Annotated in this window: 57 protein-coding genes (2 of these 57 only partly in view); 12 read left to right on the forward strand and 45 right to left on the reverse strand. The window is 38.0% G+C overall.

Features of this window, described 5'->3' with window-relative positions:
- Nucleotides 1–149: the start of a pseudouridine synthase gene (locus AC0N32_RS07500; protein ID WP_476393234.1), read on the reverse strand. Its footprint begins 1,000 nt before the window's first position; only the first 149 of its 1,149 coding nucleotides appear in the window; its start codon is at nt 147–149; the stop codon falls past the left edge of the window.
- Nucleotides 150–250: 101 nt separating this feature from the next.
- On the opposite strand from AC0N32_RS07500, the gene aroB reads away from it, so the two are divergent.
- Nucleotides 251–1,297, forward strand: a complete 1,047-nt coding sequence (gene aroB / locus AC0N32_RS07505; protein ID WP_476393235.1) for a 3-dehydroquinate synthase — start codon at nt 251–253, stop codon at nt 1,295–1,297.
- A gap of 272 nt (nt 1,298–1,569) precedes the next feature.
- The gene (locus AC0N32_RS07510; protein ID WP_476393236.1) at nt 1,570–2,256 is read left to right on the forward strand and encodes a porin family protein; all 687 of its coding nucleotides are present in this window, start codon (nt 1,570–1,572) and stop codon (nt 2,254–2,256) included.
- An 85-nt stretch (nt 2,257–2,341) separates the two neighbouring features.
- Here the strand turns inward: AC0N32_RS07510 and purF are convergent, their stop codons facing one another.
- From purF to AC0N32_RS07535, 5 genes are all read right to left on the reverse strand, one after another.
- Nucleotides 2,342–3,841, reverse strand: coding sequence for an amidophosphoribosyltransferase (gene purF / locus AC0N32_RS07515; protein ID WP_476393237.1), 1,500 nt, complete (start codon nt 3,839–3,841; stop codon nt 2,342–2,344).
- A 133-nt stretch (nt 3,842–3,974) separates the two neighbouring features.
- Nucleotides 3,975–4,694 carry a phosphoribosylaminoimidazolesuccinocarboxamide synthase gene (purC, locus tag AC0N32_RS07520; protein WP_100375651.1) on the reverse strand — a complete coding sequence of 240 codons (720 nt, stop codon included), beginning with the start codon at nt 4,692–4,694 and terminating at the stop codon, nt 3,975–3,977.
- Nucleotides 4,695–4,722: 28 nt separating this feature from the next.
- Entirely contained in the window at nt 4,723–5,418 is a 696-nt protein-coding gene (locus AC0N32_RS07525; protein ID WP_476393238.1) for a DUF3307 domain-containing protein, read from the reverse strand.
- A gap of 2 nt (nt 5,419–5,420) precedes the next feature.
- Nucleotides 5,421–6,026: a SatD family protein gene (locus AC0N32_RS07530; RefSeq protein ID WP_476393239.1), complete on the reverse strand. Its 606-nt coding sequence runs from the start codon at nt 6,024–6,026 to the stop codon at nt 5,421–5,423.
- A gap of 505 nt (nt 6,027–6,531) precedes the next feature.
- A complete protein-coding gene (locus AC0N32_RS07535) occupies nt 6,532–7,944 on the reverse strand; it encodes an APC family permease (protein WP_476393240.1) in 1,413 nt (470 codons plus the stop codon).
- A gap of 1,452 nt (nt 7,945–9,396) precedes the next feature.
- On the opposite strand from AC0N32_RS07535, the gene AC0N32_RS07540 reads away from it, so the two are divergent.
- Nucleotides 9,397–9,906, forward strand: a complete 510-nt coding sequence (locus tag AC0N32_RS07540; protein ID WP_476393241.1) for a DUF4920 domain-containing protein — start codon at nt 9,397–9,399, stop codon at nt 9,904–9,906.
- Nucleotides 9,907–9,982: 76 nt separating this feature from the next.
- Here AC0N32_RS07540 and AC0N32_RS07545 read toward each other — a convergent pair whose 3' ends face one another.
- Entirely contained in the window at nt 9,983–11,092 is a 1,110-nt protein-coding gene (locus tag AC0N32_RS07545) for a M14 family zinc carboxypeptidase (RefSeq protein ID WP_476393242.1), read from the reverse strand.
- Nucleotides 11,093–11,923: 831 nt separating this feature from the next.
- Here AC0N32_RS07545 and AC0N32_RS07550 point away from each other — a divergent pair.
- Entirely contained in the window at nt 11,924–12,472 is a 549-nt protein-coding gene (locus tag AC0N32_RS07550) for a helix-turn-helix domain-containing protein (RefSeq protein WP_476393243.1), read from the forward strand.
- A gap of 71 nt (nt 12,473–12,543) precedes the next feature.
- On the opposite strand, the gene AC0N32_RS07555 is transcribed toward AC0N32_RS07550, so the two are convergent.
- From AC0N32_RS07555 to atpB, 32 genes are all read right to left on the reverse strand, one after another.
- Nucleotides 12,544–13,716: a proline dehydrogenase family protein gene (locus AC0N32_RS07555; protein WP_476393244.1), complete on the reverse strand. Its 1,173-nt coding sequence runs from the start codon at nt 13,714–13,716 to the stop codon at nt 12,544–12,546.
- A 64-nt stretch (nt 13,717–13,780) separates the two neighbouring features.
- A complete protein-coding gene (locus AC0N32_RS07560) occupies nt 13,781–14,710 on the reverse strand; it encodes a UbiA family prenyltransferase (protein WP_476393245.1) in 930 nt (309 codons plus the stop codon).
- Nucleotides 14,711–14,720: 10 nt separating this feature from the next.
- A complete protein-coding gene (locus tag AC0N32_RS07565; protein ID WP_476393246.1) occupies nt 14,721–15,647 on the reverse strand; it encodes a mevalonate kinase family protein in 927 nt (308 codons plus the stop codon).
- Between the two features lie 190 nt (nt 15,648–15,837).
- Entirely contained in the window at nt 15,838–18,003 is a 2,166-nt protein-coding gene (locus tag AC0N32_RS07570; protein WP_476393247.1) for a M12 family metallo-peptidase, read from the reverse strand.
- 175 nt (nt 18,004–18,178) lie between these two features.
- Nucleotides 18,179–19,657: an MFS transporter gene (locus AC0N32_RS07575; RefSeq protein ID WP_476393248.1), complete on the reverse strand. Its 1,479-nt coding sequence runs from the start codon at nt 19,655–19,657 to the stop codon at nt 18,179–18,181.
- A 248-nt stretch (nt 19,658–19,905) separates the two neighbouring features.
- Nucleotides 19,906–21,087: an acetyl-CoA C-acyltransferase gene (locus AC0N32_RS07580; protein ID WP_476393249.1), complete on the reverse strand. Its 1,182-nt coding sequence runs from the start codon at nt 21,085–21,087 to the stop codon at nt 19,906–19,908.
- A gap of 86 nt (nt 21,088–21,173) precedes the next feature.
- Complete coding sequence (locus AC0N32_RS07585; protein WP_476393250.1) at nt 21,174–21,566, reverse strand: hypothetical protein; 393 nt, start codon at nt 21,564–21,566, stop codon at nt 21,174–21,176.
- Nucleotides 21,567–21,714: 148 nt separating this feature from the next.
- Entirely contained in the window at nt 21,715–22,809 is a 1,095-nt protein-coding gene (locus tag AC0N32_RS07590) for a hypothetical protein (protein WP_476393251.1), read from the reverse strand.
- A 77-nt stretch (nt 22,810–22,886) separates the two neighbouring features.
- Nucleotides 22,887–23,591 carry a hypothetical protein gene (locus tag AC0N32_RS07595; RefSeq protein ID WP_476393252.1) on the reverse strand — a complete coding sequence of 235 codons (705 nt, stop codon included), beginning with the start codon at nt 23,589–23,591 and terminating at the stop codon, nt 22,887–22,889.
- Complete coding sequence (locus AC0N32_RS07600; RefSeq protein ID WP_476393253.1) at nt 23,569–24,114, reverse strand: RNA polymerase sigma factor; 546 nt, start codon at nt 24,112–24,114, stop codon at nt 23,569–23,571. The genes AC0N32_RS07595 and AC0N32_RS07600 overlap by 23 nt, the downstream gene beginning before the upstream one ends.
- A 115-nt stretch (nt 24,115–24,229) precedes the next feature.
- Nucleotides 24,230–25,612, reverse strand: a complete 1,383-nt coding sequence (locus AC0N32_RS07605; protein WP_476393254.1) for a nucleoside permease — start codon at nt 25,610–25,612, stop codon at nt 24,230–24,232.
- 12 nt (nt 25,613–25,624) lie between these two features.
- Nucleotides 25,625–26,224 (reverse strand): bifunctional nuclease family protein, encoded by a 600-nt coding sequence (locus AC0N32_RS07610; protein WP_476393255.1) that lies wholly within the window; start codon nt 26,222–26,224, stop codon nt 25,625–25,627.
- 200 nt (nt 26,225–26,424) lie between these two features.
- On the reverse strand, nt 26,425–27,372 hold the full coding sequence (locus AC0N32_RS07615) for an electron transfer flavoprotein subunit alpha/FixB family protein (RefSeq protein ID WP_476393256.1): 948 nt from the start codon (nt 27,370–27,372) through the stop codon (nt 26,425–26,427).
- Between the two features lie 42 nt (nt 27,373–27,414).
- The gene (locus tag AC0N32_RS07620; RefSeq protein ID WP_476393257.1) at nt 27,415–28,161 is read right to left on the reverse strand and encodes an electron transfer flavoprotein subunit beta/FixA family protein; all 747 of its coding nucleotides are present in this window, start codon (nt 28,159–28,161) and stop codon (nt 27,415–27,417) included.
- Between the two features lie 118 nt (nt 28,162–28,279).
- Entirely contained in the window at nt 28,280–28,987 is a 708-nt protein-coding gene (locus AC0N32_RS07625; protein ID WP_476393258.1) for an SDR family oxidoreductase, read from the reverse strand.
- Between the two features lie 167 nt (nt 28,988–29,154).
- Nucleotides 29,155–30,105 carry a T9SS type A sorting domain-containing protein gene (locus AC0N32_RS07630; protein WP_476393259.1) on the reverse strand — a complete coding sequence of 317 codons (951 nt, stop codon included), beginning with the start codon at nt 30,103–30,105 and terminating at the stop codon, nt 29,155–29,157.
- Nucleotides 30,106–30,291: 186 nt separating this feature from the next.
- A complete protein-coding gene (locus tag AC0N32_RS07635; protein WP_476393260.1) occupies nt 30,292–31,671 on the reverse strand; it encodes a dipeptidase in 1,380 nt (459 codons plus the stop codon).
- Nucleotides 31,672–31,977: 306 nt separating this feature from the next.
- The gene (locus AC0N32_RS07640; protein WP_476393261.1) at nt 31,978–32,280 is read right to left on the reverse strand and encodes a hypothetical protein; all 303 of its coding nucleotides are present in this window, start codon (nt 32,278–32,280) and stop codon (nt 31,978–31,980) included.
- 136 nt (nt 32,281–32,416) lie between these two features.
- Entirely contained in the window at nt 32,417–33,565 is a 1,149-nt protein-coding gene (locus tag AC0N32_RS07645; RefSeq protein ID WP_476393262.1) for a THUMP-like domain-containing protein, read from the reverse strand.
- Nucleotides 33,566–33,792: 227 nt separating this feature from the next.
- A complete protein-coding gene (locus tag AC0N32_RS07650) occupies nt 33,793–34,176 on the reverse strand; it encodes a GxxExxY protein (RefSeq protein WP_476393263.1) in 384 nt (127 codons plus the stop codon).
- Nucleotides 34,177–34,302: 126 nt separating this feature from the next.
- The gene (locus AC0N32_RS07655; RefSeq protein ID WP_476393264.1) at nt 34,303–35,454 is read right to left on the reverse strand and encodes a methylmalonyl-CoA mutase family protein; all 1,152 of its coding nucleotides are present in this window, start codon (nt 35,452–35,454) and stop codon (nt 34,303–34,305) included.
- Between the two features lie 114 nt (nt 35,455–35,568).
- The gene (locus AC0N32_RS07660; RefSeq protein WP_476393265.1) at nt 35,569–35,925 is read right to left on the reverse strand and encodes an FtsB family cell division protein; all 357 of its coding nucleotides are present in this window, start codon (nt 35,923–35,925) and stop codon (nt 35,569–35,571) included.
- Nucleotides 35,926–35,929: 4 nt separating this feature from the next.
- Entirely contained in the window at nt 35,930–36,544 is a 615-nt protein-coding gene (gene udk, locus AC0N32_RS07665) for a uridine kinase (protein ID WP_476393266.1), read from the reverse strand.
- Between the two features lie 116 nt (nt 36,545–36,660).
- Nucleotides 36,661–38,505: a T9SS type A sorting domain-containing protein gene (locus AC0N32_RS07670; protein ID WP_476393267.1), complete on the reverse strand. Its 1,845-nt coding sequence runs from the start codon at nt 38,503–38,505 to the stop codon at nt 36,661–36,663.
- A 116-nt stretch (nt 38,506–38,621) separates the two neighbouring features.
- On the reverse strand, nt 38,622–38,927 hold the full coding sequence (locus AC0N32_RS07675; protein ID WP_476393268.1) for an ATP-dependent Clp protease adaptor ClpS: 306 nt from the start codon (nt 38,925–38,927) through the stop codon (nt 38,622–38,624).
- 16 nt (nt 38,928–38,943) lie between these two features.
- Nucleotides 38,944–40,302, reverse strand: a complete 1,359-nt coding sequence (locus AC0N32_RS07680) for a hemolysin family protein (protein ID WP_476393269.1) — start codon at nt 40,300–40,302, stop codon at nt 38,944–38,946.
- Nucleotides 40,303–40,410: 108 nt separating this feature from the next.
- On the reverse strand, nt 40,411–41,274 hold the full coding sequence (gene atpG / locus AC0N32_RS07685) for an ATP synthase F1 subunit gamma (protein WP_476393270.1): 864 nt from the start codon (nt 41,272–41,274) through the stop codon (nt 40,411–40,413).
- A 73-nt stretch (nt 41,275–41,347) separates the two neighbouring features.
- Complete coding sequence (atpA, locus tag AC0N32_RS07690) at nt 41,348–42,925, reverse strand: F0F1 ATP synthase subunit alpha (protein ID WP_476393271.1); 1,578 nt, start codon at nt 42,923–42,925, stop codon at nt 41,348–41,350.
- Between the two features lie 18 nt (nt 42,926–42,943).
- On the reverse strand, nt 42,944–43,483 hold the full coding sequence (gene atpH / locus AC0N32_RS07695) for an ATP synthase F1 subunit delta (RefSeq protein ID WP_476393272.1): 540 nt from the start codon (nt 43,481–43,483) through the stop codon (nt 42,944–42,946).
- 2 nt (nt 43,484–43,485) lie between these two features.
- Nucleotides 43,486–43,980, reverse strand: a complete 495-nt coding sequence (locus AC0N32_RS07700; protein WP_476393273.1) for a F0F1 ATP synthase subunit B — start codon at nt 43,978–43,980, stop codon at nt 43,486–43,488.
- 100 nt (nt 43,981–44,080) lie between these two features.
- Complete coding sequence (locus AC0N32_RS07705; RefSeq protein ID WP_056031560.1) at nt 44,081–44,299, reverse strand: ATP synthase F0 subunit C; 219 nt, start codon at nt 44,297–44,299, stop codon at nt 44,081–44,083.
- Nucleotides 44,300–44,347: 48 nt separating this feature from the next.
- Nucleotides 44,348–45,466 carry a F0F1 ATP synthase subunit A gene (gene atpB, locus AC0N32_RS07710; protein WP_476393274.1) on the reverse strand — a complete coding sequence of 373 codons (1,119 nt, stop codon included), beginning with the start codon at nt 45,464–45,466 and terminating at the stop codon, nt 44,348–44,350.
- A 460-nt stretch (nt 45,467–45,926) separates the two neighbouring features.
- Between atpB and ffh the strand changes: the two genes are divergently transcribed.
- Nucleotides 45,927–47,288: a signal recognition particle protein gene (gene ffh / locus AC0N32_RS07715; RefSeq protein WP_476393275.1), complete on the forward strand. Its 1,362-nt coding sequence runs from the start codon at nt 45,927–45,929 to the stop codon at nt 47,286–47,288.
- 30 nt (nt 47,289–47,318) lie between these two features.
- Nucleotides 47,319–47,591 (forward strand): TM2 domain-containing protein, encoded by a 273-nt coding sequence (locus AC0N32_RS07720; RefSeq protein ID WP_476393276.1) that lies wholly within the window; start codon nt 47,319–47,321, stop codon nt 47,589–47,591.
- 96 nt (nt 47,592–47,687) lie between these two features.
- Here the strand turns inward: AC0N32_RS07720 and AC0N32_RS07725 are convergent, their stop codons facing one another.
- The 6 genes from AC0N32_RS07725 to AC0N32_RS07750 form a co-directional block, all read right to left on the reverse strand.
- Nucleotides 47,688–48,323, reverse strand: a complete 636-nt coding sequence (locus tag AC0N32_RS07725) for an outer membrane protein (RefSeq protein ID WP_476393277.1) — start codon at nt 48,321–48,323, stop codon at nt 47,688–47,690.
- 30 nt (nt 48,324–48,353) lie between these two features.
- Entirely contained in the window at nt 48,354–49,016 is a 663-nt protein-coding gene (locus tag AC0N32_RS07730; RefSeq protein ID WP_476393278.1) for an outer membrane protein, read from the reverse strand.
- A 69-nt stretch (nt 49,017–49,085) separates the two neighbouring features.
- Nucleotides 49,086–49,742 (reverse strand): outer membrane beta-barrel protein, encoded by a 657-nt coding sequence (locus tag AC0N32_RS07735; protein ID WP_476393279.1) that lies wholly within the window; start codon nt 49,740–49,742, stop codon nt 49,086–49,088.
- A 209-nt stretch (nt 49,743–49,951) separates the two neighbouring features.
- The gene (locus AC0N32_RS07740) at nt 49,952–50,473 is read right to left on the reverse strand and encodes a hypothetical protein (protein WP_476393280.1); all 522 of its coding nucleotides are present in this window, start codon (nt 50,471–50,473) and stop codon (nt 49,952–49,954) included.
- Between the two features lie 120 nt (nt 50,474–50,593).
- Nucleotides 50,594–51,256, reverse strand: coding sequence for a porin family protein (locus AC0N32_RS07745; RefSeq protein ID WP_476393281.1), 663 nt, complete (start codon nt 51,254–51,256; stop codon nt 50,594–50,596).
- A 150-nt stretch (nt 51,257–51,406) separates the two neighbouring features.
- Complete coding sequence (locus AC0N32_RS07750) at nt 51,407–52,366, reverse strand: PhoH family protein (RefSeq protein ID WP_476393282.1); 960 nt, start codon at nt 52,364–52,366, stop codon at nt 51,407–51,409.
- 134 nt (nt 52,367–52,500) lie between these two features.
- Here AC0N32_RS07750 and AC0N32_RS07755 point away from each other — a divergent pair, with 134 nt between their 5' ends.
- From AC0N32_RS07755 to rpsR, 6 genes are all read left to right on the forward strand, one after another.
- A complete protein-coding gene (locus AC0N32_RS07755) occupies nt 52,501–53,328 on the forward strand; it encodes an SAM hydrolase/SAM-dependent halogenase family protein (RefSeq protein ID WP_476393283.1) in 828 nt (275 codons plus the stop codon).
- Nucleotides 53,329–53,391: 63 nt separating this feature from the next.
- The gene (locus AC0N32_RS07760; protein ID WP_476393284.1) at nt 53,392–54,705 is read left to right on the forward strand and encodes a dihydrolipoamide acetyltransferase family protein; all 1,314 of its coding nucleotides are present in this window, start codon (nt 53,392–53,394) and stop codon (nt 54,703–54,705) included.
- A gap of 131 nt (nt 54,706–54,836) precedes the next feature.
- Nucleotides 54,837–56,267 carry a serine hydrolase domain-containing protein gene (locus tag AC0N32_RS07765; RefSeq protein WP_476393285.1) on the forward strand — a complete coding sequence of 477 codons (1,431 nt, stop codon included), beginning with the start codon at nt 54,837–54,839 and terminating at the stop codon, nt 56,265–56,267.
- Between the two features lie 101 nt (nt 56,268–56,368).
- Complete coding sequence (locus AC0N32_RS07770) at nt 56,369–56,992, forward strand: hypothetical protein (RefSeq protein ID WP_476393286.1); 624 nt, start codon at nt 56,369–56,371, stop codon at nt 56,990–56,992.
- A gap of 124 nt (nt 56,993–57,116) precedes the next feature.
- Nucleotides 57,117–57,458 (forward strand): 30S ribosomal protein S6, encoded by a 342-nt coding sequence (rpsF, locus tag AC0N32_RS07775; RefSeq protein ID WP_066434819.1) that lies wholly within the window; start codon nt 57,117–57,119, stop codon nt 57,456–57,458.
- A gap of 33 nt (nt 57,459–57,491) precedes the next feature.
- Nucleotides 57,492–57,671, forward strand: partial view of a 30S ribosomal protein S18 gene (gene rpsR / locus AC0N32_RS07780; RefSeq protein WP_002979091.1) — the 5' portion only. The gene runs 123 nt beyond the window's last position; the window shows 180 of its 303 coding nt (coding positions 1–180); its start codon is at nt 57,492–57,494; the stop codon falls past the right edge of the window.

Here is a 57,671-nt window from a genome sequence, read left to right on the forward strand (position 1 = left end):
TTTCTTTCTCCTGCTTTAGGAAAAGATTTTTTAAAAGGTTTTGATTCTGAAGAATTTCCAGATCTGGAAGCACGAGAATTATCAGAATTTTTCTTGTTTGAAATTCTTGGTCTCTTTGGTCGTTCTGAATTATTATTATCTCTGCTCATTCTAAAAATTTCTGCAAAGATAGTATATTTAATAACGAGTTAAAAATTAAGAATCATAACTTTGCAATACGTCTCATGATTAATACAACAGAAAATCTAAAATGATAACAACATTAAATGATAATTTTTCACAGCTAAACGATTTTTTACAGACAAAGTCCTTCAGCAGGATTTTCATTCTGGTGGATGAAAATACGCATGAATATTGTCTTCCGGTTCTTTTAGGAAACCTGGAAACTGATCTTTCGTTTGAAATTCTGGAAATCGAACCGGGTGAGGAAATGAAAAATATTCAGACAGCCAATCAGCTTTGGGAAATTCTTACAGAAATGAAGGCAGACCGTAAAGCTCTGGTTATTAATCTCGGCGGTGGTGTCATCACGGATATGGGCGGATTTGTGGCTTCCACTTATAAAAGAGGGATTCAGTTCATCAATATTCCGACAACGCTTTTATCGATGTGCGACGCCTCCATTGGCGGAAAGACAGGCATCGATCTGATGCACTACAAAAATATGGTGGGAACATTCACCTTTCCGGAAAAGATCTTCGTATATCCTAAATTCCTGGAAACACTTCCTTATAAAGAACTGAGAAGCGGCTTTGCAGAAATGCTGAAACATGGATTAATTGCAGATCAAAAACATTGGGAAAATCTTATTCATATTTCCAAACTTGATTTTGAATCCGTGATTCCTCACATCAACACTTCCATGGAAATCAAGCAAAATGTCGTGCAGCAGGATTTTCAGGAAAAGAATATTCGTAAAACGCTGAATTTCGGCCATACGATCGGACACGCTATTGAGAGTTTATGCCTGAACCAGGGAAACCCTATTCTTCACGGAGAAGCTGTGGCTATGGGAATGATTACCGAAACCCATTTATCTTTTTCAGAAGGACTGATCAGCGAAGAAGACTGCAGTATCATTATTGAAAATATTCAGAAGTATTATCCTTACCTCGATATCAGTGATTTTAAAGATGAAGACATTTTCGATCTTTTGATCAATGATAAAAAGAATACCGACAGCAAGATTAATTTCTCCCTGATTTCAGGAATCGGGTCTTGTACATTTGATTACCAATGCAGTACAAAAAAGATCGCTTCATCCATAGAATATTACAGAAAACTGAATGATGCATAAGCTGTTTTAACCCTAAATTTCACGCGTAATAAGTCACTATTTACTAAAATTTGAATTTAGATTATTTCTAAAAAAGCGGATTTTATTTAAAATTAAAATATTATTATTCAGTCATTTACGAATAGTTTAAATTCCATAAAAAAGTTAATGGAGGCTGACTTTTATCATGATTTATTTTTTTGGCAAGCAATTTGAAAGATACTCCCCGTCAAATTAGTTTGACAGTAGTAAAATTTAAAATTAGAAAAAGTAAATTATTAAAAATTAAAGTTATGAAAAAGTTAATCTTAGGAATGGCTCTTACAGCTGGTTCGTTAGCATTTGCTCAGACTACAACAGGTTCTTCAACAAGCCCAATCAGATTTGGTGTGAAAGCAGGAATGAACGTAGCATCTCTTTCTAAAGATGCCGGCCTTGAAGACCAAAAATCAAAGATCGGATTTAACGCTGGTGTTTTTGCCAACATTCCGTTAGCAACTTCATTCAGCATCCAGCCGGAGGTTATGTATTCTCAGTATGGTGCTAAAATCGAGAGTGTAAACGAGTCTACTATACTTGGTACGACTACAAGAACCGTAAACTCTTCTTCTACACACTTAGATTATATTACAGTACCGGTAATGTTCCAGTATAATTTTGTACCAAACTTCTACGTAGAAGCAGGTCCTGAATTCGGGTTCAACGTAAGTGCCAAAAACAAAGGAGACAGAACGGTTACTACAACAAACTCTTCAGGAAGCTCTAGTGCAACATCAAGCTACTCAGAAGATATCGACAAGGATAACATGAATACCTTCAACTTTGGTCTTGGTTTAGGAGCAGGATACTACTTCACAGATAATTTCGGTATTACAGCAAGATATGTTGCAGGTCTTACCGATATCGCTAAAAACAGACCAAGCGGATCTGATGCTATCAGAAACAACACTTTCCAAGTTGGTTTAGCATTTAAATTCTAGGAATTAAACAATTTTGATTTCAATAAGAAAAGGTCAGATTTCATTAGAAACCTGACCTTTTGCTTTATCTGAATTTAAAAAAATCTTAATTAAATAATTCTACTTCTTCCCCTTTTCCTACAGGATATTCTTCCGTAAAACATCCGAAGCAATGGTTGGCAGAACCTAAAATCTCTTTTAAATTTTCAACACTCAAAAATTCGAGGGAGTCTACACCCAGGTAATCTCTGAGTTCTGTCGTCGTCATATTCGCAGAGATAAGATCATCTTTTGAAGGCGTATCGATCCCAAGGTAACATGGAGCGATGATTGGCGGAGAAACACTTCTGAAGTGTATTTCCTTCACACCGGCATCTTTTAAGATCTTCACAAGTCTCTTGGAAGTCGTCCCACGAACGATAGAATCGTCGATGATCACTACTCTTTTATCTTTAATCTCTGAAATAATCGGGTTCAGCTTTAGGTTTACTACCCTCTCTCTCATTTCCTGGGTAGGAACGATAAAACTTCTTCCGATGTATCTGTTTTTAATTAATACAGGACGGAAAGGTATTCCCGAAGCTTTGGCAAAGCCAATTGCAGCAGGAACGCCCGAATCGGGAACGCCGATCACAACGTCTGCCTCTACCGGCGCCTGATGCCAGATCTTCTCTCCTGATTTTTCTCTGATCTCGTAAACGTTGATATTCTCCAGTGAAGAGTCGGGTCTGGCAAAGTAAATATATTCGAATGAACAGATTCTCTGTTTTCCTTTCTGCTCATCTGCCATATAAGAATGAAGTCTTCCCGGCTCGTTTTCGTTGGTATAAACGATCTCCCCAGGCAGAATATCACGAACATACTGTGCCCCTACGGCATCTAAAGCTACGGACTCTGAAGCAACCACGTATGATTTCTCATCTATCGCTCCCAGAACCAAAGGCCTGATTCCATTAAAATCCCTGAAGGCAAAGAATTTATTTCTCGTCATTCCTACCACGGAATAAGCCCCCTCGATCTTTTCCATGGTCATTTTGATGGCTCCGCGAAGTCCAAGGTCAAGATTCTTCTGGATCAGTCTTAAGATCACCTCCGAATCGGAGGTTGCCCTGAAGACCACGCCTTCAGCTTCCAGCTCAGCTTTCAGCTCTTTGGCATTGGTAAGATTCCCGTTGTGTGCAATGGAAAGGATGATCTGGTCATACTCATTCTTGGCAAAGAACGGCTGGAAGTTATACTTTTTCTTGTCTCCTGCCGTGGTATAACGGGTATGCCCTATGGCAGAATTTCCCATAAAAGTTTCAGGATCCGGGATCTCTTTATAAACGTCCAGAACCAGACCTTCATCTTTCATGTTGGTGATCTTCCCGTCTTTTAAAACAGAAATACCACATGCCTCCTGGCCTCTGTGCTGTAATGCAAAAAGCCCGAACTGTGAAAGTGAAAACGTATCAAGATCATTGTCAGAGTACATTCCGAAGATCCCGCATTCTTCATTCGGGGCATCCAGTCTTTCTTCTTCCTGCGTTCTGAAAAGATTCCTTCCGTAGGTCTCGGTTTCAAACTGTTTTAAATATTCACTTTTATGAATGTCTAAACTTTTCATTTCTATTTTTTCTAAATTAGAAGTTAGATATTAGATGTAAGAAATTAGTCTAAGTTAACTTCAATTATAATTTTGTTAAATAACAAATCATTTCAGAGCCAAATCTAGCATCTGATGTCTAACATCTGAAATCTTACTTATTAAGTACAGTTTTCAATCTGTTATAGATCTCAACATAAGCTTCGGTAACTTCGCCAAGATCTCTTCTGAATCTGTCTTTGTCAAGCTTCTTCATGGTGTCTTTGTCCCAAAGTCTGCATGTATCCGGAGAGATTTCGTCTGCAAGGATGATCTCGCCGTCCGAAGTTTTTCCCAATTCGATTTTGAAATCAACAAGGATGATGTTCATTTTGTCGAAAAGATCGATCAGGATTTCGTTGATGTCTGAAGTCAGCTCATACATTTCATCCAGTTCCTCATAGGTTGCTGCTCCTAAGAAAACTGCGTGGTGATCGTTGATAAGCGGATCTCCCAACTCATCTTTCTTATAGCAGATATCGAAGATCGTCACCGGAGATTTGATGCCTTCTTCCACGCCTAATCTCTGAGCCATGCTTCCTGCGGAATAGTTTCTTACAACCATTTCCAAAGGAATGATGGATACTTTTCTTACCAGCTGCTCTCTTTCGTTCAATTGTTTAATGAAATGAGTCTTGATCCCTTTTTCATTTAAATATTCAAAAATGAGAGTCGTGATCGCGTTGTTCATTTCTCCTTTAAGATCTACAGATCCTCTTTTCTGAGCATTAAATGCAGTAGCATCGTCTTTGAAACGCACGATTACCTGATCAGGATTATCGGTAGCAAATACCTGTTTTGCTTTACCTTCGTACAACATTTCTTTCTTTTCCATTTCTAAATTGTCTTTATTAGATTTATATTTATTTGATTACAATTCCCGTTAAAACGGCCATCCCGAAGCTGAGGAGGGTACCGATGAGTACATATTCCGTGAGCTTCCTCTGCCTGGCCTGCGCAAGATCGCTGAATCTGAATACCGATTTTGCGGCGACCATAAAACCTACGCCCTCCCAATGGTCCACCACGATGAAAGTAAATACCAGAAGACGTTCCAGAATTCCTATATACTTTCCTGCATCTGCCAGCGATTCGGTCTGAATGGTGCCGGACGTTTCAGGAGTGGGTGTCCATGATGAGAGTAATATCCTTATGATTAAAGAAGCAGGCGTTGTCAAGAACAAAGCTGCTCCCAATAGTTTTAAAATGTGTTGATCTTTCAGAAAATCAAAGCTGAACTCACGGTAATAAAAGGAGATTCCTGCGATGACCAGGAGATGTAAGGCCTGATCAATAAAAAACCAGCTTTTCTTGTTCTGTATGGTCTGAAAGCTCAGCTTGGCAGCATCGATGATAAAGTGCGAAATGCCTACGAGTGCCGCCACCCACCAAAGCTGAATATCCCACAGGAAGACCAGGCTTAAAGCCGTATGAATCAGCACATGAATGTACAGATAGATGCTTTTCAGCTTTTTGCTTTCCTTGTCTGCAACCCATGAATCCGGCTGAAGAATAAAATCTCCGAGTAGATGTGCCAATATGAGTTTAATAAAAATCATGCTTAGAGTTCTGAAATTTTCTTTCTGAAATACTGGTTGGTTTCCACAATGAGTTCGTAGTTGGCGCGCTTCAGTCTCTGGCTTACCGAAGACTGTGAGATGGCAAACTTCCGGGCCAGGTCTTCCTGGGTGATCTCTTTATTCATGATCATTTCGTGGATGATTTCGGCGGTGGCTACCGTCCAGTTGTCGAAATCTTTTGAAGACCACTTCAGTAAAATGTTGAGATCCCTGTCTACAGAGCCGTTGGAAGTTTTGATCGATACGGTATGTCCGTCATTTTTAAGATCGTTGAGCAGTCTTCCGGAATGAACGTAGGCCGTTCCGTTGGATTCTGTGATCTTATCGGAGGAGAAGTTTTCTTCACCGATGCCTATGGCTATTCTTACATCCAGATTTTCCTGGCTTTTGATTAATGATTTGATGGCTAAAAAACGCCAGAATACATCATCGATATTGCATTTAAACTGAAACTCATCTCCCCTGTAGATTTCCCATGTGTGGGGAGCGCTTCCCCAGTTTTCGAGAAGATTTTTAAGTCTGGTGATCCAAACTTCCGTTTCCGCGTGTTGTGAATTTATAATGTCTCCGGTAATGACCGCTATCATTCTGCAAATATAAGCATAATTACTTATAAACAAAAAATATAAGGTGTACCCCTTATAGATAATAAGTATTAGCGAATCTGCTTATATCGATTTTAATGGAGTAGTCTATTTCTTAGATGCTGACTGGCAATGATGCAGACGAATACCCTAGCCTTGATTGCAGCGGCATCCTTTTGGGTGGCGGCGGGTAAGGAGCGGTGGCGGCCACCCAAAAGATACAGCGGAAAGCAAGATTAAGCTCCTGAAAAAAATAGTGTGGCCGGAGGATAAATCCTGAGTTTCGCCTTCCTCTTCTTAAACCCCCGCTTATGGTCTGCTAAAAACCTGCGCAGGAATTCACCAACTCCTGCGCAGGTTTTCGTTAACTCCTGCTTAGGTTTTCCTCAACTCCTGCGCAGGTTTTTGTCAGCTCCTGCTTAGGTTTGGAAAACTTGTTGCTAAACAGTGGCTTGATGAAAGAATTCCTATCTGTTAAATGACTTCATACCCTGCATCCTACAAGGGATTAGTGCTGCGGATTTTTCCTGTTGATAAAATAGTAAACCGGGAGCCCCAGCAAAACTAAAACGAATCCCGGCCACGTGTACTGCTGTTTGTAGATGAGCAATAAAATACAGAAAACAGTCCCGATCACCAGATAAACAACCGGTGTTACGGGGTACAGCCATGTTTTATACGGTCTCTCGAGTGCAGGCTGCTTCCATCTAAGGTAGATCACTCCGAAAACGGTAATCATGTAAAATAATACGATCACAAACGAGATCATATCCAGAAGGTTGCCGTACTGACCGCTAAGGCATAACAGCGAAGCCCAGATCCCCTGCATCCAGAGGGCATTTTCGGGGACCTGATTGGTATTGTTTTTTTCGGCCTGCCTGAAGAACATCCCATCTTTGGCCATGGTCTGAAAAACCCTTGCCCCGGCGAGAATCAATCCGTTATTACATCCGAAAGTGGAAACCATCACGAGAATGGCGATGATAACCGTTCCGGCACTTCCGAAAATAAAGTGTGAAGCGGCCACCGCTACCCTGTCATTTCCGGCAAAGGCAATGGAGTCTCTGTCGATTGCATTCAGATAAACATAATTGACAGCAATATAAAGGATCATCACGGCGGTTGTTCCGTAGATCATGGATTTAACGACGTTTTTCTTTGGGTTTTCAATTTCACCCGATACAAAGGTTACGCTTTCCCAGGCTACGGAGCTGAACACCGAACCGACCATAGCGGCTGCAATTCCTCCGAGAAGGGTCATTCCGCCAATAGGTTCCCAACCCTCTTTCAGGAAATTACCGAACCGGTCGGTCTTAAGGTTGTTAAAAGATTCGTATCCCAGGCTGAAGTTTTCTGCCAGATGAGAAATATCCACGAGAATAAACCCTGCGGCAATCAGCCCTAGGAGGGCAATAATTTTTGATCCCGTAAAGATATTCTGCAGCAGCTTTCCGCTTTCAACGCCTCTTGTATTGATGTAGGTCAGCAGGAGGATGATGGCAATGGCAAGCATCTGGATCCAGGTTATTTTAAATTCACCACTCTGGAAAATAGGTGCCGCATCGTTGAGTGCCGGAACCAGGTAAGCGGTAAATTTCCCGAAAGCCATCGCCACGGCCGCAATCGTTCCGGTCTGGATGACGGTAAACAGTCCCCAGCCGTAGAGGAAGCCCATTTTTCTGCCAAAGATTTCTTTTAAATACGTGTACTGGCCGCCCGCTTTAGGAAATAAAGCTGAAAGCTCGCCATAGCTTATTGCGGCCGCTACCGTCATGATTCCCGTAATGACCCAAACGACAATAAGCCAGAAACCTGACCCCAGGTTACGCATCATATCTGCGCTGACGATGAAGATTCCGCTTCCGATCATTGAACCCATTACCAGCATAATGGCGTCCCAAAGTTTTAGTTTTTTCTGCATAGTGAAGTATAGGCTTCAAATATAAATAATTATGGGATTAGTTTGCGTTAAAATTGGATGCCTGTTGGTTTTAACGCTAGGTTCGCAAGAGACTTTTGAATAATAGGCTACATATTTTTTGAGCGCAAAGGTACTTCGACAGGCTCAGCATAAACTAATCACTCAGCAAATGATAGCAGTGCATAGCCTTGTAACCGTTGATAAAAGAAATGCTTTGCGAAAGAATTATGCAGGATGATTGGCTATTTCCTTGCGAGCGTTGCGTTAAAATTGGATGCCTGTTGGTTTTTAACGCTAGATTCGCAAGGGGCTTTTGAATAATAGGCTGCATATTTTTTGAGCGCAAAGGTACTTCGACAGGCTCAGCATAAACTAATCACTCAGCAAATGATAGCGCTGTGGTAGTCATGAAGTCTTTATGAAGTTAAACACCCTTGCGGACGAATTATGCAGGATGATTGCCTAATTTCCTTGCGAACGTTGCGTTTAAAGTTGGGAGCCTGGTGGTTTTTAACGCTAGGTTCGCAAGAGGCTTTTGAATAATAGGCTACATATTTTTGAGCGCAAGGGTACTTCGACAGGCTCAGCATAAACTAATCACTCAGCAAATGATAGCAGTGTGGTAGTCATGAAGTCTTTATGAAGTTAAACACCCTTGCGAACGAACTATGTAGGATGATTGCCTAATTTCCTTGCGAACGTTGCGTTAAAATTGGGAGCCTGGTGGTTTTTAACGCTAGGTTCGCAAGAGGCTTTTGAATAATAGGCTACATATTTTTTGAGCGCAAGGGTACTTCGACAGGCTCAGCATAAACTAATCACTCAGCAAATGATAGCGCTGTGGTAGTCATGAAGTCTTTATGAAGTTAAACACCCTTGCGAACGAACTATGCAGGATGATTGCCTAATTTCCTTGCGAGCGTTGCGTTAAAATTGGATGCCTGTTGGTTTTTAACGCTAGGTTCGCAAGGGGCTTTTGAATAATAGGCTGCATATTTTTTGAGCGCAAGGGTACTTCGACAGGCTCAGCATAAACTAATCACTCAGCAAATGATAGCAGTGTGGTAGCCTTGTAACCGTTGATAAAAGAAATGCTTTGCGAAAGAATTATAAACGATGGCTTAAGGATTTTTGCTTTAAAATTGGATGCCTGTTGGTTTTTAACGCTAAGGTCACAAAAGATTGATTGAATACCTGCCGGCGTATTCTTCGAAATCTAAGCGTTCTACTCAGAAAATCCTGTACCTCTAAAACGTTGCTATCATTTGCTGAGTGAAACGCCCTTGCGAACGAATTATGCAGGATGATTGGCTATTTCCTTGCGAGCATTGCGTTAAAAATTGGTGCGCCTTGGTTTTAACGCTAAGGTCACGAAAAAGACCTGCTTTTTATTAAATCTTCAGCCCTGTTATCATTCGGAATTTATTAGTACTTTTGGAAAAAATATTAAAAATGAAATTCAAATCATTATTATTCGCAGCAGCTTTGGGTGTTTCCACCATCGCTTTTGCACAGGAATCAAAAAAATTCGGTCCGCCGGCAGGAAACGCTGTTGTAGGCGATACTTATGGAGGAAGTATTGCTTCCAATGCAGAATCTAAAGCCATATCGGTAGATAAATTGAGCAAAAAGCTTAAAAAAGACAATAAAAAAGTAGAGCATGTTGCCGTAAAAGGAAAGGTAACGGATGTATGCGATAAAAAAGGATGTTGGCTGACCATTCAGACAGAAGATAATTCTCAGTTTTTCGTAAAGATGAAAGATTATGCATTCTTCGTTCCCACTGCTCTGAAAGGTAAGAATGTAGTGCTGGAAGGTACTGCGGAAAGAAAAGTAACGTCCGTAGACGAACAGAAACATTATGCAGAAGATGCTAAGAAACCTCAGTCTGAAATCGATGCGATTACAACGCCTAAAGAAGAGATCAGATTCGTAGCCAACGGCATTAAAGTGGTGAACTAAACTTTCTTCACCAAACAGAAAACCTTTAACGGCTTTATCGTAAATACAAAAGCGGACCACCATGGATCCGTTTTTTTTAGTCTTCTATTGTGAAATTTATTTCCGTATCGAGTTTGGGATACCTGGTAGGGGAAACAAACTTTTTTCCGGTACAGTCTATTTCCTGCCATCCTTTACGTTTCTTCACATCGCCTACTTCCATAACAAACGGGATAAAAGAAATCTCGTCCTTTCCGTCTTCTTTTGTTTCGCGGTACTGAACGGCGATATCTAAAATACATTCGTGATCGGTGTTCAGTTTTACATTCCGGTAAATAATATCGTAATGGGTTTCCTTATTTTCCGGAATCTCAAGGTAGGTTTCCCAGTTCTCGGTCCCAGAATCAAGTGCAGCCATCGCTTTGAGTGCATAATATAATGCAATGGTGTAGTACTTCCTCGTTTCTTTCCTGAGGTAATCATTCTCGAAATGTCCGCCTTCAAACAGTATGGTCGGCATCCCGGCTCTGATAAAGTTATCTCCGGTGGAAGCCGGGTAAAATTCATCGGAATACCTTCCAATATGATTGGGAATGAGTTCTTTTAAGTGAGTATAAACATCGGCAATAACGGCCATGCATTTTTTCCTGTTTTCCGTAATGGTTCGTTCCACATTTTCAGACGGTGCCAAAAACGAAAGTGTAGCCGGATGAATGCCGTCTGTGGTAAAAATCGTCCGCTGTTCATGGAGATTTAGGGCATAGTCATATTTTTTTAGTGCTACTGCTTCTTTAAGGATAATGATCTCTTTACTTGCCTCATGATGAAAATCTCTGTTGAGGTCAATTTCAGAAGCATTCATTCGTGTCCATTTTTCAGAACCGTCCGGATTCAGCATAAAGATAAAGTCGAGTTTTACTTTGCTGAAGAGTTCTTCTTTTAATTCGGGAGCCTGATCGAGGCTTATGAGCAGATCGAGCATCGCATGCGTTGCATTCGATTCGTTCCCGTGCATCTGTGACCAGGCAAGCACATGAATTTCTCCGCTTCCTATCGATAATTTATAAACGGGCTTCTCCAGATGAGAGGTTCCGATCTGTTGAATGTAATCGCTGAGATTCGTTTTAAGATAAGAAAATAATTTTTCAGGAGAAATATAGCGGTTTGGGAAGTTGGGATTCTGCTGATAGATCTGTTCAAAAGTCATTGTGTAATAATTTACAAGAGTCAAATTTAAGGATTTTTTTGCAAAGTGAATTGATTCACATTTGTAACTAGTTTAAACAATGTGAATTGCCAAAATGTCTGTGGATAAAATTGTGGATTAATAAAAATTTAATGGTTACTATTTATTTTATTTAAATTCAAATACTTATAGATTTTAATTAAATATAAATTTGAATTCTACTTTAATAGCAATAAAGGTTACTTTTCAACATTTGCTCGTAATTCCATTAAACAAGTATGAGTGTGGAAAGTTTTAAAATTAATATCATATACAAATGTAAATTGTTAATAATTTAGATGTTTAAACTCCGATTTTTTTGGAAATTTTAGCAGACTTTAAAAATGTAACTTATATTATAATGTTTTAACTGATTTTTTTGTTTTAAAAATGAAGTTTAACAATACATCTTCCTATTGATGGTATTCTACGGATAGCTAAGATTTGTAATTTAGCATAAATCGATGATTTTTAGCACAGTTTAAGACATTTACGGATTCCTGCTCCACTTTCATTGTCAAAAGTGCGCTATCATGCATGAATACGTATAAATGACACTTATTTAATAGTCATTTAATCATTAATTCATTTACTTCATGTATTACTTGAAGATTAAGGTTAAATGTTAAATTCTGTGGAAAATTTGTTAAATAATAATTCTTGCATTATATCAGTAAATATGTAATATACTGAAAATAAGCTTATTAATTGTTTACATTTGTATCGTGAAAAGTTTTCTTTTTATTTACATTTATATTTTGCAATTGTAAATTATATTTTTACATTTGTAAAACAATTAGAGAGCTATATTTTATGAGTTTAAATGAGAGAATTTCAAAAGTTATCGATTATTCCGGATTGACTCCTTCTGAGTTTGCTGATGAGATTGATGTGCAGCGCTCTTCTATCTCTCACGTGACCTCCGGAAGAAATAAACCCTCCTTGGAATTTATTATCAAAATAAAATCACGCTTTCCTGAAATCCTTTGGGATTGGCTGGTCACCGGTGAAGGTGAGATGCTGAAATCTGATCTGCCGGAAATCACAGAAAATTCAGAAAAGACTCAGGAAATAAATGAAGAGGAAAAAGCTAAACCTGTTTCTCTTCCTGATCTTTTTACGATGATGAATGATGATGAGGATTTCGGAGCTGATGAAGATCAAACGGAGCTGCCGAAAATGGGTCCCGGAGAATCGTCTATACCGTCCCAAAGTACAGCAAAAGATAAAATAGCCGATTCTCAGCGATTAGAAAGCTTCAACATTCCGCCCACACCGCAATCTACTATAAATCAAGGAATTGCTATAAAACGGATTGTCATCTTCTATGAAAACGGAAAATTTGAAAGTTTTGAGCCTTAAAAGGTAGTTTGGAAATTTCAATAAAAAAAACCTTGCACGAAATGCAAGGCTTGTTTTATTATTTTAGAGAATTATCTGTTTTTTTTTCTTCTTTCCAGTTCTTTTTTAATGAGTCCAAGTTCTCTCCCGGTCTGTCCGGCAACGGAAGTATTTTCCTGCGCTCTTCTTGTAAGATAAGGCACAACATCTTTTACCGGGCCATAAGGAAGGTATTTTGCCACATTGTATCCTTTGTCTGACAGATAGAATGTAATATTATCACTCATTCCATACAATTGTCCGAAATAGACATGAGGATTCCCGTTTTCAAGGCTTTTAGTCTTCATTTTGTCCATGACAAGCTCAGAAGAAATCTCGTTGTGTGTTCCAAAAAAAGCTGAAACTTTGTCCAGATGATTCATGACAAAATCGATTCCTGCATTGTAATTTTTATCCGATGCGTCCTTAGTTGGCTGTATAGGGTCCGGATACCCTTTTTCTGCGGCTCTGGCTCGCTCTTTTTCCATGTAAGCCCCACGAACGATCTTATAACCAATGAAATAGTTTTTTTCTCTTGCCCTCTGCAGTTGCTCTTCCATATATTCCAATCTTCCGGTGCGGTACATCTGGATGGTATTCCATACAATAGGCTTTTCCCGATTATACTTTTCCATCATTTCTTCGCAAAGCTGATCGGCCGCATCCTGCATCCAGGTTTCTTCTGCATCTACCATTACTTTTTTGTCATTTTCATGGCATAATCTGCAAACTTCATCAAATCTTTTAACGACTCTTTCCCATTCTTCTTTCTGGCTTGTAGTCAGCTCATGATGGTTGCCAACAGCTTCGTAAAGATCTATTCTTCCAAAAGCCGTAGGTTTGAACACAATAAAAGGAATGGCCGGATTGCCGACAGAAAATCTTACGATATCTTTAATCTCCCTGCAAACGGCATCAAATGTTTCCTCATCTTCTTTCCCTTCTATAGAGTAATCGAAAATGCTTCCCACGCCTCTTTTGAACAGCTGCTTCACAACTTTCATACTTTCTTCGCGGGTTTCACCTCCGCAAAACTGCTCAAATAAGGTATTTTTTACAATTCCGGTAACGAATGGAAAATTATTATGAACGGTAAAATTGAGGACTGAAGTTCCGACTTTTGTGAGTGAAGGCTGCTCAATCATTTTGAACATCCAATACGCTTTTCTTAACTGTGCATCAGATTTGTCTGCAAATGCGATTTTAGTATCGTTAAAAATGGGCATTATTTATATAGTTTGATAGTTGTGCAAAGGTAAGGATAACGAAAGGTTTTTTAAAGAAATTTTTCTACAATTTACCTTCCAGACCACTCAGCAACATGGAAATGATTCCGGTAAAAACCCATGATCTCAGGATATTGATGGTAAGGAATTTATTTCTCCTGGAGTGATTCATAATGAGATAAATGCAGAGAATGAAAACAAACAGCCCCGCTGCAAAATAGTAAGCCATAAATCCTGAAATACCGGTACGCAGAATGAGCTTCATGGAAACAACCATTGTAATGAACATTAAAGAAATAATAATCCAGTTTGTGGTTTTTGTGCTGAAATAATTCGGAACCGTAGTATATCCAAAAGCTTTATCTACGCTTTTTGTTAAAGTATCCTTCACAATATCAATGCATAACAGAATCAAAAACAGGAAAACGGCCATCAATAAAACTTTTTTTGAGAATGTTTCATAATACACCATCATTCCGAAGAACGGATATAAAGTAAGGCTTACAAAGGTGAGATTATTCAGAATTAAAATCCGGCTCAGTTTATGGCTGTAAAACCACATAAAAAACTGATATACAATAAAAAAAAGAAATACTTTGTGTGAAATCATCCATGCAACACTTAAAGAAACGATCCCTAAAAAAAGGTAAACGTAAAGAAAATATTTCTGCTTGATGAAGCTTTGAATTCTCGTTCTGAACGGTTTTACCACATGATCCTTTTCAAAATCATAAAACTGATTGATGATTCCTCCGGCTAAAATGGTAAGCACGGTACAAAAGATGATTCCGTGAACTTTGAAATCAAATACAAATTTCCTGAAACTTTCATCCTGATTAAAGAGGAAAAATGTTGATACATAAAGGGCAAAAGTAAGAAGTGCCGCAACAAAAAAGCGAGCTCCCAAAAGAAAGCCCACGAATTGTGAAAATCTGTAAATAAAAGATTTTTTTATATAATTTTTCTCCTGGAAATTTTCTTTTTCAGAATTCATTCCCAATTGTTTAGAATCTGTAAATCACTTCTTTATTGAAGCCGTCAAGCATTTTTTCCGCTTTTTCGTAATCTTTAGTAAAACCCAAAATATATCCTCCGCCTCCGCTGCCGCAAAGCTTTAAATAATAGGCATTGGAATCGAGACCTTTTTTCCAGACATTAAAAAGACTTTCAGGAATCATCGGGCGGAAATGTTCATAGGCCCAATGTGAGAGTTTTTTAAGATTTCTGAAGAAAGGATTCATATCTTTTTTCAAAAAAGTATCGATACAGGCATTATTGTACCGGATAAATTCTTCTTTAAGTGTTTTTCTGAAACCTTCAGTTTTCATTTTTTCAAAGAAAATCTGCACCATAGGTCCCGTTTCGCCGGTCATTCCGGAATCGATCAGGAAGATAGCACCACGACCCGCTTCACTTGCAGGAATGGCCACTTTATCAACACTTTCCTTACTTTCGATAAGAATCGGAAGGTTCATATAGCAGATCAAAGGATCAATACCTGAGCTTTTGCCATGGAAATAGCTTTCCATTAAACCGAAAACATATCGCAGGCTTTTCAGTTCGTCTTTAGAAATATTTTCAGGTTCATGCTTGGAAATAGAATACCGTTCGAATATGGCGGCAACCAATGCGCCGGAACTCCCTATTCCATATCCCTGAGGAATATTGCTGTCGAAAAACAGACCTGAAGAAATTTCTTCTTTAAATTTTGAAACATTTAATTCAAAACTTTCCGGAAGGCCCAGGTTTTCTAAATAACCGGCATATTTTCTGAGGTGTTCATTAGATTTTTTTTCAAATTCGGAATCTAATGAAGAGAACTTGAGGGTACCTTTATAAAAGCTGTAAGGTAATGTCAAACCTTGGGAATCTTCTATGATTCCATATTCTCCGAACAAAAGAATTTTCGCGTAAAATAGTGGGTTTGTCATTTAATGTAAATAAATTTTTTGCAAATGTAAAATTATTCCGTTGAATATGAGCAAAAGTCGAGCCGAATTCTAACACAATTTAACATTTTGTAACAATGTATATTTTTAAAAAATTAAAAAAACTGTTTAATTTTATTAAAGTTACTAAAAAAGCCTGAAATAATCAGGCTTTAATTGTATTTTATTTAAATTACTGTTTAATCAGTTTTTTAGTTACTATCTGTTTTTCCGTCTCCACTGTTACAACATAATTTCCGGTCTGCATCGACGAAATGTTAACATCAAACCTGCTTCCTTTTATTGCCGGTTCCGATTTGATAAGACGTCCTGCTTCATCATAAATTTTAAATGACTTAAGAGTATCTCTGGACGAAATGGTAATGATATTTTTGGCAGGATTAGGATAAATACTGACGGCATTATCTTTTGTGCTTACATCTTCAACGGCCAGCACAGAACACGAAAAATTAGCTTTCCAGCCCAAATCATTTTCAGCCTCATCTGAAATAAACCTTACCGTAATAGCTCCCGAAGGATGCGTGGAGGTGAATGTTCCCGGCAATGTTGAACCTGTTAGTGCATTTCCATTGGCAAATACCGGTGAACTTGTGGAAGGACCGTTGTAGATATACATAAAATCATAATCTTCCTCAAGTCCGAATTCCGTAAAACTCATACTTAGCGCTCCTGAACTCGGATAAAATGTTTTTACGATGGTCTGATTATCTCCATAGTTGGCTGTAGTACCGCCGGTATCTGTAAATAATGCGCCATTACACCAATCGCCATCAGTTATAAATATCTGGGTTCTCTGATATCCTGCAGAACAGTTTGTACCTACCGATAAAAGATAATATGTTGCCGGCTGAAGTCCCGAAAGGCTCAGGGAAGGTGAAGAAATCGTACCGGATGACACCTGAGTTCCGTCAAACCTGGTAAGCTTGTATTTCCATGAATTTGAGGTAGCATCTGTAAAAGCTGCATTGGCAGAAATCTGGGTAATATTTGACACAGAAAGTCCTGAAATAGTTATCGGACAAACTGTGATACAATTTGTTCCGAGACAAGCTTTAGATTCTACGGTATTTCTTATCAGCGCAGCCGGCTGGGCTCCAAAACCATTGCTGAAATTAATACCTACCCCGGAAACCAGGTGGCAGTAGCTCATGATCGTTCCTTTTTCTGTTGTTGAAGGAAGAGGACCTGTACATCCCTCATCGAATCCTGCCGTAGGGCCGCATCCGTCAATCGCTGTATTGTTTCCGTTCCATGCACAGGCGTGCGTATGGGGAGAACCGAGGCTGTGTCCCATTTCGTGCGTCATTGCCTGTATCGTCCATGAATATACCGGAACGTTATTGTAAGTCTGGGCAGCTCCTGAATATGCATGCCTGTTGGTGGTACAAAGCGAATTGATATAGGCAACACTCGTTGTCGTTGGCTGGTTTACCAGATGCGCAAGATCTCCGTTGAAAGTCTGTCTGTTGGCTCTGAAGCTGGCGAGATTGGTATTCGGGTTTCCTGTATAAGGATCTGCAGTCGTCCAGATGTAAATTTCATTGAGAGCAATCTTAACATCATCGTTGTTGTAGAGGGTGGAAATATTGTTATGAATGGCCGTCAGCCAATTGGTTGTGGTGGTTGTACTGGAACCATTGTTAACGTAAGGCGTGTAGCAAACTTCATAATAAATCCGCACACAATTCTGGGTGAGCAGTTTACCTGCTGTCTTATCAGCATTCGGATCAAAAGAAACTTTCTGTTTATGATTTTCGGCTAATTCATCGACACCACAGATAAAAGGATTTAAACCCGTAAGTTTAGAATCTGAATAGCTGACAAAGTCGGTGGAGTTTTTTACTTTTCCCACCACAATATTTCCCAGTTCCGGTGTAGAAGCTACGCCCACGACATCATTATCAAAAAAACTAAAGGCTGCCACCGAACGGTTATCCCCTTTTACAATTCCATGGTAATAGACTCCGGGTGTATAATTTACAATTTCACCTTTATTGGTTTTTACCTTAAATTCTTTGGTGAAAATTTCATTTTTATAAAGTTCCACGATGATTTCCTTGCCTTCAAACGGAAATGATATTTCAAGATAATCCGGTTTTTCATTAACCAGTTTTTTAAGCTTTTTGGCATCGATATTCAGGACTGAAATATCGGTTGCTGACCTTTTGTATTCTGCAAGGTGATCTGAATCGGTATCAATATTAAACAAATCATACCTGTCGAAATTTTTTTTCTGGTGGTGGTATTCTGAAATTTTTTTTGCAACAGGCCTTAGATCCTGCGAAAAACCGAAAACCAAACATTGTAATGTAAAGAATAAGAGTAGTTTTTTTATCATTTCCTATTTAACTATTAATTTGCAAATAAACAAAAAAACAACAGATATTCTTTTAATATTTATATGATTTTAATAAAATACAATATTAATATTAAATAAGTCCACAAAAACAAGAAGTATACGAAATAAAAAAGACGCTTCTGTGAGCGTCTTTCAAATTATTTTTAATAATCTTCTATTTTTTATGGGTCGAAACCTTTAAAAATCTCACTAACACAAGCCCCGCCGCGAAGAATATGGTCATGGATAAGGCTGCGTACCTCATGTTATTAAACTGTCCGATGAGCGTCGAGAAAATAAAAGTTCCCAGAATTACTGCGAGTTTTTCAAGAACATCATAGAAACTGAAGAATGTCGTATTCTCCATTGAGTCTTCGGGCAGCAACTTAGAGTACGTCGATCTGGACATGGCCTGAAGACCACCCATCACAAGCCCTACGACAGCAGCAACACCGTAGAACTGGTATTCAACCGTCGGGTTTTCCTTGTTAAGAAAGAATGCCCAAATACAGGCAACCATCCAAAGGATTATGGCGATAGAAATTACGTTTTTATTTCCTATCTTTTTAGATAATTTGGAGAAAATCACCGCTCCGATGATGGCTTCTATCTGGATCACGAGAAGGGTCCCGATCAGTTTATCCTGAGCAAGGTTTATTTCACTTTTTCCGAATAAGGTTGCCATTAAGAAAATAGTTTGCATCCCAACACTGTAAAAGAAAAAACTGGAAAGGAAAAACTTCAGATTTCTGTCTTTGAAAAGTTCGCCACCCACTTTAAACAATTCATTAAAACTTTCTCTGGCAATATCTTTATAGAAACTAAGGTTATCTTTTAAGACTTCAAAAAATCCTCCTTCATTTTCATGTTTTTTAAAGAGATTTTTATAGTTCAGTAGTACAAGATCTTTTGGCAGTTTATCTTTAACGTTTCCAAATTGCGGTAAATGTTTGAATGTATATTGCGAGAAGCCGAACCACCATGCCCCGGTAAGAAGGAAACTGATTCTGGTAAATAGCAGCTGCTGTTCTGCACCCTTAGCAAAAACCTGGATCAAAAGCAGACAGATGATAACAAGCACCACAGAGCCAATATATCCGTACACATATCCTTTTGCAGAAAGCGCATCCTGTTTATCCTGCGTGGCGATATCAGGGAGAAAGGAGTTGTAAAACACAAGGCTGCCCCAAAACCCTACACTCGCTGTTACACTGAAAAGCAGGCCCAGGAACACATTGTGCATTCCTGTAAACATCGCAAGCCCCATGCAGGAAGTTGCACCCAGGTAGCAGAAAAACTGCAGGAAAGATTTTTTATTTCCAATGGTATCCGCCAATGATGATAAAAACGGTGACAACAATACTACGATCAGAAAAGAAAGAGTTAATGAATACCCGTACATCTCATCCGGATGGAATTCTGCACCGAAGAGTTTTATCATATGCCGCACCGGGACATCTATATAGGAATTGGTTTCCTTTACATATTCCTTCTTCTCGTACGCTGTAGTCAGAATAGAATAATAAATAGGGAAAATAGTAGAAGTAATCACCAGTGAGTAGACCGAATTGGCCCAGTCATAAACCGCCCAGGCTTTCATGATTTTGGGATTATTCTTTATGTTTTGAGTTTGCAGGTTCTCAATTTCAGACATTTCAATATTATATTAGTAGCACAAAAATAGCAAAAGGATTGAATATTCAGGGATTTTATTTCGTTTGACTCAACTTTTATTATTCCGTTAATTTTTAAACCTTAGATAAATAATATACAGTTCTCTTTTTCATTACCATCTAAGTTTTTTAGATTTAAATAAAATATTTTAAAAATATGTACAATGATGATTTAAAGCAGAAATCCGGAAGCATGACCTCCGGATTCTCTATTCTGATGACAGATTTTTTATTGCATATTTTCTATAACGATAGCTGAAGCGCCGCCGCCGCCGTTACAGATAGCAGCCGCACCGTATCTACCATTATTTTGTTTCAATACGTTGATCAATGTAACGATAATTCTTGAGCCCGAACTTCCCAGCGGGTGCCCGATGGCTACTGCTCCACCGTTTACATTCACTTTAGAGGCATCTAATCCTAAAATCTTGTTATTGGCAAGTCCAACCACCGAAAACGCTTCGTTAAACTCAAAAAAGTCGATATCCGTAAGCGATAATCCTGCTTTTTTAAGTGCAATAGGAAGTGCTTTTGAAGGAGCTGTGGTAAAGTCTTCCGGAGCCTGTGCAGCATCAGCGTAAGAAACGATTTTTGCAAGAGGCTTAAGTCCCAGTTCTTCCATTTTTTCTTTGGAAACAAGGATTAATGCGGAAGCTCCGTCATTAAGAGTAGACGCATTAGCAGCCGTTACCGTTCCTTCCTCTTTTTTGAAAACGGTCGGAAGTGTCGGAATTCTGTCGAAATTTACAGCTTTATATTCTTCATCTTCAGCAAAAATGACCGGTTCACCTTTTCTCTGAGGAATTTCTACCGGTACAACCTCATCGGCAAACTTCCCTTCGCTCCAGGCTTTTGCCGCTCTTTTATAGGATTCAATGGCGAAGTTGTCCTGATCTTCTCTTGAAATACTATAGTCTGTTGCACATTTTTCGGCACAAACGCCCATGTGTACTTTGTTGTAAACGTCGGTAAGACCGTCTAAAACCATTCCGTCCTGCATTTTCACGTCGCCCAGCTTTGTCGCATTTCTTGCATTGTAATAATGAGGAACGGAAGACATATTTTCCATACCTCCGGCAACGATCACTTCGGCATCACCTGCTTTTATGGCTTGTGCGGCCATCGTTACAGCTTTCATTCCTGAAGCACAAACTTTATTTACGGTTGTAGAAGGCGTCTCATTGGAAAGCCCGGCACCCAAGGCTGCCTGGCGTGCAGGCGCCTGTCCTTCTCCGGCCTGTAAAACATTTCCCATATAGATTTCCTGAACCTGTTTCGGATCAAGATTTATTTTGTCTAATGCACCTTTTACGGCAACAGCTCCCAGTTTTGTCGCCGGAACAGCTGCTAAACTTCCCAAAAAGCTCCCCATCGGAGTTCTTACTGCGGAAACGATGAATACTTCTTTCATTTTATAATTCTATTTTTAATTTAAAAATACCATTAGGATTATTAATTTCACAAAAAAGCGGCTGATTTATATGAATCGTTATCATACTAAGAATCAATCGTTTTTCTGCCTGAGGCAAAAATGATGATGAAAGCACCAAGAAACTCGACGATCCAGCCCCACTTTAATTTTACAATCCCTGCCAGCTTGTCCTGCCATGATTTAAAAGGCATAAAACTGAAATACTGAGACGCCTGAAATTTTACAGCGAATAAAGTGAAGACAAATAAAATCACCAGCAAAATGCCAAAAATCTTCGCCATTTTCACACTGTTATTGACTATCCCAAACAGAGCTCCGGCGGCAAGAATCCAGCATGCAATGGCAAGGAAATGGTCGAGTTTCCAATAGTTCCAGTTTCCAATTATGGGAACATGAACGAGCGGCAGAAAACTTCCTGCCACGACCAATATTAAACCTAATAACTGAATATTTTTCATAAATCCTAAAGTGCCAAAATACAAAAAAAAACACACTTATGATAAGTGTGCCTGAAAACTAAATTTTATTCAGTAATCATTTACGAATGATAATACTATTAATAAAAATTTAATGATTATGTAACGTAAAACGCAATTTTTTAAATAATTAAAAACTGGCATTCAGCAGTTCTATTCCGATCTGCAGTCCATATTTGTTCCTGACATTTGCATTATTGTTAAATGTCGGTGTAAAATCTTTCTGAACAAACACATTAAATCCTGCGTACCCTATTCCAAGTTTTCCTCCAACAATGATATCATTTACACCATGATTGATCGATTCCCTCTCAACAATCCTTTTGCTGTAGTCATTAGAATACCTGTTATAGATATTGCTGGCAATTCTTACCCCTCCATAAACACCTGCGACAATACTTAACTGGCTTAATCTGTTGTTTAAGTATTTCGTTCCGTTATATTCGATGTATTTAGGATTCAAAACCAGTTTAAAATCGACAGGAATAAAAAGATAATGATTATTGATGTGCGTTTCTTTCAGGTAACCTTTCGTGAATTCTTTGGTATCCAACACCAGATTTTCCTGGGTAAAAGCTTTTCCATATTTAGCCTTCGACTGATCATTACGGTAGCCAAGTCCCAGCCGGTAAAAAAAAGGGCTGGTGAAACTTCCGAGCTGACCTTCGTATCTCACTACATACATCGCAGAATTAAACACTGTATTTTTAAAATCCGGGTTATTATTAAGAAATGCGAAAGGTTTATTTTTAGTCGTATAGCTCGTCCCAACGTATGCTGCTACGTATTGCCACCTGCGAAGATAGTCGGCAGGCTTGGTTTTATCTTCATCCATACGTATTGATACACCACCCAGGCCAAAAACGATCTGATTTTTATCTTTATGCAGCGAATCCACAGGCTTTAAAACAGCATTCTTAACCGCCTGTCGGGTGAATTCCTCAAATGCGGTTTTGTGGGCATCTATTTTTCCGTTAATGGTTTCCTCATATTTTGAAGCAATATCTGCTCTCAGTTTCTGCTTCTCATCGACGGTAATTTTATTTTGCTTAAATTCCCGATCAACATCATCGAGTTCCTTATTCATTTTTATCTTTTCAGAAACCACGATGCTGTCAATCATTTTAGAATAATTCTTCATGGAGGCATCCATATCCGCAGTGCGTTGTGCAAATGAATATGAGAAAGCCACGAAAGCAATCATTACCGCTATTTTTGTTTTCATGTAAGTTGATTTTTTATACTTTTGTCCGCAATACCGGTTTTCCGGACCCTGTTTTCAGGATTTAACAGATTAATAATTTATTTAGATTCTACGTATACGGTAACTCCGAGAACGGTAACATTTTCTACGTCCGGAACAGGTTTATCAAAATTCAGAATCCCTATTTTCACATCTTTTTTATCATGATTTCCCGATGACTTATCAAATTCGTGTCCCAAAAGAAGTTCGCTGGAGTTGATATAAGTTGGTTTTGCTTTTTTTACATCTGCAATTACCGGGGGATTAACTTCTATTTTTGGAGGTTTTACCATCACTTTTTCATCTTGATTTACTTCGACATTTTGTATTTTAACAGCTAATGATTTCGTAATAGATGTTTCCTTTTCTGCCTCTTGAAGGGAAACCGGATCTGCAGAAGTTTTCTCATTCCGGGAAGCCTGGGTTACATTACCTTGTATACCTTGATTATTCTTAACTCCAAGCGGATTCTGAAACTCAGGATTGGCAGGATCAATCGTTTTAGTTAAAACTTTACTGACCCCATAATCTGCTTTTTTTTCATTGAAATCATGATTATCATTTGAATTGAAATAAAAGAGGCCTCCAACAGAAATACAGAGCAAAATTACCGCTGCATACTTCCACCACTGAAAAGGTTTTTCTATGGCTTCTTCGGATTCTTTCTCCAACTCCATCTCCAATCTGCTCCAAAGCTCAGACGAAGGCTTTAATTCGAGCTCTTCGTAGTCGGACTTCCATTTATTTAGCATATTGTTTTTCATCTTTTTTTTGTTTTAAAAAATCAGTGAGCCATTTTTTGGATTTGCTTAGCTGGCTTTTGCTGGTGCCTTCAGAAATATTAAGCATTTCTGCAATTTCGTGATGTTTTTTTTCCTCAAAAACATACAGGTTAAAAACAAGTCTGTATCCATCCGGCATTTTGGAAAAGATCTCTTCAAGATCAATGTTTATCATCTCGTCGTCCCATTTGTCTTCGGGATATTCGAGTTCTTGTATTTCTACATCCGAATAGAGGATATTTTTACTTTTCCTGATCAGGTTTATGGAATTATTCACAACAATTTTCCTTAGCCAGAACGGAAAGCTTTTCCATTCCCTGCAATCTTCAATCTTTGAAAAACAGGTAAAAAAAGAATTCATGACGACATCTTCAGCATCATGAATATTACTCACATAAGAATTTGCTACGGCCAGCATTTTCGCCGAAAACATGTCGTAAAGAGCTTTCTGCCCTTTCCGGTCCTGTTTTTTTGCCAGTTTAAAATTCGTTTCTAAATTCTTCATGGATCTGTTTCTAACTATAAGACAAAGAAAATTTCAGATGGTTGCCCGAAAGATAAAAAAAATTGCACTTTTTTCTCAAAGTGCAATGTAATATATTAATTATCAACAGTAAAAGTTAATGTTTTATTTTCGAAAGTTGCGCAGGATCGTGTTTATGCCTGAATAATATCGCAAACAATATGGCTAATATCAATGCGTACGCAGCAAAAGTAAGCCAGATGTTAGTCCAGTCTTTTACCATGACAACAGTTGATAATGTTCCATCCGGATTAACGGCAGAATTGAAACTTTTCTTTAAAATTCCTAAAAATGTCGGATTTTCAGGCGTAGTTTCAAGATAAGCCGAAAGAGACGAAACGGTTGTAAATTTATGGGTGAAGAATTTATCAATGGCCCAACCGGCAGCATAACTTCCGAATACCGCTCCGAAGCCATTCGTCATCATCATAAATAATCCCTGTGCAGAAGAACGGATTTTTTTGTCTGTTGTCGTTTCTACGAAAAGCGATCCCGAGATATTGAAAAAATCGAATGCCATTCCATAAACGATACAGGAAAGAATGATCAGGCTTAAACCAAATCCTTCGGGAACACCGTAAGCAAAGAATGCGAATCTCAGAACCCACGCAATCATCGACATCAGCATTACTTTTTTAATTCCAAATTTCTTCAGGAAGAAAGGAATGGCAAGAATGAATAATGTTTCCGACACCTGCGAAATCGACATAATGATGGTTGACCTCTGAACAACGAAAGAATCTGCATATTTAGGAAAATGCTCAAACTCACTCAGAAATACATCTCCGTAAGCATTGGTAAGCTGTAAGGCAGCTCCCAATAACATCGAAAATAAGAAAAACAGTGCGGTTTTATAATCTTTAAATAGCTTAAATGCATTAAGTCCCAGCTGTTGTGATAGCGGAGCATCTTTATCTATTAATTTTTGCGGAGGACATTTCGGCAGCGTCAATGCATAAATCCCAAGGAAAACGGCAACCCCTCCTGCAATATAAAATTGTCCTTCCGTAGCTTTATTTCCCGTAAGATTGGTAATCCACATGGCAACGATGAAACCAATGGTTCCCCAGACACGGATCGGCGGAAAATCTTTAACGACATCCAGATCACTGTTTTTTAAGATCGTATAGGAAATTGAATTCGCGAGAGCAATGGTCGGCATATAGAAGCACATTGCCAGAAGCATTACATAAAAGAAGGAATCCGGATCTGCAGAATGAGGTAAAAAGAAGAGAACAATTCCGTACAGGATATGTAAGATGGAGAATATTCTTTCTGCATTCACCCAACGGTCGGCGATAATTCCGGTAATGGTCGGCATGAATATGGAAGCAATCCCCATCGTTCCGAAAACGGCTCCAAATTGGGCACCGTCCCAGTGTTTTGTTCCGAACCAAAAATTAGCCATCGTAATCAGCCATGCGCCCCACACGAAGAACTGAAGAAAACTAAGAATGGTAAGTCGTAATTTTAAATTCATCTTATAATATCTCTAATCGATTTTCTTCTTCCTTCTTTTGATTTCTTCCTGGATTTCCAGGGCAGTGTCATAATCCTCTTCTTTTACGGCTTCATCCAGCAATTTCTGAAGTTCTTCCATAGATACGGATCTTAAGCTGTCTTCGGTATTAACGGTTTCTGAGAATGACTGCTCTTCTTTAGCCACATCTTCCAGTTCCAGAAGGATTCCGGCTTCGTTCAGTACCTGCTGTGTGGTAAAAATAGGAGCATCAAACCTTACAGCCATCGCTACGGCATCTGAAGTCCTGGCATCAAGAATCAGTTCTTCTTCGTTTGTTTTATTTTTAAAATTAATGTTCGAAAAGAAAACACCGTCTACGATCTGATAGATAATAACAGAAACCAATTCATAATTGGCAGAAACGATAAATTTTGTAAATAGATCGTGGGTAAGTGGACGTGGCGGATGTATATCTTTTTCAAGGCCAAGAGAAATGGATTGTGCCTCGAAATTTCCTATGACAACAGGTAATTTTATGTGTGTCTCTTCATGTTCCAATAACAATGCGTACGCTCCTGATTGTGTCTGGCTGTACGATATTCCGCGAATAATTAGCTGCTTATAATCCATAACTACAAATATAGATTAATTTTTGAAAGTTTTTTTTACTTTTTTAGACAAAAATAAAAGCCCAAAGCGGGCTTTTATCGGTGAATTATTAGGATGGCGATTGTGAATTTTATTTTATAAGTCAACTGTGCTTTGCAAGTGAATTTTAATTTAAATAATTCAAACTGACAAGCGAATCGACCATTCACAAATAACCTTTCTTACCCTTTAAGAGCTTTAATTTTCTCCGTTAATGCAGGAATAATCTGGAAAGCATCTCCAACAACACCATAATCGGCAGATTTGAAGAACGGTGCTTCTGCATCACTGTTGATCACAACAATCGTTTTTGAAGAGTTTACCCCAGCCAGGTGCTGGATAGCCCCTGAAATACCTACCGCAATGTATAAGTTTGGAGAAATCGCTTTACCGGTTTGCCCTACGTGTTCTGTATGAGGCCTCCATCCGATATCTGAAACAGGCTTTGAACAAGCGGTAGCCGCACCAAGTACATTGGCCAGGTCTTCAATCATTCCCCAGTTTTCCGGGCCTTTCATTCCTCTTCCTGCAGAAACTACGATTTCAGCTTCTTTAAGATCTAATTTTCCTGAACTTTGCTCATGAGAGATCACTTTGGTATCTTCATTGGCAACTGATAGATTTTTCACTTCTTCCGATCCTGAAACAGCGTTTTCTTTAACTCCGAAAGCATTCTGGGAAACTGTGATGATGACACCTGCCGATTCAGCTTTTGCATGCATGAAGCCTTTTCCTGAGAAAGCTCTTCTTTTCACCTGAAACGGCGAAAGACTTTCCGGTGCATCCAGCGCGTTTGTAATTAAAGAATGTCCGTTCATCACAGCCAGCATAGGAGCAATGGATGAAGCATCTGTAGTGTGTGGAAAAACGATGATATTTCCGCTTGCCACTTCACTTAATGCCTGGGCATAAGCTTTGGCCGAAAAACTTTTCAGCCCTTCATCTTTGATATTGATTACGTTTGATGCTCCATATTTGTATAATAAATCTGAAGAATCGGTAGGGTTTACCGAGATTGCCGTTACGGTATCTCCGGCCTGGTCTGCCACAGCTTTAGCATAAGAAACTGCTTCAAAAGCCGCTTTTTTGTAAACTCCGTTTATATTTTCTGCGTATACGAATACTGCCATTTTTTTTAAATTAAAAGATTAAAAAATTTAATGATTAAAAGATTAAATCACTTTTGCTTCTTCGTGAAGTAATCTTACCAGCTCATCCAGATTGTCAGGAGAAACCATTTTTACAGCGGCTCTTGGCGGTACACTGTCATAAGATACTCCCTGAACTTTTACTTCTGAAGAAGTAGCTTCTACCACTTGCAGAGGTTTCGTTCTTGCAGACATAATTCCTCTCATATTCGGAATAATCAGGTCTTTTTCATCTACCAAACCTTTCTGACCTGCGATTACAGCTGGTAATTTCACGGAAATCGTTTCTTTACCTCCTTCAATTTCTCTTACAGCCGTCGCTTCGTTTCCATTGACATCCAATCCTACCGATGCATTTACAAAAGGCTGATTCAATAACTGGGCAACCATTCCCGGAACGGAACCACCGTTATAATCGATGGATTCTTTACCGCAAAGAACGAGATCATACCCACCATTCTGTGCTACAGCAGCGATTTCCTTAGCTGTTGAAAAGCTGTCTTTAGGATCAAGGTTCACCCTTACGGCATCATTAGCACCTATCGCCAGTGCTTTTCTTATCACAGGCTCAGTAGTGGCATCTCCTACATTAATTACCGTTACGGTAGCTCCCTGAGATTCCTGAAGTTTAATTGCTTTGGTCAGGGCAAACTCGTCAAGCGGATTAATGACCCACTGAATTCCGTTTTTGTCGAATGCGGACTTATCCGCAGTAAAGTTAATTTTTGAAGTAGTATCAGGCACACTACTTATACAAACTAATATTTTCATATGTTGTTTTAATTTTTGTTGCTTTAAAAGCCTTAAAGTTTCATGTGCTAATATAATTAAAAAATATATTATGCATGCATAATACTTATTAATTTATTATTCAGCGCATTAGAAGTATTTAATTGGCTGGTTTTGTTGCCCTAAATTCGATCTTGCTCGGCAAAACCCTTGGATTCATCTTTAAAATATCGAGTACAAGGTTTCCCATATCTTCGGGCTGAATCTTCCATGCATCTTTTTCGGAAGGAATATTCCCGTTGAAATGGGTAGCCACAGAACCCGGCATAATAACCGTGGATTTGATATTATACTTTCTCAGATCAATCATGGCAGCCTGCGTAAAGCCTACAACACCAAATTTGGAAGCATTATAGCCTGAGCCTTTTTCAAAAAAATTGGCTCCGGCAAGACTGGCAATGGTGATATAATATCCCTGTGTCTTTTTTAATTCTTCCACAGAAGCTTTTAGTGTATAGAAAGCGCCGGTTAAGTTGGTCTCAATCATATCATTCCAGTCTTCAGCAGTAAGTTCGTCTACAGGTTTGAATACTCCTAACCCGGCATTGGCTATGACAAAATCCAACTGTCCGAATTTCTCTAAGGTATATTTTACCGCTTCTTCTTCGCTTTCAAGGCTTCTCACATCTGAAACAATTCCCAAAACATTTTTAGAATACTTTTTCAAATCATTTTCGGCTTTTTCAACATCATCTCTTCTCCTCCCTGAAAACGCCACGGAAATACCGTTTTCAAGTAAAATTTTTGCAATTCCAAAGCCGATCCCTTTGGTTCCCCCTGTAATATAGGCCACTTTATCTTTTATCATAATTTTGGATTTAGTTATTAAAAATAAGAAAAACGATTTAAAGTAGAGTTTGTTTAACTAACATTTGTCAGTTTAAAAACAACAAAGAAAAAAGCGCTCCGTTAATTGAAGCGCTCCGATATTATCAGAATATTTTATTAAAAAAAAATTTCTTTTATTAATAAAAATTAATCTTTGATTAGTTTTTGAATGTAAACTTTACCGTCGCTGGCTTTTACTTTTAAGATATAATTTCCTTTCTGATACGAAGACATATTTACCTCGTTAACGTTTTTACTATTGCTGATCGTAGTAATTGCTCTGCCGCTGAGATCATAAATTTCAATAGATTCAGACTTCAGGTTATTAAAGAATTTAAACTTAAGTATATCTTTAACAGGGTTAGGATAAATCTGAAGATCCGGTGAATTGATAACCTCGGTGGTTCCTAAAACCGAGTTTTGTCCTGTTATTGTCATTACCCATCTTGCTGAAGCAAAACCAGCCAAAACGCCTGTACCTGTTGCTATAGGGGTATCAATATTACAGGTTCCAGAAGCTAGATAAGAAGGTCCTGTTTGCGCACTGGTATTTGTTCCCATATAAAATCTTTCAAATGGATTTCCACTTGTGCCATCGTGGCCTGTCTCTCCATCATGAAAAATTTCAACTACAAGATTAGATCCTGCAGGAATAATTTGATTTACACTTGTGCCTGTATTTACCATTGCACCACTATTAGCTGAAGAAACACTTACTGTAGTAAGAGGCTGGTCACCAGAAACGGAAGTCACAGCTGTAGGATCTAGCGTAGTTGCCGATGTGGTGTACAGCCAAACTTCAACAGGAAAAGAACCACCAACGTTTGCAGAACTTCCTGCAACTGTTCTTGATGCCAATTGTACACCGAAAGCAACATTCGTAATCCTGTAATTATAATTAATTCCGTAGTCTGACAACTTAAAAAATCTTATGTAAGAATTGTCGGCTGTATAATAGTTAGTACTTGTAGCACCACTGGCGCACGATACAGAACCTGTTGCAGCAACGGTATTAGGGGTTGCATTCTGTGTGATAACCTGTGCATTGATAATTCCTGCCGTAGCGGATGCCAGTAAAAAAAATAGAGTTTTTTTCATGATATAACTTTTTCATAAAAGTAAAAATAAATATTTAAAAATCAAAATATTACATGAAAATTACTTTATTGTTAAGATTAAAATAATAATCATAGCATAAATTACAGAGAGTACCTCAAAAACTAAGGCAACCTAAAAATTTTAGGCTGCCTCTTTAATATTAATGAAATTAAATATTATCGTGAACTATTTCGCATACTTTTCAAAAAACATCGGAATGCTTTCAATCCCTTTATAAAAATTGAATAATCCGTAATGTTCATTTGGAGAGTGGATCGCATCCGAATCGAGGCCAAAGCCCATCAAAACGGATTTGGCTCCCAATACCTGCTCAAACATAGCCGTAATAGGGATACTTCCTCCGCCTCTGTACGGCAGCACTTCTTTTCCAAAAGCAGATTCCATGGCTTGTTTTGCGGCAAGGAATTCTTTGGTATCGGTTGGTAAAACATAAGGCATCCCCCCATGATGTGGCGTTACTTTCACCTTTACATTTTCAGGAGCGATTTTCTTGAAATAAGCCGTGAATTTTTCCGTAATTTCCTCAGGGGTCTGATAAGGAACAAGACGCATTGAAATCTTGGCAAAAGCTTTGGAAGGAATCACCGTTTTTGCACCTTCGCCGGTATAACCACCCCAGATTCCGTTGCAGTCTAAGGTAGGACGGATAGAGGTTCTTTCTAAAGTCGTATACCCTTTTTCACCTTCCACTCCATTCAGTCCGATGGATTTCTTAAATTCTTCAGGATTATCCCTTAGTTTGTTCATATCTGCTCTGTCGGCATCAGAAACCGTCTCTACATGATCATAAAAACCATCAATGGTGATATGGCCGTCTTCGTCGATCAGTTTAGCGATCATTCTTGAAAGAACATGAATAGGGTTTGGCACCGCCCCTCCGTACAATCCTGAATGTAAATCCCTGTTGGGACCTTCTACCTCAACTTCCACATAACTTAGTCCTCTAAGACCTGTAGTCACCGTCGGCTGTTCATTGCTGTAAATATGGGTATCTGAAATTAAAATACAGTCGCAAGAAAGCTTTTCCTTGTTTTCGTTGACAAAATCCCCAAGGCTCACAGAACCTACTTCCTCTTCTCCTTCTAAAATAAATTTCACATTACAAGGGAGAGAATCGGTTTTCATCATCGCTTCAAACGCTTTGAGATGCATAAAAAACTGTCCTTTATCATCTGCGGAACCCCTGGCAAAAATAGCACCTTCGGGATGAAGCTCCGTTTTTTCAATATAAGGCTCAAATGGCGGTTTTTTCCAAAGCTCCAGCGGATCGGCAGGCTGCACGTCATAATGCCCGTATACTAAAACAGTCGGCAGGTTGGTATCTAAAATTTTTTCTCCGAAAACGATAGGATATCCTTTTGTCTGACAAACTTCCACATGGTCTGCGCCTGCATTTTTCAGGTGTGCCGCTACTACATCCGCACATTTCAGGACGTCTTCCTTATAAGCAGGGTCGGCAGAAATTGAAGGAATTCTCAGTAACTCAAATAATTCATCCACGAAACGCTGTTTGTTTTCGTTGATGTAATTTAATGTTTCTTGCATCGTAAAATTTATTTTGCTAAAAGTAAAAAAATTGCCACGCCGGAACAAACAAAAACGTATAATTTTCTTCAGGTTTCAGGATATCTTGTTTTAATGAAAATGTGAAATATTGATATAAGGACGAAAACCCTAGCCCGGATCGCAGCGGTTACCCCACAGCGGGGTTGGAAGGTTTGGGAGTGAAGGGCTTCAGCGGTGGAAGGAGGGGGAGCATCGGCGCGAGGAGTAGTAGCGGAGAGCCGGATCAAGCTCCCAAAAAAATATCCCGCATTTCTGCAGGATATCTCTGTTTTTATCTGATCTAAATTAGTGTTCAGCTTTCGGAGTTTGGGAACCCTCAGGAATAGGAGTGGCATCAGAATGCTTGTTATCTTCTTCTTTATGCTTTGCAGCTCCGGCAGTATCGGTTTTCACCGGTGTTTCATGACCGTCGTGCGCGTCTCCTCTGTATTCGGAAAGATTATCCTGCTCACCGCTTGTCTGTTCGTCATCAGAGTATCTTTCTGCACCTTCTTCAAGCTTAATAACGTCTTTATTTCCGCCAGCCTGAATTTTTTTACAGCTTACCGCAACAGTAGCAAGGGCCAAACAAATAACTAATTTTTTCATATGGAAAATTTATTTTTTTAATGTATCATCCTGAATCGCTTTACCGGGCTGTTTGAATAATTTCAGCATTGAGCGATATCATGCTTATTTTTTAATTGTCCAAAATTAAGAAATCTTGCATTTTACAGCAACATTTTTATAGTGATTTTAAAATTATTTTCCCTTTTTTGGACTGTGTAAAAATAAGATACTGATCGCCTCCGTCTTTCAGGCTGTATTTTTTCTTTATTTCTTCTGGTTTTAAAGGATAGTTTTTTGAAATAATATTATACTGGCTTTTCTTTTTAATCATTTTAGGATCAATAATTTCCATTTCCAATATTCTTCCGGGAAAATCATTAATTTTTATATCCGATGTGTAAATATGAGTATTCGGGTGTAGCTTTTTTAATTGCTTTTCCTGTGAGATCAAATTGAAGATCCCGGCTTTCAGAATCGTATTGTTGGGGATATAAATGTACTGTTCAGGCTCTCCGTATTGCGGTTTGGCATTTTCTTCTTCCCCAATGGAAAACTCAAAAGAAGGATCATTCGATTCGAGATTTGTGCAACGGCAGGGAATTGAGGGCTGTCTATCCTTACTTAAAAAAACAACAATTTCTTTGACATCGTTTCTGACGGCAATAATTTCTATTCTGAAAATATCCGGCAAGACGGAAAGCAGGTATTTTATATCAATCAGCGGCGAAAGCTTAATGACTATTTTATCTGAAACCGAAAGCAGCTTTTGCTGAATTTCAAGAATATTCGGGGAGAGGTCCTGTAGCAGAAAAACCTTATTTTTATGATGGTCGCGCCTTGCAGGATCAAGATAAACAACATCAAATCTCTCTTCATTCTCATTAAGAAAATCTTCCAGCTTCTGATGGATGAATTTTGCTTTCCTTTCTAAAATATTCCAATTGTGGCGAACAATATTCAAAAGTTCTTCGTTCTGCTCAACCAGTGTAACTTCTTTAAAATTTTGTGATAAATAATAGGCATCAATCCCGAAACCGCTCGTAAGATCGACAAACGATTCTCCTTTTAATAAATCTGCCTTATATTGAGCTGTGTTTTCTGATGAGGATTGTTCCAAATTCAGTTGCGGAGGGAAAATAATTCCTTCTTTCAACAAAAAAGGAAATTTTTTCTGTGCAACCTGCTTACCTTTGATCTGCTGAACGATTTCCTGCATGGAAACCCCGGGAAAAGGTGATTTTTTTAATAACAGTGAGTGCAGATCTGTATTCAGATTGGCATTGATGTAGTCTTTAATTTCTTGGTTTAATATGACTATTTCCACAGATTATACTGATTTTCAAGGGTAAATGCGTTAAATTATAAAGATTTCATTTTTTATTCAATTGATTAGAAATGAAGATTCGATATTATTATTTTTTAACCACGGATTTGCACGGATTTTCACAGATGATTGCTTTTATTTTTTATATTTTCACTTTTTATATTGATCAAAAGTTAATGACTGAATGAATATTTCCAGTTACAGATTTACAAAACATTTAAATTTGATCAATCTAAATAGCCGTTTATTTTCCTGAATATGCTCTTATCAATATAATCAGTATTAAAGTTTACTAAAATACCTAATTTTAAATCTGTAAGCTTTAGATAGGTTAGTAATTGCTGATGATGGATATTATTGACTTCTGTAACTGCCTTTACCTCAATGATAACTTTATTTTCAACGATAATATCTGCGATAAAACCAGAATCAAGGAACGTATCTTTGTATTTAATTTTCATAGGAACCTGTGTCTGTACAGACAGGCTATTATTTTGAAGTTCATGAAATAAAACTTTTTCATAAACTTTCTCCAATAATCCGGGGCCTAGCTCATTATATACGGAAAATATGGATTTCCTGATATAAAAGCTTATTTCATTTTCTTTCATACATATATTGTGTTTATTTATATTCTTTACTTAGAGATCCGTGAAAATCCGTGAAAATCTGTGGTCAAAATCAACCGCTTTTTGTTTATAAATTTTTTATTGAGCAAATACGATTTTATCTTGAAATCATTCAAACATTTCAGCCCAACGAACGGCTTTTATTTGGTTTTCGTCATATAATTCCTCGGCGGATTTTTTAACTTCAAGTTTAGGGTATAAATTTACTCCGATCAGTTTTATCTTACCTTCTTCTACCCACTGCTGCTCTTTCAAAGCATGTTCAAAGATGTCTTTCTGTATAGCTCCTTTTTTCAGAAGCTCGAGATAACCGCCTTTTTCTTCGATTTCAACAAAATAAGTCCATGATTTTTCAGCAATCTGCCTGGTGATGTCTTCTACAAAATAACTTCCGTTGGAAGCGTCTTCAAAAACATTAATAATGCTTTCATAAGCCAGAACAATCTGCTGTTTAAACGAAATTTCTTCGGAATTTTCTGACGCCCCGTTGATCAGATAATTGTTGCTGAAAACTGCATCGGCCCCTCCTATCATAGCGGAAGCAAGTTCAAGGGTAGACCTGATCAGGTTATTTTCGTGATCAGATTTAGCTTTATTTCTAAACGATGTTTCTGCAAAAATATATGGAATTTCATTCAGATCATATTCTTTCGAAAGCTGGTTGAAAACAAGCTTAAATGCTCTTAATTTTGCCATTTCAAAGAAATAATTCCCTCCGATGGCAATTCTGAACAAGAGTTTATTCAATATTTCCTCGCCGTAGATCTCGATCAGTTCTTTAGTTTTTGCCAAGGCAATCCCCAATTGCTGGTAGATAGCTGCTCCGGCATTCTGATGTAAAGCAATATCAACGCAGATATTTCTTCTGAATTGTTTTGCCAGTAGTTCTTTGACCAGCTGATCATTTATTTCCCCTTTCTTTTCATCAAAAACATCAATCAGCGAAAAATACTGATCTTCTTCTTTAGGACTTATATGACCGGCAAGCTCTGTATCATTGATGAAAAGGGCTTTCTGGGTAAGGTTTTCAACATTCTGGTGGAGCAGAAATGCAAAAACATCTTCTTCCAAGCTTTCGTGGTATTTTGCGACAAGATGTGTGTTTTCTTCGACTTTCGGAAGGTTTGCCAAAGGAGCCTGAACTTCATCGTAGAAAGGTTTTACGACAATTCCCTCTAAATTTTCTTTGGTGAGAACTGCGTAAATATCTTCGGTTTTAAGTTGTTTCTTTACTAAATTTTCCCAAGCTGTATTTGACATGGCATATGGATTATAGGTGGTCAATGGTGAATTGTGAGTCTACCAAACGGGCTTATTTTTTACCTTGTGAGATTGACAAGCGAGCGAATTGACAATTCACCATTCACCTTTTAATTATTTCTTTGGAACCTTTGTACTGTCTACGACCAGGATGAAAATTTCTTCATTCGGTTTTTTCATGAAATAATTTTCTCTGGCGTATTTTTCTTTTTCAGATTTATTGTTCATCAGTTTCTTATAAAAGGCATCGTTTTTTTCATACTCTGTTTTATAATACTGAAGCTGTTCTTCATATTTGTTGATCTCTCCATTCAGCTCATTGATTACCAGGAATGATGTTTTATCAAAAAAAATCATCCATACCAGAAAAAGGCAAATGGTAATGGTATACTTGTTTAAAATATACTTCTGGAGAAATTTGAGAGTCTCAGATTTCGGCTGAATATCTTTGATAAGCTTATTCCCTTTCATGTAATTAATGTTTTCTCAGCGAATTTTTTATCACGGTGGTCAAAAAATCAATGGCAACGGAATTCTGCCTCATATTCGGGATGATAAGATCGGCTTCATTCTTCGAGGGCTCAATAAATTCCTGATGCATGGGCTTCAGCGTGGTCTGGTAACGGTGCAGCACTTCATTCAAATCCCTTCCTCTTTCCTGTGTGTCCCTTCGGATCCTTCTGATCAGTCTCTCGTCCGAATCGGCATGTACAAATACTTTAAGATCAAATTCCTTCAGAAGCTCTTTATTGGTAAGCACAAGAATTCCTTCTACGACCAATACATTTTTAGGTTCTACCGTCACATGATCTCCGGTTCTCGAATGGGTTACAAAGCTGTAAACAGGCTGCTCAATCGGTTCATTATTCTTTAAAGCTTTTACATGTTTTATCAGTAAATCAAAATCAATGGATTTTGGATGATCATAGTTTAAAGCTTCTCTTTCAGTCAACGTAAGGTTATGATTATCATGATAATAATTATCCTGGGAAAGGATATTCATTCCTTCAATATCAAGCTGCTGAATAATTTTATCAACAACTGTAGTTTTGCCGGATCCTGTACCTCCTGCAATTCCTATTACAAGCATTCTTTTTTGTTTGTTTATCGTTTTACAAATATACTATTTTAGTTGAATGCAAATAAATAATGCCTGCTTAAATTCAGTAAAAGAAAAATCCGGTATTTAAAACACCGGACCTGATCTTATTTTTTAATGAATTTCGTTGATATTTCCAATCCTTTTATTTTCAAAATGTAGTCCCCGACCGTCAAGTGGGAAACATTGATGGTATTCCTTCCGTTGGCAATGGTTGTTTCCATTACTTTTCTACCTTCCATATTAAAGATTTCCGCCTTTTCTTCCCTGCTTAATTTTAAAGAAACGTTTAATACATCCGAAACGGGATTTGGATAAACCGCAATGATTTCTTTTTTATCAGTATCGTTTACACCCAACTGGCAATTGTAAGCTGGCATGGTATAGCCTGCGGCTGTAAATTCTGCCGTCATTTGCGTGATGTCACTACACGTGAAGCCAAAAGTTCCCAGCATGTCAATCGCAGCCTGTCTTACTGCAATAGCGGCGTTTTGCTGATTGGTGTTGGAGCTGGTCATACTTAATCCCTCCAGAAATGCCCTGTCCGTTTTTTGTTTTCCGATGGCATTATAAATCCTCATGAGTGCGGAAGCCCAGATCTGTCCGTCGGTATGTATAGAACCTGTTAACTGGGTGGGATATGTTGCGGTATAATTGGTAATTCTTCCAGCCCAGAAAGAATTATGACCGTCCCAGCTGAACATCCAGTTATAGGCAGCTTCACCCGACTGCCACTGATTTAAGCTTCTGCTGTAGGATTGTGCCCAGTAATCTCCGGAACCTTCACTTAATCCGTTAACCTGTGACAGATTGCCGTTGGTAAGCCAGTCGTGAATTCCGTGGCCGAGTTCGTGTAAAATAACATCGGCATCTTCGGCATCATCCACACCGCCTTCTCCAAACACCAAAACCTGACTGTTCGGATCGTAATGAGAGTTATCGGCACCACTTTCTCCATGAGGATCAAAAGCAAGAATTCCATTGTTGGCACTTGGAATACAAGGAATTCCCAAAGTAAGATTGATATAACGGAGATTATTATCCAAGTGCCAGTAAGCATTGGCTGCTTCAAAACCATCCTGATTCCTGTTAAACAGAAACTGATTGGTGGTTTGGGTAAATAATCCTTTATTCGGAGATTCAAGCTCTTTGATTTCAACGTAAGAACCTTTCAGCTTATAGACTCCGCCCGTAAGTTCCAGCTCGGGAATCGTAACCAGAGTTCTTGCCGCGTCTAAGCTTGCATTCGTGGCATCATTTCCATCCACATATTGTCCGCCGTATGCCACATGCATTTTGGAAAGCGGATCGGGTTCAAAAATGTAGGCAGAGCCTGTTACCAAACCCTTTTTTCCACCTTTTTTCAGATTTTTATTTTCTGAAGGTTCATCTTTATCTTTATGACGGAAAGAAACATCTTTAACACTGATAATTTCACCGGTTTTTGCATCGACAATAGTCTCCCAGCTGCCCGGATTCTCGTAAGAATTCGTCAAAACACGATATACAAGTTTTGTTTCACCCTGCTCGGTAACATATATAAAAAGTTTAGTTTCTTCAAATGTGATATCCCATTTTGAATGAGAAGCAAGATGCGCTTTTTTTAATGCATCCTGTACATTGAACGTCGGCTCCGTATTGATTTGCTTTAAGTTTTTCTTTAAACTTTCTGTAGAAGCATAGGTCACTTTGCCCTCTTTGTTAAAATGCAAAACTATTTCCGAATGAAGAACCGGTACATTTCCGATCATTTGCTGAAAGCGAAGCGTTTCCCCTCCGTTTCCTTTTCTTACAAAGTTTAATTTTAAGTTCGTGAAGTCTTTAAGACCAATATCTCTTAAATTTGCAGATATCCAGTTTCTTGCAGGACTTTCTAATGAGGATTGTTGCCCTGATAAGGCTGAATAAGATAACAGGCAACCTAAAAGAAAAGTGTTGATTTTTAATCCCATTTATATTTTTTAATAATTTCAATGAGCAATATACAATTATTTACTAAAATTTCACAAATGTTGTAAAAATCATGACGTATTCCATAAAAAAACTCCGGTGAATTCCGGAGTTGATTTTATACTATTTCGCTTGTCAGTTCCCTGGAAAGCAATTTTTCATGCATAGGTTTGAGCAAATCCATTGATCCTGTCTTTACTGTACATTTTCCTTTAAAATGCACCAGAATCGTACACTGCTCAGCCTGTTCGAGGGTATGTTTGCAAATTTCAATTAGACAATCGATCACATAATCAAAGGTGTGAACATCATCATTATACAAAACCAATTTATAAATTTCATCCGTATCATCCAGTACAAGAACATCTTCTTCATACTTCCTTTTCGGATTGTCGTAATCTTTTATATTGTTATAAAAAATCATTTTGTTTCGTTTAAGATTAAACCTCGCCTATTTTTTCCGCCAGATCATTAATATTATTCGGTTCATCGTATAAAAGCTCGACCAGTTCGACACTTTTATTATTCATTTTTAAGATTTTAAAATGATAATTTTCAAGCTGAAACTCCTGGTTTTCCTCCGGAATATCTTCCAGGGCATGCAGAATGAATCCTGCAAGTGTATTATATTCGCTTTCCTCTGAAAGGGGTAACTTTTTAGGCAGAAATTCATTAATTTCATCCAAAGGCTGTGTAGCCTGAACCCAGAAAGTATTGTCTGCGATTTTATCAACGACTTTCTCTTCGTCATCCTCTTCATCCTGAATTTCACCCACCAACTCTTCAAGAATATCTTCAAGGGTGATGATTCCTTCCGTACCGCCAAATTCGTCTATGACAATCGCAAGGTGTTGTTTTTTCTGCTGGAAAATTTTCAAAAGGTCTGAGATCTTTTTACTTCCTACAACGAAGAAGGCATCCCTCATCAGCTCTTTCAGATCTTCGTGGCTCAGTTCTCCTTTTCTTTTCACAAACTCCCTGATAATCTCTTTTGTGTAAAGAATACCAATCACATTGTCAATAGAATCTACGTAAACGGGAATTCTGGAATATCCGCTATCCATTATTTTGTTGATGATCTCGTTTACATCTTCTTCAAAATCGATAGAGGTAATATTCTGACGTGGAACCATGATCTGTTTGGCAGAATGGTCCGTAAAATCAAAAGCATTTTTGATAATTTCATAGTTCTCTTCTTCGATCTCCCCGCTATCGGCACTTTGTTTTACCAAAAGCTGAAGTTCTTCAGTAGAGTGAATTTCGTGTTCCGAAGCCGGATGAATTTTCACCAACCTTAAAAAAGTATTGGACATCAGGTTCATCAACCATATAAACGGCTTGAAAACCGTATAGAAAACCCTTAAAGGGAGTGCTGTAGCCATGGTTGTCGCTTCCGATTTCCTGATGGCAATTGATTTTGGGATTAGCTCACCGAAAACGATGTGCATAATGGTGATCAGAACGAAACTGGTAATTACCGATATTGAAGTAATCGTTGTTTCAGTCAGAGTCACATTAAGGGAGTTAAAAATATTCTCCACAATATGATGCAGGGCACTCTCTCCAACCCAACCCAGGGCAAGAGAGGCCAGTGTAATACCGAGCTGTGTAGCAGAAAGATATTCATCAAGGTGCTTGATGATATGTTCAGCCTGCTTTGCCATAGAATTTCCTTCTGCGGCTTTTAATTGGATTTGTGAATAACGAACTTTAACGATTGAAAATTCTGCGGCTACAAAGAAGCCATTAAGTAAAACAAGTAATACGGCCAGCAAAAGCCTGACTATGTCCGAGTCCATTTAGAAGTTATATATAATTTATTGGGTACAAATATATACAAAATAAAAATAACAAAAAAAGCATCGTGGTATACGATGCTTTATAAATTGTTGTATGAAATATCTTTTTTAAGAGTTTTTCAAAGCTTCCGCTCCTGAAACGATCTCTAAAATTTCATTGGTAATAGCAGCCTGCCTTGCTTTGTTGTAGAAGATCTTCAGATCATTTCTCAAAGCCTCGGCGTTGTCTGTTGCTTTATGCATCGCGGTCATTCTCGCTCCGTGCTCAGAGGCTACTGAATCAAGGATGGCTTTGAAAACCTGAGTTTTGATCGATTTAGGAATCAGATTATCTAAAATTTCCGTTCTGTTTGGTTCGAAAATATAATCTGTCTCCACCTGAGGCTCGGTCGTTTCAGGCATAGAGATCGGAAGAAGCTGTTCTGTGGTTACTTCCTGCGTAGCCGCATTGATAAATTTATTATAAATTAAATAAACTTCGTCAAACTTACCTTCCTTAAAACTCGTCATTACTCCTTCTGCAACGTTGGCCACAGCATCGAAGTTCAGATTGTCGTATACGGAACTTGCATTAGAATATACCGTACGATTTCTTCTTACCGCATCAAAAGCTTTTTTACCAACCGGTAGAACTTCGATCTCATACTGAGAATTATTCTGAAACTGTGCGTTAAGCTCTTTCACGATAGAAGAGTTAAAAGCTCCCGCAAGACCTCTGTTTGAAGTAACAGCGATGAAAAGTACTCTTTTCACTTCTCTTTTCTGAGCATACACAGAAACCTGATCAGGATCTGAGCTGGAATTTACATTCTGGATAAGCTCCTGAAGTTTTTCAGAATAAGGTCTTAGCATTACGATGGCGTCCTGTGCTTTCTTCAGTTTCGCAGCGGAAACCATTTTCATAGCACGGGTAATCTGCATCGTTGATGAAATTGATGTAATTCTGCCTCGTATTTCTTTTAAGTTTGCCATTATTTTGGTTCAAGGTTTAAGGTCTAAAGTTTAAGGTTTAAAACATTGAATTTAAACCTTAAACATTGAATTTTTAGTTATATTTAGAAGCTAAATCGTTAGCTGCCTGCTTAAGAACGCTGGTGATGGAATCATCGATTTTCCCTGCTTTGATGGCAGCCATCGTATCAGGATGCTTTGATCTAAGGAAATCGATATATTCGATCTGGAATTCTTTTACTTTTCTGATCGGAACGTTTCTCAATAAATTCTCTGTTCCTGCGTAGATCATCGCTACCTGGCTGTCTACCGGAAGTGGAGAGTTTACCGGCTGCTTAAGGATTTCCACGTTTCTTTCCCCTTTAGAGATTACGGCTAATGTAGCAGCATCAAGGTCAGAACCGAACTTAGCAAACGCCTCCAATTCTTTATATTGAGCCTGGTCTAATTTCAATGTACCAGACACTTTTTTCATGGATTTGATCTGAGCGTTACCTCCTACCCTTGATACGGAGATCCCTACGTTGATCGCAGGACGAACCCCTGAGTTGAAAAGGTCAGACTCCAAGAAGATCTGTCCGTCGGTAATAGAGATTACGTTGGTCGGGATATACGCAGAAACGTCACCCGCCTGCGTTTCGATAATTGGAAGGGCTGTTAATGAACCACCACCTTTTACGATAGGTCTTAAAGACTCAGGTAAATCGTTCATTTGGCTAGCGATTTGGTCATCAGCGATCACTTTGGCCGCTCTTTCCAATAATCTTGAGTGAAGATAGAAAACGTCCCCAGGATAAGCTTCACGGCCCGGTGGTCTTCTCAATAGAAGGGAAAGCTCACGGTAAGCCACCGCCTGTTTGGATAAATCATCATAAACGATCAAAGCCGGTCTTCCGGTGTCTCTGAAGAACTCACCGATCGCAGCTCCTGCCATTGCAGAATACACCTGCATAGGAACCGGGTCTGATGCGTTAGCCGCAACGATTACCGTATAAGCTAAAGCGCCTTTATCAGAAAGTGTTTTAACGATTTGTGCTACGGTAGACGCTTTTTGTCCGATCGCAACATATATACAATATACAGGTTTTCCTGCATCAAAGAATTCTTTTTGGTTGATGATCGTATCAATCGCAACAGTAGTTTTACCCGTCTGTCTGTCGCCAATGATAAGCTCTCTCTGACCTCTACCCACAGGGATCATAGAGTCGATCGCTACGATACCTGACTGTAAAGGCTCGGTTACCGGCTGTCTGTAGATAACTCCGGGAGCTTTTCTTTCCAATGGCATTTCGTATAAATCCCCGGTAATAGGACCTTTACCATCGATAGGGTTACCAAGAGTATCCACTACTCTTCCCAACATGCCTTCTCCTACTTTAATAGAAGAGATTCTGTTTGTTCTTCTTACGGTATCTCCTTCTTTTACCAATTTACTTTCACCAAGTAGCGCAACCCCTACGTTGTCTTCTTCAAGGTTCAGTACAATACCTTCTACATCACTAGAAAATTTCACCAACTCTCCGTATTGTACGTTTTCTAACCCGTATACACGAGCAATACCATCACCGATGGTTAAAACTGTACCTACTTCCTCAACGTTTGACTGAGTATCGAAGTTGGCCAATTGCTGTTTTAAGATCGCAGATACTTCTGCCGGATTTATTTCTGCCATTGTATGGTTGTTTTTTCTTTAATTTAATTGAAAATCTTTTTTCACTTTATTAAGTTTAGACTTCACAGATGCATCTACCTGCTGATCACCTACTCTCAGGATATAACCTCCTAAAATTTCAGGCTTTACATTTATTACCAAATCAAAATTAGAGTTGGTGTTGACAAGGCTGGTAGACTTCAGAATCTGATCAATATTTTCTTTTGAAAGCTGGGTTGCGGTTGTAAGCGTTACTCGCTGCACACCATTGATATCCTCAACTTTATTAATGAATTCCTGTGCAATATTTTTAAGCTGGTTTTCTCTTCCGTGTCTGATTACCAGGGTAATCATGTTTCTTGAAGAAACCGATAAGCTCTTAAAAATCTCATTCGCTACCTCTACTTTCTTTTTAGAATCGATGTACGGCGTAAGAAAGAATTTGTTTAAATCTACAGATTCAGACATTAACTTTACCACATCTTTCATCTCAGAAAATACGGTAGCTGTCTGACCTGATTCATTGGTGAAATCAAGTAAACCCTGTGCGTATCTTTTAGCTACTTTAGATGTAAGCATTCTTAGTTAAGGTTTGATTTGTTTAAATAATTCTGAACTAATTCGTTTTGTGCTTCACTGTTGTCAAGCTTTTGTTCAAGGATAGATTCAGCGATATTTACTGACAATGTACCAATCTGCGTTTTGATATCTGCCATAGCAGCATTCTTCTCCGCATTGATGGTTTGTTTAGCAGCTTCGATGATTTTATCCCCTTCCGCTTTGGCAGCATCTTTAGCTTCACCTACGATTCTATCTTTAATTTCTCTTGCTTCTTTAAGGATAGCATCTCTTTCGATTTTTGCTTCACGAATGATTCTTTCGTTATCCTCTTTTAAAGTCTCCATTTCTTTTCTGGCCAATGTAGCCTGGTTAAGAGCATCAACAATAGAAGTTTCTCTGTCGTTAATAGCGTTAACAATTGGTTTCCAAGCGAATTTTGCTAGAAGAAATAATAGGATAACAAAAGTTAAGGTCATCCAAAACAAAAGTCCAATTCCAGGTTCTATAATTCCCATATCTGTAAATTTCTTTTTAGTGTTATTTTATGGATTGTTTTTAAAAATTCTTAGCAGCAGCCAACCGCTTCACTGCTAAGAATGTTTTCTTGAGGATAGATTACTTGATGAAAGCACCAAAGATAATCGCGATAAGACCAGCACCTTCGATAAGACCTGCAGCAATAAGCATTGCTCCCTGAATCTTACCAGCTTGCTCAGGCTGTCTTGCGATAGCGTCCATTGCATGACCTCCGATTTTTCCGATACCAAGACCTACTCCTAGTACTGCTAAACCGATACCTACGTAAACTAAACCTGCTCCTGTTGACATGTCCATAATAAATAAATTATATTAGTTAAAAATTATTTTAATATTTTCTTTTAATTAGTGAGCGTGCTCTTCATGTCCGTGCTCATGCTCATGTTCTGCTACTGCGATACCGATAAACAATGCGGACAATACCGTAAAGATGTACGCCTGTAATGCTGCTACCAATAATTCCAATACGGAAACGAATAATGCTAATGGCACCGATGCGAATCCTAAGAATGGAGATTTGAAAATGAAGATCAGAGAGATGATCGCCAGAATCATAATGTGTCCTGCAGTAACGTTAGCGAAAAGTCGCATCATTAAAGCAAAAGGTTTTGTGAAGATCCCGATAATCTCAATAGGAACCATAATAGGATACAATAAGATCGGAACCGGTGGCATAAAGATGTGTTTCCAGTAATCTTTATTAGCACTGAATAATGTAATTAATAAAGTAATGATGGCTAAAACTGCAGTGATTGCGATATTACCGGTAAGATTTGCTCCAAAAGGAAAGAAAGGAATCAACCCGAATAAGTTATTGAACCAGATAAAGAAAAATGCAGTCAATAAGTAAGGCATATATCTTTTATATTTAACTGATCCGATATTTGGAATCGCTACTTCGTCTCTGATGAATACAATCACAGGCTCAAATATTTTTCCTGCTCCTTTCGGCAACTGAGACCTTTTATAGTTTCTTGCCATTCCCATAAAAATCAATGCCATGAAAATTACCGACAGAAACATTGATGCGGTATTTTTGGTAATTGAAAGGTCAAAAAATACTTCGTTTGATTTTTGTTTTCCGCTGATGATTGAGAATAAAGTTGCTTTCTCAACACCCTTGGTAGAGACTACCTGTCCTTCTTCTAAAGTATACCCGTCGTGTTCGTGACCATGAGCAATACTGCTTGAAAGAAAAGTATGCCACCCTTCATTATCTTTAATAATTACAGGAAGCGGAACAGAAACATGATGCTCTTCACCATTATCATCTTTTGTAGTCCATAAATGCCATTCATTTGAATCACCGATGTGCTCCATGATCATTTTTGTAGCATTAAAGTCTTCTTTCTGTTCTATTTTTTCTGCCGGCTCTTCGCCTTCAGAAGTATGCTGCGCAATAGCTAAACTGCTCACAAACACAAATAAAAATGCGAAAAACAATGAAGAAATCTTTCTATTCATATCTCTTTTTTAATCGTGTGCAAATATATCGATTTTATTAAACTCTACCAATACTAAAAATTGATTTTTATCATCAAAAAAATCAGGATTTATTAATCAGTTTTATTACAGGTATATATATAAGGATTGATCCTATTACAAAACATATCACTATAAACAGAAAATTTTCTTTTGTTTTGTCTATAATGATCAGGGAAATAATAAGCCAGATCAAATCTTTTGATATATTCAGGGATAAAAATTTCATTGCCGCATCTGCCTTACCGTAGATATATTTTTTAAAAAGCATAAATACAGCAACATTTAATATCAAAATCAACATGATAATAATTAAACTGTCGATAAAATTCATTTTGCAAAAATAGAATTATAATTTTGATAGATGACAAATCTATGGGTCTTATATATTAGTTATACTAAAAAATTCCTTATTTTTGCGAACCTATAATTTACAATACATATGTTTAATAGTTTACAGGATAAATTAGACAAAGCGCTTCATAATATTTCAGGACGTGGAAAGATCACGGAAATCAATGTGGCGGAAACCGTAAAAGAAATTCGTAGAGCATTGGTAGACGCCGATGTTAATTATAAAGTTGCCAAAGATCTTACGAAAAGGGTTCAGGACAAAGCCCTCGGACAGGATGTTCTTACTTCCCTTACTCCGGGACAGCTGATGACTAAGATTGTTCATGATGAGTTGGTAGATCTTATGGGAGGTTCCCAGGAAGGCATCAACCTTTCAGGAAAGCCGTCTGTAATTCTTATTGCGGGTCTTCAGGGTTCCGGAAAAACCACTTTTTCAGGAAAATTAGCCAACTATTTAAAAACGAAAAGAAATAAAAAGCCACTTCTGGTAGCATGTGACGTCTACCGTCCCGCGGCAATCGACCAGCTAAAAGTATTGGGCGGACAAATCGGGGTTCCGGTTTTCACGGAAGAGGGCTCGATGGATCCTTCAAGCATTTCTCAGAACGCCATTAATTTTGCTAAATCTAACGGTCACGACGTCGTGATTGTCGATACGGCAGGACGTCTAGCGATCGATGAGCAGATGATGAATGAGATCAAAACGGTTCACTCTACCATTAAACCAGAAGAAACCTTGTTCGTCGTAGATTCCATGACCGGTCAGGATGCGGTAAACACGGCAAAAGCATTTAATGATACCCTAAATTTCGATGGGGTCGTTTTAACCAAATTAGACGGTGATACCCGTGGTGGAGCTGCATTGACGATCCGTTCCGTAGTGGAAAAGCCGATCAAGTTTATTTCCACCGGTGAGAAAATGGAAGCTTTAGACCTTTTCTACCCGGAAAGGATGGCCGACAGGATCTTAGGAATGGGAGACGTTGTTTCCCTGGTAGAAAGAGCTCAGGAGCAGTTTGATGAAGAAGAAGCTAAAAAACTTCACAAGAAGATTGCTAAAAACGAATTTGGTTTTGATGATTTCCTAAAACAGATCAACCAGATCAAAAAAATGGGTAATATGAAAGACCTGATGGGGATGATTCCGGGAGTTGGGAAGGCGATTAAAGATGTGGAAATCAGTGATGATGCATTTAAACATATTGAAGCGATCATCTACTCTATGACTCCGGAAGAGAGAAGAAGGCCGTCAATCATTAATACCCAAAGAAAAAACAGGATTGCGAAAGGAGCAGGAAGAAAAATTGAGGATGTAAACCAACTGATGAAGCAATTTGACCAGATGGGCAAAATGATGAAAATGATGCAGGGACCTCAGGGTAAACAAATGATGCAGATGATGAGCAAAATGCCGAATATGCCGGGAATGGGCGGAATGTTCGGAAAATAAAACACAAAAAAACGATTAAAAAATATTATTATGGAAACGTACGAAAAACAAGGCAATTATCATCAGCCTTACCGATCAGAGAAAAAAGTAGTTGCAGGAATTTTAGGAATATTGCTTGGAACTTTTGCCATTCACAAATTTTATTTAGGTTATACGAAAGCGGGAATTATCCAATTGGTTCTCGGAATTGTAACTTGTGGCATTGCAGGTATTGTGGGGTTCATTGAAGGAATTATTTACCTTACCAAATCAGATGAGGAATTTGACAGAACGTATGTTCAGAACCAGAAAGAATGGTTTTAAGCAAAGTTTTGTGACATCAAAATATAAACTCCGGCCCAAAAATTGAGCCGGAGTTTTTTAATACTTTGTCAAAGTTCAGATCTTTGACAAAGTTTTTTATTTATCCGATTTCTGAGCTTTCGATTTGATGAAATAAGAGAAACCTACGTTTACACCGAACGTTTTCACATTTGTTTTTACATCAGTATTCATGATCGTCTCTTTGTTAGAGAACTGGTCGTAAGAAACTCCCAGGTTGATCCCTAAAGATTGTGTTGCCATATAAGTTAATCCTCCTTTTACTTTCCATGCAAGGCCATCAGTCGTTGTTTCGCTTGATGCAATCATACCCATAAAATTAGTTTGGCCGCTGCTTTTTACCGAAGCATACCCAATTCCTGCACCTAAGAAAGGAACCAATTTGCTGGAATTTGTAAAATAATAAGTAGCAGTCGGCATTACAGAGAAGCTGCTTGTTTTAGATTTAAGGCCTTGATACTTAGTTGTAGCGTTGATGTATCCAAGCTCAATACCTACAGCCAATTTGTCGATAACAAAATACCCTACTGAAGGAGAAATAGAGAATGTGTTTACTTTAGGTCCCTCTAAAGACTGATCTCCAACTTTAATGGTTGTAGTAACATTGTTAAAACCCACTCCTGTATCTCCGCTGATTACCCAATCACCTTTGGTCATCTGAGCGTTTGAAAGTCCGAAAAGTGCAACAGCACCTGCCAGTAATAGTTTTTTCATGATTTTTTATTTATAAAAGTTTATTATTAATTATTTATCAAAAACATATTTCACTCCGAAAGTCACTGAAGATAAGTTTAAGCTGAAATTATTGTTCTTTAGATCCGTATCCTCTTCATTTTTATACCTGAGATTCTGGTACCCGAATGCTCCGATCGTTGCTTCTACAGACCAGTCTTTGGTGATGAAATAATCCAGTCCCGGCTTTACATTGACTCCTATGGATGTATATTTTCTTTCTACCGATAGTGGACGCTGAGTAACGCCATATTGATCTATATAGGTTGCCACAAGATCTCTGTTAATTTTCCCGAATTCCATCGGAACTTCGAGTTGTCCGAAGAAATATAATTTATCTGATAAAGTCCAATATTTTCTTACAAAAGGGGCAACGATGATGGCATTTGTTTTCCCTTCATAATTAAAAATTGAAGAGAAAGAACCTGAGGAATAAGTTATATCATATTCTCTTTTGTTATAGGTAAATCCTATCCCTGTTCCCACTGCCAGATTTGGAGCGACGAAAGCACCTACAGTCGGAATAATACTGAAACTCTGATCTTTACCGTGAGCTTCATTATTCTTTTCCTGAGCATAATTAATCTGTCCTGACAGATAGACAGTACCGGTTTTAATCTGGGCATCAGAAAGCCCGAAAAATGCTAAAGCACCGGCTAATAGTAATTTTTTCATGGTTTTAGTGGTATAAAAGATTAAAAGCCCTGAGAAAACCCAGGACTTTTAATTTATATGTTTTGTTTATTATTTAGCAAAAACATATTTAACACCGAAAGTTACGGTAGATAAATTCAAACCGAAGCTGTAGTTGTTTGTAGCATCTCCATCTTTTGGTTTGAAGTTGTTATATCCAAACTCACCGATAGTAGCTTCGATAGACCAGTTTTTGTTTAAGAAATAATCTAAACCTGGTTTTACTGTAACACCAACCTGAGTGTACTTAGCTTCAGAAGAAGCACTGATTGTAGTTGTTGTAGATCCTGTAGTGGTTACTGTTGTATTTTCAATTTCAGTTTTTCCAAACGTCATTGGTACTGCCAACTGACCGAAGAAATATAACTTATCTCCTAAAGTCCAGTATTTTCTTACGAAAGGAGCCACAACAAAAGCAGGCTTCTTAGTTTCGCTAGTCGTAACGGCAGTAGCTGCCGGGAATAATGTTGTAGAAATAGCTGTTTCTTTTTCAGTCTGATATCCAATTCCTAAACCTACAGCTAAGTTTGTCCCTGCAAAATATCCAACAGTTGGCAAAACATTGAATTTTTCCAGTTTGTTGTTACCATTGTTAGTTTCTGTTTGAGAATAACCAACAGATCCTGACAAATAAGTAGTTCCTTGAGCGATTTGAGCATTAGATAAACCGAAAAGTGCAATAGCACCTGCTAATAATACTTTTTTCATTTTTTAAAAATTTAATACTTTCTGACGGCAAATTTACAGTGGTACCCGTGAATATTAAAATTTGTTAATGTGATTAATATCATTGACTGCTATTGAATTTTACAGAAAAAAATTTGTATAAATAGGTAGCGTTTGATTTTTTCACAATTTTTTGAATAAAAAAACTCCAATTTTTCAATTGGAGTTGAATATGATTGATTTTAAAAAATTTACTTTAGGAAGAAATTTGCCCCGAAATTAATGGCGCCGAAGTTGAATCGGTCGTCACCATGCCACCGCGGGTCAGGTCCCGGGCCATGATCCTTGTATTTACTTCCGATATTCTGGAATCCAAGATATAATTCCGTATTTTTCAATTGGTATCCTACTCTCGGCGCCACATACAAACCGCTGTTGATATAATTTCTGGTAGAGATCGCTGCCCCCAGATCCAATCCTACAAAAAGAGGAATTTTATTAAAAGTATATTTCCCGGATACAGCGATCGGTACAAACCCGAAATCATCTACATTATCCTTTCCGAAAAAATGAGAATATCCGGTAGTCGCTCCGATGTCAAGCCCTTTAGTAATATTCCACATATAAGCGGCATCAATACCGATTGTTACGCTCGCGGCATCAGCGGCATCCCCAAGCGGCGCACCGATGTGTCCTCCAAGTCTGAAACCTTCCTGCGCCTGCGCTACACCACCTAAAAGTGCAAAAGCACCCAGTAATAATAGTTTTTTCATTTTTAATACGTTTAATTATTGAATATTTGAATGATAAATAACAAAAATGTGGTATCTCATAAACCACAAAAAAAGCGGTACAAATTTTGTACCGCTTTGATTTCTTTATAAAATAAATTCTTAGTTTCCTCCGAATTTAAAGCCTACACCAATCTGTGCAAAGCTGTTGGTAATCTTACCTTCGCTTCCGTCATTAGAAAGGTTTGAAACACCTAGACTATATCTTGCATCGAAGAACAATCCGTTTTCCAACATGTATTCTACTCCTACAAACGGTGCAATATTTAACTTTTTAACATCATCCTTAATATCAACCTCACCATTATCGCCTTCTATTTGCACATTCATAAAATCGGAACCGATTACGGTCTTCTGTTTAGCGCTAAGAATAATGCCAAAGTTCGCCCCCGCAGCAACTGAGAAGCTTTCTGAGATGAAATATTTTGCCGAAACAGGCACCAAAAGAGTTCCAAAATCGACCTTAGTCTGCTCTCCCACGTACACGACACCGGCATTTACCCCATCAATCTTCTCTTTTCCACCAAGCGGAGAATAGAGTACCTCTGCCTGAAACCCGAAATTGTCATTGATTTTGTATTCTGCCATACCACCGATATAGAAGGTGTATTTAGGATCCATATTTCTTTTTCCAAGGTCGTCCTGCTTTTCATCAATTTTAAGTGTTGACATTGCAAAACCGGCCTTCGGACCGAATCTGAACTCCTGAGCCTGTACGCTCATTCCCAAAACAGCAACCGCTGCCAAAAGTAGAAATTTCTTCATTTTGTTAATAGTTTTTAAGTATTTAGGTGCCAAAAATAATACTTTTTTTTAAAATTCAAACAACTGTGAGTTTTGTTTTAAATCAAAAAAAATACAGAAAGCCATAACTTCCTGTATCACAATATATTTATAAGATATATTTTACAATATTTACTCGTTTCTTTGTCTTTTTTCTTCATCATTGTAGGCCAGAATGATCTTTTTCACGACCGGGTGTCTCACCACATCCTCTTCTGTAAGATGTACAAATCCTATTTCCTTTACCTCCTTCAGAATACGCATGGCTTCTTTGAGCCCCGATTGCTGTTTAGGCGGAAGATCTACCTGGCTGGGATCACCTGTGATAATGAATTTTGCATTCATCCCCATCCTGGTTAAGAACATTTTCATCTGCGAATGCGTCGTGTTCTGGGCTTCATCCAGAATAACAAAGGCATCATCAAGCGTTCTCCCTCTCATAAAAGCCAACGGAGCAACCTCAATCACTTTTTTCTCGATAAATCCTTCCAGTTTCTCATGAGGAATCATATCCCTGAGCGCGTCGTATAAAGGCTGTAAATAAGGATCCAGCTTTTCTTTAAGGTCTCCCGGCAAAAATCCCAGGCTCTCCCCTGCTTCCACGGCCGGCCTTGTCAGAACAATTCTTTTAACCGATTTATCCCTCAGAGCCTTTGCCGCCAAAGCCACACTGGTATATGTTTTCCCCGTTCCTGCCGGTCCGATGGCAAAAACCATGTCTTTTTTCTCAGTTTCCTTTACCAGCTTCTTGAGATTCGTTGTCTTAGCTTTGATCACTTTACCATTTACCCCTTTTACGATAATATCCTGGTCGAAAACCAGCTGCTTTTCATTCTCATCCTTTAAATTAAGTATATTTTCAACGTCTTTTAAATCGATAGAATTATTTTTTGAGATAAAATTCACGATGTCATTCAGTTTTTGCTTGAATATATCAAGCGCCTCCTGATTACCCATCGCAAAAATATAATGGTCCCTGCCCGTGATCTTAAGTGTAGGAAAAGTAGATTTTATTAAATTGAAATATTGGTTATTAACTCCATAGAAGATTTTCGAATCGATATCCTCCAAATCATATGTTAATTCAAACATGCAGTATTTTATTAATTTTAGAATTTAAATGTAAAACTTTTTTTGGAAATTTATATCAAATTCTTTTCCACATTCATTCGGGCATTCTTTTTATTTTAAATAAATTTGCACTTCTACCATTCTATAAACAATTAATGTCAATTATTACGCTTACTTCAGATTTCGGAAATTTGGATTACAGGGTTGCCGCTGTGAAAGGCAGCATTCTTTCTCTGAATCAGAAAGTTAATATTATTGATATTACCCATGATATCCAGGCTTTCAATCTTGTACAGACCTCGTACATCGTCCGGAATGCTTATAAACATTTCCCGAAAAACTCCATCCATATCCTTTCCGTCGACAGTTTTCACAACAAATCGAGAAGAAATATCGTCTACAAAGCAGACGGCCATTACTTTATTGCCGCCGATAACGGGCTTTTAAGTCTCATTTTTTTTGATATAAAACCGGAAGCGATCTATGAAATCACACTGAATAACAGATTTGATGACATCGTCAACTTCACGTCTACCGATGTTTTTGTGCCTGCAGCGGTACACCTGGCCAATGGCGGACTGCCGGAAGTGATCGGGAGAAAAATAGATTCCGCTAAACAGCTCCTGTTCCCGAAACCTGTTTTTAATGAACCTGAAAAAATGATCATCGGTGAGGTAACCTATATTGATAATTTCGGAAATATAATATCAAATATCAGCAAAGATTTTTTTGAAAGCCATGGCAAAGGATATGAAAATTTTACCATTAAATTCAGAAACCTGAGCCTTTCACGTATATTTCTGAACCATACGGAAGTCGTTTCAGACTGGGAAAGAGAAACGGAATTTCACGGGCAATCTGCAGCTATTTTCAATGATAGTCAGCTTTTGGAGTTGACCATATATAAGGGAAGTAAAAAGAACGGTGCCAAATCTCTCTTTGGACTGAACGTGGGCGAGAATATTTATATTGAATTTTTCTAAAATTTAATATTTCATAAAAAAATCGATTTTTTTTATATATTTGTCAAAATCTAAAAATTAAAAATGGCAGAGTACAAATTATTGCTTCCTTCCATGGGAGAAGGTGTTATGGAAGCCACCATTATCACCTGGTTGTTCAGCGAAGGAGATCATGTGAAAGAAGATGATTCCGTAGTGGAGATTGCAACTGATAAAGTAGATTCAGACGTTCCGACACCGGTTTCGGGGAAAATCGTAAAGATTTTGAAACAGAAAAATGAAGTTGCAAAAGTAGGCGAAGCTATTGCTATTTTAGAAATTGAAGGAGAAGGAAACAACACGGATTCTGAAGAAACAACTGCAGAAACTCCTGCTTCCGCTCCGGATGCCGAAACTTTAAAAATAATAGAAGAACCTTTAAAAGTGACGGCTTCTACAGAATTTTCGGGAGACCTTTATCTTTCTCCGCTTGTAAAATCAATCGCACAACAGGAAAATATTTCTGAAGCCGAATTGAATTCAATCAAGGGAAGCGGCCTTGAAGGCAGAATTACCAAAGAAGATATTTTAGCATACGTTAAAAACAGAGGCAGCCAGCCTGCTCCGCAAGCAGCTCCGGTACAACAGGCAGCGCCTGCACAACAGCCGGTACAGACTTCTGCTCCTGCGGCAACGATTACCGCTGCTGCCGGCGATGAGATCATCCCTATGGACAGGATGAGGAAGATTATTGCTGAGAATATGGTGAAAGCCAAGCAGATTGCCCCACACGTTACTTCTTTCATCGAAACCGACGTCACCAACGTCGTAAAATGGAGAAACAAAAATAAATCGCTATTTGAAAAGCGTGAAGGCGAAAAGCTTACATTCATGCCGATCTTTGTGAAAGCAGTGGTAAAAGCCATCCAGGATTTCCCGATGATCAACGTTTCCATTAGCGGTGAAAATATCATCAAAAAGAAAAACATCAATATCGGTATGGCTACTGCTTTACCGGACGGAAACCTTATTGTTCCTGTCATCAAAAACGCAGACCAGCTTTCTCTGTCAGGATTGGCAAAAGCGATCAATGATCTGGCTTACAGAGCAAGAAATAAGAAATTAAGACCGGAAGACACGCAAGGTGCTACATACACGATTTCTAATGTGGGAAGCTTTGGAAACCTTATGGGAACACCGATTATTCCTCAGCCTCAGGTTGCAATATTGGCAATCGGAGCCATCGTTAAAAAGCCTGCCGTTCTTGAAACTCCGGATGGCGACGTAATTGCGATCAGAAACTTAATGTTCATGTCTCATTCTTACGACCACAGAGTTGTTGACGGCTCTTTAGGCGGAATGATGCTGAAACACGTTCATGATTACCTGGAAAACTGGGATCTGAATACGGAAATATAAGTAATGGGTAATCTTACCAGCAAAAATAGAAACCTTCGGATATTTTTCCGGAGGTTTTTTGATTAAAAAGCACTGCAGCCATGTAATAGAATAAGCTTTTCAACAGTCTTATATAAAACAGAACCTTAGCTATGAAACAAATTTTTCTTACCGCTTTACTATTAAATACCTTTACTCTTGCCCATTCGCAACAAACTGATCAATTCAGGTTAATCGACAATTACGTAAAAGAGACAATTAAAACGAATCAAATTCCCGGATTAGCCGTTGGGGTTATAAAAGATGGAAAAGTTATTTTTGAACAGTATTATGGGGTGGAAAATTTAGAAGATGGTAAAAAAGTAAGTCCGGATTCGATGTTCAGTATTTATTCTACTTCAAAAATAATGACGGATGTTGGGATTTTTCAGTTAATAGAACAGAAAAAGCTATCACTGGAAGACCCTGTTTCAGAATATGTTGAGAACCTTCCTAAAGACTGGCAGAATGTAAAAGTAAAGAATCTCCTGACCCATTCTTCAGGAATACCGAACTTTATTGCCTTTAGTGACATTTTGCCGGAATACTCCAGTTCTAAAACGATTGAGCGTTTGAGTAGGGAAAAAATGGATTTCACAACAGGATACGAATACAGATATAATCAGACAAATTATATGCTCCTTGCCATGATCATTGAAAAAATCACCGGGCAATCTTTTGAAAATTTTATTTTGAGCAGTCAGTTTTATGATAATAACAATCGGGTCGTTTTTTCTTCAAATGCTCTTGAAAAAATCCCGAACCGTATCATAAAGTATAATTACAATTCCGAAACGAAAAAATATGAAAAGTCTACAGATGTCGAAGGGAAAAAGGCATATCCAGGAAATGGATTGGCAATTACCTTACCCGCTTTTCTAAAATGGAGCAGCCATTTGAGCACAAATGATTTTCTGAATCAAAAAACGAAAGATACAATGTGGCAACCGTTTGAGTATGGAAACAAAAAAGATATTTTTGCATACGGTTGGGAAATCAGCAAGGCTAATAATATTCCGTCCTACGGCTTCTCAGGAGGAAATGTAAGCGCCTACCGTATTTTTCCGCAAAATAATATGGCCATTATCATGATGTCCAACGGATACAGTTCCTTCGCTGTACAATACCATTTGATTAATCATATTGCAGCAATCATAGACAAAAACTTAACAGACGCTTATGCTTTAGCCCAAGAATCCATCATTCTCGAATTTTCTAAAAATGACAATCCCAATGCGGAAAGAAATTACTACAATATTAAAGCAAAAAATCCAAAATGGAATTTTGAAGACACTTTGAATAACACGGGATATATTTTACTGAGAAATTCAAGAATAAACGAAGCTGTAAAAGTTTTTGCTTTAAATGCCAAAGAAAATCCTCAATCAGCAAATGTCTATGACAGTTTGGGTGAAGGATATCTTTCAATTAAAAACTATGCTTTAGCGTTGGAAAATTATAAAAAATCAATAGAACTGAATACTGAAAATACCAATGCCAGAAATATGATCAGTAAAGTACAAGATTTACTAAAGAAGAAATAACAATTAAATATAAAACCAATAAACCTTAATTCCTTCGAAAGCCTGGATTTTTTATTTGCGGAGTCTATTAATTATTTTACCTTTAAGACAAATGATTGCAAATGGAACTCGATTTCAGAAAATTGAATGCCGATAAACTTTTTGACTTCTCCAAAGAACAGGAACAACTGATTTTTGATATTTATGACAGACTATTCGTAATGTATGATATTTCGGTAGTTACTATTGAAGATTCCCCTTTTCAGACTTTTAATTCCGGAGAAGAAAAATCTTTATTCAGTCCGAAAATTTGTTATTTCATTACGGATGAAAATAAAGAAAATCCGTTTCATCTTTTTATTGTCAGCAAAATCAGCACTACGGTAAAAGGTGCCCGAACCACAGCTTTATACGACAGTCTGCAAATCTGGGGAATGAAAAAGCTAAATGAAGATTTCGGGTATATTTCCATCAACAAAAAGAAATGGGCCGATAAAATCGCCGGAATACTCAGCCGGTTTAATATTAATTTTAACGATAGCGACTTTAAAGGTTTTTATGTTTTGGCAAGCGATAAATACAAAGCAACAGCTTTTCTGGATACCGAAAGAAAAGAGCTCATCAGAAAATTTCCGGATGGAGATTTCAATCTGGAAATTAAAAATAATATTTTATTATTCGGAATCCCTAAAAATCTTTCTGAAAAAAATGCATACCTGATCGCTGAATTCTTACAGAAGGTTTAAATGTGATCTTATTGACATTGTTCCTCCTATTATAATATTTCATTAACTTCCGCAATCTCTTGCATATTACAAATAATTTAAATACTTTTGCACCTCGAAATAATTAACAAATTCATTTAACATTATGAACAATTACGAAACTGTTTTCATTTTAACTCCCGTTCTATCTGAAGCTCAGGTGGAGGAAGCAGTGAACAAGTACGTGGATCTTATTAAAGAAAAGAACTGCGAAATCGTTGCCAAAGAAAACTGGGGATTAAAAAAATTAGCTTACCCAATCCAATTGAAAAAGAACGGATTTTACACTTTAATTGAATTTAAAGGTGAAGGTTCTGTAGTTGCTGATTTAGAATTGGCATTCAAGCGTGATGAGAGAGTAATCCGTTACCTGACTACAAAACTAGACAAGCATGCTGTAGACTATGCTGTAACAAGAAGAGCTAAAGTAAAAGCTGCTAAAGCTTAATTATTAACCCTATTTTTTTAAAAAGACAAGACAATGGCAATAGACGAAATGGCTAAACAAGCCTCTGCTGGAGGAGAATCAGAAGTAAAATTCCTTACTCCGCTTGATATCAATACAAAATCTGAAAAGAAATACTGTAGATTCAAAAAATACGGAATTAAGCACGTAGATTACAAAGATGCTGATTTCTTATTACAATTCGTAAACGAACAA

It is taken from the genome of Chryseobacterium endophyticum (genome assembly GCF_056333165.1).

Excerpts from the sequence above, each read along its gene's own strand:
- AC0N32_RS07650 (WP_476393263.1), bottom strand. The coding sequence starts at position 34,176 with ATGAAAGAAAATGAAATAAGCTTTTATATCAGGAAATCCATATTTTCC.
- AC0N32_RS07585 (WP_476393250.1), bottom strand. The coding sequence starts at position 21,566 with ATGAAAAATATTCAGTTATTAGGTTTAATATTGGTCGTGGCAGGAAGT.
- AC0N32_RS07750 (WP_476393282.1), bottom strand. The coding sequence starts at position 52,366 with ATGTTTGAATTAACATATGATTTGGAGGATATCGATTCGAAAATCTTC.
- atpH (WP_476393272.1), bottom strand. The coding sequence starts at position 43,483 with ATGCTTACATCTAAAGTAGCTAAAAGATACGCACAGGGTTTACTTGAT.
- AC0N32_RS07630 (WP_476393259.1), bottom strand. The coding sequence starts at position 30,105 with ATGAAAAAAACTCTATTTTTTTTACTGGCATCCGCTACGGCAGGAATT.
- AC0N32_RS07740 (WP_476393280.1), bottom strand. The coding sequence starts at position 50,473 with ATGAAAAAACTATTATTACTGGGTGCTTTTGCACTTTTAGGTGGTGTA.
- AC0N32_RS07700 (WP_476393273.1), bottom strand. The coding sequence starts at position 43,980 with ATGGGAATTATAGAACCTGGAATTGGACTTTTGTTTTGGATGACCTTA.
- AC0N32_RS07670 (WP_476393267.1), bottom strand. The coding sequence starts at position 38,505 with ATGGGATTAAAAATCAACACTTTTCTTTTAGGTTGCCTGTTATCTTAT.
- AC0N32_RS07620 (WP_476393257.1), bottom strand. The coding sequence starts at position 28,161 with ATGAAAATATTAGTTTGTATAAGTAGTGTGCCTGATACTACTTCAAAA.
- AC0N32_RS07760 (WP_476393284.1), top strand. The coding sequence starts at position 53,392 with ATGGCAGAGTACAAATTATTGCTTCCTTCCATGGGAGAAGGTGTTATG.
- AC0N32_RS07660 (WP_476393265.1), bottom strand. The coding sequence starts at position 35,925 with ATGAAAGGGAATAAGCTTATCAAAGATATTCAGCCGAAATCTGAGACT.
- ffh (WP_476393275.1), top strand. The coding sequence starts at position 45,927 with ATGTTTAATAGTTTACAGGATAAATTAGACAAAGCGCTTCATAATATT.
- AC0N32_RS07765 (WP_476393285.1), top strand. The coding sequence starts at position 54,837 with ATGAAACAAATTTTTCTTACCGCTTTACTATTAAATACCTTTACTCTT.
- AC0N32_RS07545 (WP_476393242.1), bottom strand. The coding sequence starts at position 11,092 with ATGACTTTTGAACAGATCTATCAGCAGAATCCCAACTTCCCAAACCGC.
- AC0N32_RS07745 (WP_476393281.1), bottom strand. The coding sequence starts at position 51,256 with ATGAAGAAATTTCTACTTTTGGCAGCGGTTGCTGTTTTGGGAATGAGC.
- rpsF (WP_066434819.1), top strand. The coding sequence starts at position 57,117 with ATGAACAATTACGAAACTGTTTTCATTTTAACTCCCGTTCTATCTGAA.
- AC0N32_RS07575 (WP_476393248.1), bottom strand. The coding sequence starts at position 19,657 with ATGTCTGAAATTGAGAACCTGCAAACTCAAAACATAAAGAATAATCCC.
- AC0N32_RS07555 (WP_476393244.1), bottom strand. The coding sequence starts at position 13,716 with ATGCCCATTTTTAACGATACTAAAATCGCATTTGCAGACAAATCTGAT.
- AC0N32_RS07530 (WP_476393239.1), bottom strand. The coding sequence starts at position 6,026 with ATGATAGCGGTCATTACCGGAGACATTATAAATTCACAACACGCGGAA.
- purC (WP_100375651.1), bottom strand. The coding sequence starts at position 4,694 with ATGGAAAAGAAAGAAATGTTGTACGAAGGTAAAGCAAAACAGGTATTT.
- udk (WP_476393266.1), bottom strand. The coding sequence starts at position 36,544 with ATGCTTGTAATAGGAATTGCAGGAGGTACAGGATCCGGCAAAACTACA.
- AC0N32_RS07565 (WP_476393246.1), bottom strand. The coding sequence starts at position 15,647 with ATGACAAACCCACTATTTTACGCGAAAATTCTTTTGTTCGGAGAATAT.
- AC0N32_RS07720 (WP_476393276.1), top strand. The coding sequence starts at position 47,319 with ATGGAAACGTACGAAAAACAAGGCAATTATCATCAGCCTTACCGATCA.
- AC0N32_RS07605 (WP_476393254.1), bottom strand. The coding sequence starts at position 25,612 with ATGAATTTAAAATTACGACTTACCATTCTTAGTTTTCTTCAGTTCTTC.
- AC0N32_RS07525 (WP_476393238.1), bottom strand. The coding sequence starts at position 5,418 with ATGATTTTTATTAAACTCATATTGGCACATCTACTCGGAGATTTTATT.
- AC0N32_RS07610 (WP_476393255.1), bottom strand. The coding sequence starts at position 26,224 with ATGGATTATAAGCAGCTAATTATTCGCGGAATATCGTACAGCCAGACA.
- AC0N32_RS07510 (WP_476393236.1), top strand. The coding sequence starts at position 1,570 with ATGAAAAAGTTAATCTTAGGAATGGCTCTTACAGCTGGTTCGTTAGCA.
- purF (WP_476393237.1), bottom strand. The coding sequence starts at position 3,841 with ATGAAAAGTTTAGACATTCATAAAAGTGAATATTTAAAACAGTTTGAA.
- atpG (WP_476393270.1), bottom strand. The coding sequence starts at position 41,274 with ATGGCAAACTTAAAAGAAATACGAGGCAGAATTACATCAATTTCATCA.
- AC0N32_RS07570 (WP_476393247.1), bottom strand. The coding sequence starts at position 18,003 with ATGATAAAAAAACTACTCTTATTCTTTACATTACAATGTTTGGTTTTC.
- AC0N32_RS07540 (WP_476393241.1), top strand. The coding sequence starts at position 9,397 with ATGAAATTCAAATCATTATTATTCGCAGCAGCTTTGGGTGTTTCCACC.
- AC0N32_RS07655 (WP_476393264.1), bottom strand. The coding sequence starts at position 35,454 with ATGTCAAATACAGCTTGGGAAAATTTAGTAAAGAAACAACTTAAAACC.
- AC0N32_RS07560 (WP_476393245.1), bottom strand. The coding sequence starts at position 14,710 with ATGAATTCTGAAAAAGAAAATTTCCAGGAGAAAAATTATATAAAAAAA.
- AC0N32_RS07730 (WP_476393278.1), bottom strand. The coding sequence starts at position 49,016 with ATGAAAAAATTACTATTAGCCGGTGCTTTAGCATTTTTCGGGCTTTCT.
- atpB (WP_476393274.1), bottom strand. The coding sequence starts at position 45,466 with ATGAATAGAAAGATTTCTTCATTGTTTTTCGCATTTTTATTTGTGTTT.
- AC0N32_RS07535 (WP_476393240.1), bottom strand. The coding sequence starts at position 7,944 with ATGCAGAAAAAACTAAAACTTTGGGACGCCATTATGCTGGTAATGGGT.
- AC0N32_RS07725 (WP_476393277.1), bottom strand. The coding sequence starts at position 48,323 with ATGAAAAAACTATTACTGGCAGGTGCTGTTGCACTTTTCGGACTTTCA.
- AC0N32_RS07595 (WP_476393252.1), bottom strand. The coding sequence starts at position 23,591 with ATGAAAAACAATATGCTAAATAAATGGAAGTCCGACTACGAAGAGCTC.
- AC0N32_RS07680 (WP_476393269.1), bottom strand. The coding sequence starts at position 40,302 with ATGGACTCGGACATAGTCAGGCTTTTGCTGGCCGTATTACTTGTTTTA.
- AC0N32_RS07590 (WP_476393251.1), bottom strand. The coding sequence starts at position 22,809 with ATGAAAACAAAAATAGCGGTAATGATTGCTTTCGTGGCTTTCTCATAT.
- AC0N32_RS07600 (WP_476393253.1), bottom strand. The coding sequence starts at position 24,114 with ATGAAGAATTTAGAAACGAATTTTAAACTGGCAAAAAAACAGGACCGG.
- AC0N32_RS07770 (WP_476393286.1), top strand. The coding sequence starts at position 56,369 with ATGGAACTCGATTTCAGAAAATTGAATGCCGATAAACTTTTTGACTTC.
- atpA (WP_476393271.1), bottom strand. The coding sequence starts at position 42,925 with ATGGCAGAAATAAATCCGGCAGAAGTATCTGCGATCTTAAAACAGCAA.
- AC0N32_RS07675 (WP_476393268.1), bottom strand. The coding sequence starts at position 38,927 with ATGATTTTTTATAACAATATAAAAGATTACGACAATCCGAAAAGGAAG.
- AC0N32_RS07705 (WP_056031560.1), bottom strand. The coding sequence starts at position 44,299 with ATGGACATGTCAACAGGAGCAGGTTTAGTTTACGTAGGTATCGGTTTA.
- AC0N32_RS07735 (WP_476393279.1), bottom strand. The coding sequence starts at position 49,742 with ATGAAAAAAGTATTATTAGCAGGTGCTATTGCACTTTTCGGTTTATCT.
- AC0N32_RS07625 (WP_476393258.1), bottom strand. The coding sequence starts at position 28,987 with ATGATAAAAGATAAAGTGGCCTATATTACAGGGGGAACCAAAGGGATC.
- AC0N32_RS07755 (WP_476393283.1), top strand. The coding sequence starts at position 52,501 with ATGTCAATTATTACGCTTACTTCAGATTTCGGAAATTTGGATTACAGG.
- aroB (WP_476393235.1), top strand. The coding sequence starts at position 251 with ATGATAACAACATTAAATGATAATTTTTCACAGCTAAACGATTTTTTA.
- AC0N32_RS07580 (WP_476393249.1), bottom strand. The coding sequence starts at position 21,087 with ATGAAAGAAGTATTCATCGTTTCCGCAGTAAGAACTCCGATGGGGAGC.
- AC0N32_RS07640 (WP_476393261.1), bottom strand. The coding sequence starts at position 32,280 with ATGAAAAAATTAGTTATTTGTTTGGCCCTTGCTACTGTTGCGGTAAGC.
- AC0N32_RS07635 (WP_476393260.1), bottom strand. The coding sequence starts at position 31,671 with ATGCAAGAAACATTAAATTACATCAACGAAAACAAACAGCGTTTCGTG.
- AC0N32_RS07550 (WP_476393243.1), top strand. The coding sequence starts at position 11,924 with ATGAGTTTAAATGAGAGAATTTCAAAAGTTATCGATTATTCCGGATTG.
- AC0N32_RS07615 (WP_476393256.1), bottom strand. The coding sequence starts at position 27,372 with ATGGCAGTATTCGTATACGCAGAAAATATAAACGGAGTTTACAAAAAA.